Raw genomic sequence first — 55,205 nt, 5'->3', positions numbered from 1 at the left:
GGATAATGTCCTGTCAGTTCGTTCATCCGTAACCACAGACGTGCCCTAACCGGTTATGGGCGGGCGTTCAGATATGCATCGCTCAGGCTGCCATCCGGATTGGTAATCCGCAAGGGTTTGAAACATTTCTCAAACCGGGACGGCAGATTGATTCGCGGGCGATAGGCGTTGCGCAGTGGATCGCTTAGCGCACTGAATGTGCGTGCCGGTTCGCGATAGGTTTCGATCATGCGTTGGGGTGAGCCGATATCAATACGTCCGGCAAACCGGTGTAAGGGTCGAACAAGTGCCAATGCGCTTTGGTCCGGACTGACATGGCGACGCCAATGCCATGCGTGGCGGAACGCATGCCGGGTGAGTGCCATTTTGCGGCCCTTGAATTGAAGAAGGTCCGCAAGGAACGCACGCACGTCCTCAAGCGGTTCTTTTGGCCATTCAACCAGCTTCATACCGTCCATATCGCTTAGCGCAAGGTTGGGCATCAGGCGGCCGTTTTGTGCCGATGCGTCGAAATGCGGGGTGCCCAAAATCGGAATGGGCACAGAAAGCAGGCTGGGCAACGGAATACGATGATCTGCCAGAATGCCATCGACCTGACCGGCGACCTCGGCAATTGTTTGTTCGGTGAAATCCGTAATTATGCCGTAGTCAAAGTTAATGCCATATTCGGCACACAGGGTGGTCAGTGCTAGCGGGTCTGATGTGATGCTTTGTTTTTTGTTGAAGTTCTTTAAGACCGCAGGGTCCAGGGATTCCACGCCGGAAAAGATTGCTTTGCAGCCATTTTGAGACAGCAGCTCCAGATTTTCCCGGCGTTTGAAAAAGTCCCCGGTCACCAACGCACCCCAGCCGCGAAACTGACCACGTCGCCAACGTTCGCCGATCATTTCCACGCGGTAGCGGAAATTATCCCGGTTGTTGCCATAGAAATTGTTGTCCAGAACCATAACGCCAAGCACACGCCCCATTGCGTCAAGCTGACCGGTGATTGAGGCATCGCTATGGGGTTTATAGGCGCGGCCTTCGGCCGTTAGCGAACAGAAAGAACAGGCGAAATTGCAATTCTTTGTCGTTTCGAGATAGCTAAGCCCCATGGTCGGGCGGGCAAGGTCAAACCGTGGTGAGCCATGTGGATTGGCATGATCAGGGTCGAAGATATCGCAAATGATTTCAGTGATGTCTTCGACGTCGCCTTGCGCAACATAGTCAAAGGTTTCAGCGCACAATTTGGGCAAAGCGCGCGCAATCGGCCCCCCGATGACGGAAATGCCGGATGGTTTGGCGAATTTGAAATAGGCTGAAAGTTGATGCGCCCTGTCAAATGACGCGGTTAAGCCGGTGAAGATAATGACATCTGGCCATTCCAGAATGCGGGTATCAAGCAAGGGTCCGTGAAAAACCTCATCCCAGACCCTTACTTCAATCTGCTCTTGGTCGAAATAACCGGCAAGATAATAGGGGGCCATTGCTCTGGGCACGAACCAGCGGGTCGGCGTTGCTGATCGCCAGGGATCAAAATAGGCGTTTATGATCAGGACGGCTTTTTTCCGAGCTTGCATCTTGCTCATCTTCACAATGTGCACTGGGTATCTGATAGCAACGACGATACTGGAGACATTTGGATTGTCGCACAGTATATTGCCGAGCTGTATTGATATCGCAAATCGCTATGATTGTAGAGAGTTATGACCGACGAGATCCAATCAAGTGCGCAAGCATTGCGCACGCATCCTGCCCTCAAAAAGGTGCCAGAAGAGGTCATGGCGTCGATCATCTCGGTCGCACAGCAGGCGGATGTAAGCGCTGGCGACTTTATCATGCGCGAGGGTGAACCCAGCACTGATCTGTATTTTCTGCTGTCTGGTGATGCGGTGGCATTGCGCAAATCACATGATGGCACTGACATCTTGCTGAATGCGATCCCGGAGGGGGATTGCGTCGGGGAGCTTGCATTTCTGGACGGTGGTATGCGGACATCTTCGGTGCGCGCCGAAAGTGCCTGTCGCCTGATTAAGATCCCGACGACGGAACTAGAAGCGCGCGATGACGCTGCATCCGTGATTGGCGCGTTGAAAGCAGCCCTTGCCAGCGTCGTCGTCACCCGTGCGCGCCAAATGAGCGATAACATGCTCGCGTCACTCCGGCGGGAGTTGGAAATCAAAACACTGCAAAATCAGTTTGGCTATTTTCTGGTTTTCACGATTGCGATTTTTTTGATTTCCACGGCTTTGTTCTATCTGGTGGCGGAAGAATACGTGAAGGATGTCTATGATCCGGGCTTTTCCTGGCAAGCGATCCTTTTTCTGGCGGTGCCATGCCTTCTTGTGATCAAGGTGATGAAGATCCCGCTTGCTGATCTTGGCATCCAGCGCGAAGGATTTAAACGTGCCGCCTTACAGTCCGTCGCGGCCTGTGTGGCTATTACAATTCCGGTTGCGATCTATTTGCTCTATTTCAAAGGCCCGTCATCCGGTGCCGCGGCAACGCACGGTGCCACTGTCGATTTGATCTTTTTGCTGCAGTATTTTGCCCACACCCTGTTTCAGGAACTTGGGTCGCGCGGGCTTTTGCAGGGACTGTTCCAGAAGTTTTTGGGTGATACCAATGGGCATCGTGCGATCCTTTTGACCAGCACGGTCTTTGCGTCCCTGCATCTGGCCTTTGGCATTGATGCGGTCATGATCACCTTTGTTGCCAGCATTGTCTTTGGCTATGTCTATCAGGCCCAGAAGAACCTGATTGGCGTGACAATTCTGCATTATTGGCTGGGCGTTCTGGCCGCATTTGTCGTGGCGTTTTAGGGTCCAAACCAGTTTTTCAAACATTGATGCTTGGAAAATAGATTGGCTGCAATCTGTGTTGGTGTTGGTTATTGCTAGACCGAAATGGTTTGTAAGCTGCACCGTAATACGCGGCAATTTGTCGGGACAAGTGCCCTTCTAATCCCCTGACTTTAAACGATGCGTTGCCAATTTCCGCCTAACCCTGCAAAGTAATGCAGCTTTGGGTTCTGAGGGGCGGGCATATGACAGCGCGGGTTATGACAGTTGCCTTTGCCGGGATTGAAACGATTGCCGTTGATGTTCAGGTGCAAATGGCAAGTGGCCTGCCGGCCTTCACGGTTGTCGGCCTGCCCGACAAGGCCGTGTCCGAGGCCCGTGAACGGGTACGTTCAGCCCTTTCCGCTATGGGATTGGCCCTCCCGCCTAAACGCATCACGATTAATCTTGCCCCGGCGGATTTGCTGAAAGAAGGATCGCATTTCGATCTTCCGATTGCGCTGGGCATTCTGGCTGAAATGGATGTGATCGGGCATGAGGATATTACAAGGTTTCTTGCCCTTGGGGAACTTGGCCTTGATGGCAGTATTTCCAGTGTTGGGGGTGTTTTACCCGCCGCGATGGAAGCAGGCATGCAGGAATGCGGCATTATTTGTCCGCAAGCCAATGGGTCAGAGGCCCTTTGGGCCGGTGATCTGGAAATTTTGGCACCGCGCAATCTGATCAGCCTGATCAATCATTTCAAAGGCACGCAAATCCTTGCCCGCCCTGTGCGGCGTGATGATAATGAAATCAATGATTTTCAAGGTGATCTGCGCGATATCAAGGGTCAGGAAAGTGCCAAACGTGCGCTTGAGATCGCAGCGGCTGGCGGCCATAACCTTCTGATGTCGGGGCCGCCCGGATCGGGGAAATCAATGCTGGCCGCACGGTTGCCGGGCATTTTGCCCGACCTTGATGCCAGACAGGCGCTTGAAACCACGGTCATTCATTCGGTATCAGGCCTTCTGCCCGAAGGCGGTCTGATCCGAACCCGTCCGTTTCGCCAACCGCACCATTCCGCATCGATGCCGGCCCTTGTCGGTGGGGGCCATCGGGTTAAACCCGGCGAGATTTCATTGGCCCATAACGGGGTTTTGTTTCTTGATGAATTACCGGAATTTCAGCGCAATGTTTTGGATGCCTTACGCCAACCGCTTGAAACCGGGCAGATTTCCGTCGCACGGGCCAATGCGCATGTGACCTATCCTGCGCGGGTGCAGTTGGTCGCAGCGATGAATCCCTGCCGATGTGGCTATCTGGGCGATAATGAACTTGCCTGCACCCGCGCGCCACGATGCGGCGAGGATTATCAGGCGCGGCTTTCCGGCCCGCTTTTGGACCGGTTTGATATCCAGATTGACGTGCCGGCAGTAAAGCCCGAAGAACTTGATCTGCCAAGCAATGGCGAAACCAGTGCCGTGATACGTGAACGGGTGTTTCTGGCCCGCGAATTACAAATGTTACGATATAAAAACGAAAATATATCGACCAATGCACTGGCCGATGGTGAAGTCCTGCAAGAAGCCGCATCCCTTGATACTGACGGGCGGGAATTGCTTCAGGATGCCGCGCGCCAGATGAAGTTGTCCGCCCGCGGATATCACCGGATTTTACGCGTGGCACGCACGATTGCCGATCTGGCAGGAAGCGGTGGCGTTAAACGTGGCCACATTGCCGAGGCACTGAACTACCGGCAGATGGTGTATCGGCGGTAGGAAAAGGCTTCACATAAAGAACCAAAGACTGTTGTAAGGATTGCATATGGTTGGCGCGTTGCTGGTAGATAGCCCCATAAAATTGTTGGAAAAACTCAAGTATGAAGTGTCTCGAAAGAGCAGTTCCAATTCATTCCCAGAGCTAAATGCGGTGAGAGATGCATATCATTTACGAGAGTGGATTTGGCATCACTATCTTGAGGACGATGCTGTCATGCAGCAGCAGATGATGGGATTTGAGGGCAATCAGCAGGACTGGCAGCACTTTATCAACAACCAGTTTCCAAAGTTCCAAATCCTCAAGGAACTATGCAACGGTTCGAAGCATTTTATCCTGAAGAAGAAAGGTCAGATCGTTAGGGCCATAGAATCAGGGTGGGATAATCAGGAATGGGATACGCTTCCGTGGGATGCTGATGGATTTTATGTTGAGTTGTCCGATTCAAGCGTTCTCTCAATTTCCGAATTACTTGAAGCTATATGCGATTTTTGGGACCAGTTATTTAAGGATCACGCTCTAATTTGAGTAAAGCATGAGTTTACAACTGGTGTTTGAGAGACGGAAAGAAAACGCCACCTACGCCGAACTCTTGCAAGCAGTATGGGTGACGTTTGGTTTTCAGACTTAGGTTGGAACACGGGCGACGACTTTGATTTCAAAGTCAAATCCGGCCAGCCAATTTGCGCCAACGGCGGTCCAGTTCGGATAGGGTGCTTCGCTGAAGATAGCGTTCTTCACATCCATGATGTCGCCGAACTGATTTTCCGGGTCGGTATGGAACGTAGTTACATCGATGATGTCATCAAACGTACAGCCCGCCGCAGCAAGAACAGCTTTCAAGTTTTCAAAGGCCAGCGTGACCTGCTTTTTAAAGTCCGGTTCGGCGGAGCCGTCTTCACGACTGCCAACCTGTCCGGAGACAAAAACCAGATCATTTGACCGGATTGCGGCGGAATAACCGTGTTCTTCGTAAAGCGCATGGCGCTTGGGCGGGAAGATAGCTTCGTTGCGGAGTGTCATTGTAACCTCATATGGATCAGGGATAGCGTGCGAAATCATTTTCATATACGCTTTGTATGTGAATATACTGGCATACGCGACGTATGTCAAGTGATATACGTGCCGTATGTGAAAATGGAGGGCTATCCGTGGCCAAAACGCGCGCCGAGAAAATGGAAGAAACCCGCATCAAACTGATTGCGGCCGGGCGCAAAGCCTTTGCCGAAAAGGGTTTTGCATCCGCATCGATGGATGAGCTGACAGCCGGTGCGGGTCTGACGCGCGGCGCGCTTTATCATAACTTTGGCGATAAGCGTGGCCTGATGGCGGCCGTGGTGGACCAGATTGATACGGAAATGGCAACCGCGGCTCAAAAGGCCGGACAGGCTGCAGGCGGTGGTTGGCAGGGTTTGATGGCTGAGGGGGCTGCTTACATTAAGCTGGCGCTTCAGCCCGAAGTGCAGCGTATTGTGCTTCTGGACGGGCCTGCTGTGCTGGGCGATCCGTCGCAATGGCCAAGTCAGAACAGATGCCTTCAGGCAACCATCGTCACCCTTGGCGAGCTTGCAGCAAAAGATGCCATCAAGCCCGTCGATATTGAAGCAATTGCCAGATTGCTGAACGGTGCAGCGCTGAATTCGGCTTTGTGGGTTGCCGCAAGTGACGACCCGCATACGACTTTTGGCAAGGCAGTCACCGCGTTTGAATGTCTTGCATCCGGCGTTTTGAAAACACCCCAGAAAGACTGATGTCGGTTTGCGGCCTGATGGTTAAAACCTTCAACCGTCTTCACGTGCATCTGCAGTCGAATGACCGCCAGATGGTTACTGGCGATCATAGGGGACTTGGGCGCAGATCAGGCCGCGTCGCTTCGCTGCAGGCCAGTGATCATGCCGATGATTTCGTTCTTATCGGTTTTGGCGGTTTCACGAATGCCGATTTGCTGACCACGGCGCAAAACGCAAATGCGATCCGCCAGACGGAAGACTTGATCAAGACTGTGGCTAATGATCAGGACACCAATATTGCGTTGTTTAAGTGACTCAACGATTTCTTCGACCTTGGCGGTTTCGGCAACGCCAAGGGCGGCGGTCGGTTCATCAAGCAGGATGACTTTCTTGGCCCAGCGCGTGGCGCGGGCAATCGCAACGCCTTGGCGTTGACCGCCCGAAAGATCGCGGATGGTGGCGTGCGGGCTTGGAATGCGAACATCAAGCTCATCGACCAGTTTCTGGGTCTCACCGATCATGGTTTTACGATCCAGCAGGCCAAACCGGTTGGTGATTTCCCGACCCAGAAACATGTTCATATAAACGCTTTGCTGATCGGCAAGGGCAAGGTCCTGATAGACGACTTCGATCCCGTGTGAGCGGGCGATATCGGAACTGGCCATTGAAACCGTTTCATCCTCGATCGTGATCGCACCGGAACTTGGCGCGTAAACACCCGAGATGATCTTGATCAGGGTCGATTTACCTGCCCCGTTATCACCAACAAGGGCAACGATTTCACCGGGATGAATATCAAGCGAGAAATTTTCAATCGCGGTGACAGCACCGAAATGCTTCTGAATGTCTTTTAAGCTTAGAACCGGTTTTTGAGTGGTCATATGAAGTCTCCTATACCGGCCAAGCGGCGGTTTCGCCAAAGCTGTTTTCGATGGTTTCAACAACCGGATCTCCGGTCGAAATACCCGAAACCCCGACCACATAGGCACGGGTGACAAAGGCCTGCCCGCGGAAGCCGAATATGGCGCTATCGCCTGGTTTCGGGGCCTTTGGACCGGTGGCGTCAATCATCGCGTAATAGTCGATCATTGACGGCGGCGGAACTTCAACCGATCGAAGGGCGCTTGCGGCCGTGGTCGGTTCATCACCAACAATCGCCTGCACGTCATAGTCGGGGAAGATCGGATCGATATAGAACCCGCCGCCAAAGCAATAAGCCTTACCACCCGACAGATGGGAAACTTCGGACAGATACAATACAGCAGGCAGTTCCGGCAGGTCTTCAACCACATGAAGCGCAGTGGTGCCATGAAGGCCATTGCCCGGTTCGCACTGGGTGGCACCGGCTTCGGCCAGACCGGCAAGAAGGGCCGATGATGTGGTGCCAGGCGCATTAATTTCGATATCAGAACGACCATGCTTTGCCAAAAGATCGGCCGCCTTGGCAAGAGTGGTCAAATTCTGGGTTGGCAGGACTTTTCGGCTGTCATGATCAAACAGAAGGGCCGGAAAAGTCGTGATGCCGGCAAAACGTCCACCATCCAGACCATCAAGGAAATTAGCGACTTCGGCAATGTCGCTTGCCGCAAAACCACCCTCATGACCGCGATAGAATGTATCGCCCTCGGCATGGATGCGGGCCAGAATATCCTGAATGTAACCGGCTTTCCTGGCGGCTGTTGCGGCCTCACGCGCCTTGGTGTCGTTAAACACGGTCCAGTAATCCGGGCGGAAACGTTTGGCAGCGGCGTCGGCCTCGAACCGGGCGACTTGCTGTAAATGACCCAGATGCCCAACGCGCAGACCGGCATTATGGGTGGCCCGCGCACAGGCCATGTCAACCGCGACCGACCGATCAATCCCGCCGCGCATCACAGCGTGGGAGAACGAGCTTGCCCGTCCGACCTGCTTGGTCATGGCGAAAATCTTAAGCCCGTGTTTGTCGGCTTCGGATTTCAGAACACGCGCATTGGCTTCGACCGCATCAAGATCAAGGATATAGGCATTTGCCGGAACCTTGCCTTGGCGGTGAAGGGCCATGGCGGCTTCGATGAGTTTCGGGTTGCGGCGACGCAAGACATCAAGAAACATGGTTTTGCTCCTGCTTTTTGGGCTTAGCGCGCTTTTTCGCGCAACGAGACAGCAACGGCGGCCAGAATGATCAGACCCCGGACAATCATTTGATCGGACACCGAAAGCCCCATCAGGATCAGGCCGTTATTGAGCATCCCCATCATCAGTGATCCGATCATCGCACCAATGATCGTGCCCTTACCGCCATGCAAAAGCGTTCCGCCGACAATCACGGCGGCAATCACGGTCATCAGATCGGATTCACCAAGGGTGTATTTCGCTGCCTGCAAACGCCCGGCATATAAAAGACCGGCAAGTCCCGCAAGCGCACCTGACAGGGTCAAAACGTAAAGGCGAATACGGGCAACCTTGATCCCGGAAACGCTGGCCGCACGCGGATTATCGCCGGTGGCCAGAACATGTGCGCCAAATTTTGTTTCACGGTAAATGAAATGCCCGACAGCAACGGCCAGAACTGTCCACCAGATCAGCGACGGAATCCCTAAGAAACTGCCCGATCCAAAGAAACCGGCAAAATCCAGATCCAGAACCGGGATCGACCGCAGATTGGTCATGGAGCGCGCGATACCGGCAAATAGTCCCATGGTCGCAAGGGTGACCAGAAATGATGGCAACCGGACAAAGGCAACAACCGCACCATTTAGCGCACCGGCAACAATGCCCGCCCCCATACCGGCAATGATGCCAGCGGTCATGCCATATTCATTCATCACAACCGCCGCCGACAGGGCCGATATGGCAACGATCGAACCAAAAGAAAGATCAATCTCGCCCGCGGAAAGAACAAACACCAAACCGATGGCAAGGATGGTTGCAGGGGCTGTTTGCAACACGATGTTTGAAAGGTTTCTGACCGACAGGAACCCGTTATCACCAAGGGTGATGGCAAAGAACAGGAAGATCGCCAGAAAGCCGAAATAAACGACATATTGCTGCAGATTGATCCTGCTCATGATCTGGCGGAATGAGCTGCCAGACGGTGTTGTAGCGGATGTCTGGCGACCGTTTTTTGATTGGGACATGTCAGTCACTTCCTTCGGCGGAACGGCAAAGTAAAGTGCCGGGCGATAAAGGTATCTATCGCCCGGCAATCTTGTCTTAGTTCAATGTCTTGATAACGGAATCCGGTGCATCGCGGTTCAGCGATTCTTTCCAGCCATCAAGCACATTGGACTTCTGCACCGTCAGAGCCGGGGCAACGATAAAGGCCGGGGTTTCTTGACCGAGAAGGGCCTTAAGACCGGTTGCCGCCATCGCACGGCCAAGTTCATAAGCCTTATCGGCAACAATCGCAGTAACATTGCCATCACGGACCATGTCGAGTGCGACCGGTTCGGACAGATCAAGGGTTACGATCTTGGTGTGTTTGTTGCCACTTGCACGCAGGGCCGCCAAAACGCCATCTGCCGGTTCCGCCCAGGTGACATAAATCCCGTCAAGATCCGGGTTCTGCAGCAGCATGGCCGATGCCAGTTCTTCTGCACGGGCCGGATCGGTGATGCCCTGTTCGGCAACGATTTCAATGCCGGGATAGTCTTTTTCAATCGTGGTTTTAAACGCATTGTCACGCTGATTGGTGACGTAATAGGTCGCGTCATGGAAAATCCAGCCAACTTTGCCTTTACCACCGATATCAGCGGCAAGTGCGTCTGCAGCCTGCTTGCCCATTTCAAACAGATCGTCGGTAACAATCGCGGCATAGTCGGTGCCATGTTTGTAATCCGAAGGAAGGTTCGAAAGGAAAACCAGCTTGGTATCGTTGGCAACCGCCTCGCGGAAGGCCGCAGCCGAGGTCACCGGATCAAGTGGCAGCGCCAGGATAACATCGGGTTCAGCCGTAAGCGCGGTTTCAATGTCGCTGCGCTGACGTGCGGCATCAAAACCGGCATCGGTGGTAACCGCGATTGATACACCCGCCTTGGCAAACTCATCCGTGGCACCGGCAGATACCGCATTGATGAAGTCAGACGAGGTATGCCACAGAAGTGCGGCCTTAAGACCCTTTTCCTTAAGCGAAGCAAATTCTGCGTCCGTCAGGGTGATTTCCGCACTTGGTGTTGCGGTTTCACCGTTTGGGCCGACCGTTTGGCCGTGGGCAAGGCCACTTGCCATAACGATTCCGGCAATCACACTGGTTTTAAGCAATCCCTTGATCAACATGAGCCATTCCTCTGATAGATGATGTGTTTTTTGTTGTGTCGTATGGTCTTGTTTTGGTGGTCTTGAACTGTCGCTATGTGGTTAGTCTGCGATCCCGCAATAGCGGGCCATAAAGCAGGCAAAGGCGACAATGCCTGCAAAATATTCTTCGATATCAACGCGTTCTTCGAATGTGTGGCAGTTACGAATATCGCCCGGCGCGCAATAGACCGCAGGTGTGCCAAGTTCATTGACGAAGAACGGTGTTTCCGACCAGAAAGGCGCGCCTTCGATCAAACCACGTCCGGCCATCGCACCGGCAACCGCATCGGACAGATCGCGCACTTCAGGAAGGTTCGGATCGATTTCAGCCGCCGACCCGCCCAACGCATGATCGCGTCCGGCCGGATAGCTGATCGAAACAGCGATTTCGGGGTCGGTGATTGCGCCCGTGATGACGGCTTCCATTTCGCGGGCTGCATCATCAAGACTTTCGCCCGGCAATAATTTGCGGATCAGCGAAAGTTTGCATTCTTCCGGTACCGCAATGAAGCCGCCGCCGGTCAATCCGGTGATCAGAAGGAACCCCTCGCCAATCAAATCATGATGGCCCCGGGTTTTCAGATCATCGGAATGCGCCCAAAGTGCTGACATGACGGAATGGGCGGCTTTGAGCGCATCTTTGCCAAGTTCAGGAACCCCGAAATAGGCCGATTTTCCGGTGATTTTGATGTCCGCAATATAAAAGCCGATCTGGGCGGGATAGACCGCCAGACGGGTCGGTTCGACATAGACGGTAAAGTCGGGTTTGGCGATATCACCGGTCTTGATCAGATTGGTGTAATGCTTCACCCCGGCTGATATGCCCGATCCGGGCTGACCGCTTTCTTCGTCGCCGACATAGGCAAAGGCAAGGTCACCCTTAAGGCGAATGCCCGCCGCGTCAAGAAGGCTGGCTGCGGCAAGGGATGCACAGATACCGGCCTTAAGATCGCCTGATCCCCGGCCCCAGATTTCTCCGTCAATCAAGGGTGCGCCAAACGGATCTTCGCGTTCGGTACCCTGCCAATGTTCGCGCCAGCCATCGACATGTACTGTGTCGGTGTGGCCGATAAACAAAAGTCGTTTCGAATTGTCATCGTTATCGGATGCCGCACCTTTGCGTTCGCCCCAGATGTTTGGCCGGCCCGGTTCAAATTCGGCGGTATTGATCGCTTCAACACCACGTTTTGCCATCTGTTCGGACAGATAGGTGACGAAATTGGCTTCATTACCGGTGATGCTGTGTGCGCCAATCGCGCCGCGAAACAGCGCAAGGGCATCATCGCGATCCAGAAGTGCGGCAAGTTTGGCGTGCAGATCGTTTGGCTGGGTCATTTTGTCGCTCCCTGAAGGGAGACGCTGCTGGCAGGGGGCAGCGAAATGCGACCATCGGGGGCATCGGCACCAAAGAACGTATTATGCAGATGACCAAGGCCGATGGCAGCTGCCCCGATGATTGCGGCGCGCTGATGCAGGCTGCTTGGCACGATTTCGATCGGCTGCGGGCAGATTTGCGTCATGAAGTTTTGCGTGCGGGCGAGCATTTCCGGTCGATCACCAATGGATCCGCCGATAATGATCTTTTCCGGGTTGGCGATGGCGGCAATTGCCCCGACGCCAAAGGCAAGATAGCGCGCGGTTTCATCAAGAACCTGATTTGCAGCCTCTTCGCCGGCATTGGCGGCATCAAAGATTTCCGGGACAATGACGTCGCGTCCGGTCAGCGCCTTATAACGTTGTGCCATCCCGACCGAGGCAACAACGCGCTCATAAGCCCCGGCGCGAATAGACTCGCTGTCAAACGGATCGGCGCCGAACGGAAGGAAACCAAGTTCGCCAGCGGCATTTCCCGCCCCGCGCACCAGTTCGCCATTGACCATCAGGCCGCTGCCGATCCCGGTGCCAAGGGCGATGAAAGCAAGATTATCGATGCCCTGACCTTCCCCCAGCCAGTTTTCGCCGAGAACCGCCAGATTGACATCGTTTTCAAGCATGACATCAAAGCCAAATGCCTTTTCGAACCCGGCAAAGACATTCATCTTGTCAAACCCGGAAATGTTCGGGGCGAGCAAGACCTTGCCACTTTTCGGGTCGGGCGCGCCAGGCACGCCGATCACGGCAAGACGGATGCGGGTACGATCAATTTTCTGAGAGTCAGCAGCCTGCCAGCAAAGATTGGCGATCTGATCAATCAGATGCTGTCCACCACGCGGATCGGTCGGTGCGACCTGTTCGGCAAACACCTGACAGGCAAGATCGGCAATCGCGACCCGCACCTTGGTGCCGCCAAGATCGACGGCGGCAATAAAGGCGGCATCGGGGATCAGCTCATATGTCACCGCGGTGCGGCCAACATGGCCGGCGGTACGGCCGGTTTCCTGCACCCAGCCTGCTTCTTCAAGCTGGCGGACAATTTCGGAAATCGTTTGTTTGGACAGTCCGGTTTGCTTGGCAATCGATGCACGCGATATCGGGCCATTCTGGACGATGGCCTCCATCACTGCACGTTGGGAAAACTTCCGGGAAATGCGCAAAGTTTCGCTCACCGGCCTCTCCTGATGATCTGATTATTATTCGGTTTATTTAATTCGTTCAGTTACCGAACTATCTATATCAGAAGAAACTCTGTCAAGCGTGATATGCGGGTAATTTGCGTGTTTTGAGCTTTTACCAAGGATAAACATGGGGGGAGGTGGGTATTGAATGCCGGTTAGTGAATTGAAAAAACGCGGTTATGCGGTCTGTCGATCGCAGCCGCGATTTTGTCGTTCAATCTTGTAAACCGAAGATGGCGGCATGTTGCGCACCGTGGTTCCGATGCGGGTTGCACGTAAATCAAGACGGGCCAGAATGGCCGATGGCACCGGGCAACGCGGGCCGTAGGTAAATTGATAAAACGCCCCGTCGTCGCGCAAATAGCCAAATGTGCCACCCAGGATGCCCATGATCTGACGCGGTGACATTGACAGCAATGGCAGGCCGCTGATCGCGCTTGAAAGTTCGCCGCGGCCGAACAGGTTTTTGCCGCCCAACCGTGCGGCATCCATCTGAAGGATGCGGGCCTTTGGATAACGGTCGGCCAGCAAGCTTGAAAAATAGGGGCCGGTTTCGATCAGGGTCAGATCATCCTGACGTAAACCACGATCAAGTAGCGCACGGGTAAACACCCCGGTTCCCGGACCAAGTTCAAGGATTGGGGTGCTGGATTCAGTGACTTCTGATGTGATCAGGCGGGCCAAAGCCGGGCTTGAGGGCGAAATGGCCGAAACCTTTCTCGGATCAGTGACCCAAGCGCGAAAAAACGGCAAAAGATCCGACATATGCGTGTCTGCCCCAATTCAAGATGTATGTGCTTCCAAGCAAGAAGCTATCGATCCTTTATGTCGTGACAGGCGCTTATTTGTGTTCATTTTGCGAAATTGGTTCTGATCACGCACATATCATCGTCAGATGATTGCGCCCAAGCCCCTGCCAATTTCCGGGTTTCGTCAAAGCGCGGTCAGCCGTGCTGGTTCTGGCGCAGGGTATCAATCAGACTTGCTTCTTGCGGATCTGCATGGAAGCTGTTGGGAATGATCATCACACCTTTGGTGCCGTCTTTGGCCTCGATCATATAAAGGGTGGCGTCATCGCCGGGATCGGTGCCGTTATCGGTACTGGTGGAATGGACCAGACGCAATTCATCGGGGGTGTAAAGATGGCCTGTGCCGTTGCTTCGCACGCCATCCTGTTCACACATGAAGTGATGCTCAAATCCGTGTTCTTTGGCGTTTGCCTGAAGATCAGCCAATGTCATTTGGTCCTCCTTAATCGAAATTCCGTCGATACAGGAAAAACGCCGGACCATAGAACTTGTTCCAAAGATCAGGAATGTTTGCGCCGCAAATGATCGACAAGGTCGGCTTTGTTACGGTCGGTATGGAAGCTGTCAGGAACAATCAACATGCCGCGTGTGCCGTCTTTGGCCTCTATCATGTAAAGGGTGGCGTCATCGCCCGGATCCGTGCCGCTATCGACAGAACTGGAATCGATGATGGTCAGATCATCGGCGTGATATTGCGCCTGTTTTCCGTCGCACATCACGTGATTGTCGGATGCGCTGAAAATATGGGAAAAACCCCGGGTTTTGGCCATATCCTGCAAGTCGGATAAATTCATGGTGAACCTCCGTCTGTATGTTTTGCCAAGATCGTCGTGATCAGAGTGCCATATTGGCCCCACAACATGGTTGCATGAAGGCAAAGCGCGCACCGGGGTTTAACGCAAGGGGCTTTATGCCGGATCAAGTGCCAGTTTCATGCCTTCGTGGCTGGCAACAAAGCCAAGCCGTTCATAGAACCGATGGGCATCTTTGCGGGTTTTATCGGTGGTGAATTGCACCAGCACAGCACCAAGTGATTTCGAAATCGAAATGGATTGGGTAATCAGCTGCTCGCCAATCTTCTGTCCGCGTACTGTGCTTGAAACCCGTACCCCTTCGATCTGGGCACGTAATTGCCCGCGGCGCGACACACCGGCAATCAATGTTAACTGCAAACAGCCAACAACATTGTCGTTCTGACAGGCCAGAAGGTATTTGTTGGGAAGGCTTTCAGTGGATTGTGATTCCATCGCATCAAATGCCGCGTAATAGGCATCGGGCAGTGGATCGGTAAATTCTTCGCGGGTTTTGCCTTTTTCGTCGTCGGCCAAAAGGGCAACAATCGCAGGCAAATCATCGCGGGTGGCATAGCGAAAAGTCAGTGGGGCGGATTGGCTCATTTTGATCCCTTTTCAATGCGGTGGCGACACATCCGGCCTATTTTCAGATAGCTGTGACCGGGTGCGGCGCCATAATGATCCAAAGCCGTGCCATTGGGCAAGATTGCCGGGCCGATTAAGGGGTGGCAAATGGCGATGGGGCCATGATCAAAACGGCAATGATGCCGCCCCTTTAAAAAGGACGGCATCATTTGGCGGGTTGCTGTGTGGGTTTTGGTACATCCGGGCGCGGGGTAAGGGGGATGTGCCCGAACATGCCGCTTTCCTTAAAGCTTAGGCAAGGCCGCCATTGGCGCGAAGGGTCTGACCATCGACCCAACCGGAATCAGGTCCCGCCAGGAAGGAAACCACACCGGCAATATCATCAGGCTGACCAAGGCGTTCAAGCGGTGGCATTTTGGCAAACTGGGCAACCTGTTCGTCGGTTTTACCATTTAAGAACAACTCGGTTGCGACCGGGCCCGGTGCGACGGCATTGACCGTGATCTGACGGCCGCGCAGTTCTTTGGCATAGACGCCTGTCATCGCCTCGACCGCGGCCTTGGTTGCGTTATAGACCGCATAGCCCGGCAGTTTCAGATGCAGCGCCGTGGTGGAAAAATTGATCACCCGGCCATGATCGCGCAGATGTTTGGCCCCTTCGCGCAGCATGTTAAATGTGCCGCGCACATTGATATCCATCATCGCGTCAAAGGTGGCGTCATCCATCTCGGCAATCGGCTGGGTGGTCATGACACCGGCATTGTTCACAATGACATCAACACCGCCAAATTCGGTAATCGTCTTGTCAAACAGGGCCGTTACCGCATCGGGGCGCGCAATGTCGGCCTTAATGGCGATTGCCTTATGGCCTTGTGATTTCAGCTCATTGGCAAGTTCTTCGGCCGCATTCGCCGAATTGGCATAGTTGATGACAACCGCAAATCCGTCGGTCGCCAAACGTTTGGCAAGGGCAACACCAATACCGCGCGATGCGCCGGTGATGATGGCGGTTCTGTTTTCATTGGTAGACATGAACAGTCTCCTTGGTCTGGGTGAAAGGCTTTAAAGGCGATGAGCCGACTATGACCCGGATGACTTTTCGGATAATTAGCCTATATTCGAATTAACTGTTCGAATTTGAATAACAATGAAGGCGCTTATGGATCGATTTGAAGAAATGCGCAATTTCGTCCGGGTGGTAGAGCGCAAAAGCTTTACCAAGGCGGCCGGTGATCTTTTGATCCCGCGCGCAACCATGACCAATTCGATCCAGCGGCTTGAAGACCGGTTGGGCACAAGATTGCTTGAGCGCACGACCCGCACGGTCAACCCGACCCGTGATGGCGATGCCTATTACACACGGTGCGTGCGGATTTTGGCCGAACTTGAAGAAGCCGACGGTATTTTTACCAAAACCGATCCCAAGGGGCTTTTGCGGGTAAACCTTCAGGGCACATTGGCCCGGACCTTTGTCGTGCCGGCTTTGCCGGATTTCAAACAGCGCTATCCGGGGATTGATCTTGTGCTGGCCGACGGGGATCGCTTTGTCGATCTGGTGCATGAAGGGTTTGATTGCGTTCTGCGAAGCGGGGAACTGGCCGATTCATCAATGATTCAGCGCCGGTTGGCCCTGTTGCATGAGGCAACCATTGTCAGCCCGGATTATCTGGCCCGGTTTGGCACACCTAAAACCCTGGATGATCTGATAAGCCAAGGCCATCAGATGGTCAGCTTTCTTTCGGGAGCCGATGACAAACCGATCCCGCTTGATTTCACTGTTGACGGCAAAATTCGCGAAATCACCCTGCCGAGTAGCATTTCAGTGACCGGGGCGGATACCTATGCCGCCTGTGCGGCGGCCGGGCTTGGCCTGATTCAAGTGCCGCGTTATCGCGTCACGGATGATTTGAAATCCGGGCGTTTGGTGGAAATATTGGCCGATTTCCCGCCCGATCCGATGCCGGTATCCGTCCTGTATCCGCAAAACCGACAGCTTTCCGTACGTGTGCGGGTGTTTGTCGATTGGGTGGCGGATGTTCTGGCCAAAGCGGATATCTAGCGCAGAAATCAGGTCGGGTTTTCAAGGGTCGAAAGCATTTTGACCCGGTTTCGTAACGACACCAGATGGGCCTGCCAATAATGGGTCATCATTGGTTTGAACCGGTTGTCGTTAAGCCCGTTGCGGCCCGGATGGGCGGCGGAGAGTTTTTCAAGGCCGAGATGTTCAAGCGTGATGCGGGTATAATCGCCCAATCCGCTAAACCGGATATCAACGATTGTAACCGGTTCGTTGGCATCGGCCATTGGCCAGCGCCATTCAAACGACAGTCGGGTGCCCGGTTCCCACTTGGTCACTTTTCCGGCCTCGACCACGAAATCAGGATGGCGTTTATCGACTTCCTGCAGGGTGCGGATGCCATCCTTTTCGCCAAATTGCATGATGCCCGGACGGTTGCCGATCAAACGGTTGCGCGGGCCCGCTTTCCACCAAAGATCAATGTCATTGGTGAAACGATCAAACGCAGTTTGGGCATCGCAATCGACGCGCAGGGCAACAAAGGTTTTGGCCGACATCGGAAATCCTGTCTGAACACGTGCCTATGAGCAAGGCTGTGCTTGTTCTTTTCAGAAACAAGATCACGCGACAAGCAAAACCCGCAGGGGTCATATGATTTAATCCATGGCGGCAATTTGCCAGGGAATGGCGCGGGTCAGACCCTAATAGCCGATTTGGCGATCAACCAGCCCGCGCGGGGCTTCGCCGTTGCCGATGCGCACAATGTTATCTGCGATTTGATCGGCTGATTCTTCAAACCGGGTGGCCGCGGCAATATGCGGGGTGATGCGGATTTTTGGATGATCCCAGAACGGATGGCTTTCGGGCAGCGGTTCGGTCACCGCAACATCCAAAAACGCACCGCGCAAATGCCCGGTATCAAGGGCGCGGAGCAAATCGGCCTCGGTAATCATTGCGCCGCGTGCGGCGTTAATGATCGCAGCCCCCTTGGGTAGGAAAGAAAACGTGGTGCTGTTTAGCACATTTTCCGTTTCCGGGGTGCGCGGCAGCAAGCAAATCAGGATATCGGACTGGCCCAAAAATTCGGCCAGTGTTTCTTGCCCGGCATAGGTTGAAATGCCGTCAATTACCTTCATTGACCGGCTCCAGCCTGAAACCGAAAAGCCAAGGTTTGCCAAGGAAGTCGCAACCGCAGCGCCAAGTGCGCCAAGCCCCATTACCCCGACCCGGCATCTGGCAATGCGTGCAACATCATGCTGCACCCAGGTCGCCTTCGCTTGTTGGGCGCTATAGACGTCAAAATCGCGCATGAAGTGAAGCGCTGCATAAAGATGATATTGCACCATCTGATCGGCCATCCCGGCATCTTCAAGGCGAATAACCGGAAGATGGCTTGGCAGACTGGGCGAAGACACAACATGATCCACCCCGGCCCCCAGCGAGAAAATGGCTTTGAGATTGGTCAGTGTTTTGATCATGCCCTGGGGCTGTTTCCAGAACATGGCATAGTCAATCGTTTCAGGATCGTAATTTTCATCACCCGTGACGATATTTGCCTCAGGCAGCCGTTCAACCAGCGCTTTTTTCCAAATGGCGTCATCGCCTGCTGCGGAAATAAGGATATTGGGCGTGGCATTAACGGTTGGCATGGGGCTTTCTCCTGAGCGCGGGACATATTGGCAAAGTGGCAATGTAGCAAGCTGGTAGATGTCTGTAACCGATTACGTAAGGCATCCATCACGATAAACGCGCCAGATCGCAAAGCGTTCCTTTGCATATGCTGGCGCGTTTATGGATTGCAGGGTTTAGGGCCATGACCTTCGTTGGCTTGGTTCCGCAATTACGATCAATCAAACCAATGTTCAAATCGTTCGATTAATGGGCAAAGATCATTGCCGGATCGCGGAATGTCTTAAACTCCAACCCGTTGCCAGCCGGGTCTTCGACAAAGAAGGTTCCCTGCTCGCCGGGTTCACCTTCAAAGCGGATTTTCGGGTTCAGCAGGAATTTAACCCCGGCCTTTTTCAAACGATCGGCCAGATCATGCCATACATCCCATTCCAGAACCGCGCCGAAATGCGGGATTGGCACCGCATCGCCGTCAACCGTGCCCGAACCGGCATTCTGTCCGGCATCTTTGCGCACATGGGCCGATAACTGATGACCAAAGAAATCAAAATCAATCCATGCCTCGGTGGAGCGACCTTCGTCACAGCCCAGAATATCGATATAAAACGCACGTGTGTCGGCGATCGATTTGATCGGGAAGGCCAGATGGAACGGGGGTAAGGACATGGTGATCTCCAATTAATCTAATGCTTATTGTTGGAAACAGTCTAAACCGGCATAATATGGCGGACAAAATCAGAAGTTCTTAAGTTATTAATAGGAAATCTATTGTAATGGCGCTGCGCCCAACCACTCCGCCGCTTAATGCCCTGCGCGCCTTTGAGGCCGCGGCACGCTTGGGCAGTTTCGCCCGTGCGGCGGATGAACTGTCGGTCACGGCCGGGGCGATCAGCCAACAGGTCGCCAATCTTGAAGCCAGCCTTGGCATGGCACTGTTTGATCGTAATGGGCCAAAGCTTAGTCTGCGCGAAGCAGGTCGGGCCTATTTGCCTAGCTTGCGCCATGCCTTGGACGAGATCGAAGCCGCCACCCTTAATCTCGTCACCCATGGCGCGGGCGAACGTCGATTGGTGATTGGCGCCCTGCATACGCTGGCCAGCTCGTGGCTGATTCCCAGATTAAATCGGTTTCAAAACGAACACCCGGATATCCGTCCGGTGATCGAGACACTGTCACTTAATTTCGCCACCCCGGATCGCAGCCCCGACCTTGGCGCGAAGCAACTTGATGTCGGACTTTATTTTGGCGATGGCAGCTGGACAGGGGTGCGATCTGATAAAATTCTTGATGAAATTCAGGTGGTTGTCGCCAAGCCGGGATATGTTGGCGCGGCTGAGAAAACCGATCTAAACGGGCTTGTCTCCAATCACCCACGGCTTGTCCATACCACCCGGCCCAAAGCATGGCACAGCTGGGCGCAAGCCAACGGGGTTACGGTCGCCGGTAGCCCCGGACCGGGGTTTGAGCATTTCTTTATGTTGATCGAGGCCGCCAAGGCCGGGATGGGCATTGCCCTTTTGCCGCGTGTTTTGATCGAAGGCCAATTGGCCGAGGGCAGCTTGGAAATCATTAGTGATGCGGCGCTTACAAGCCCCGGTGCCTATTACCTGATCACGCCGGAAAACCGGATTAATGTCCCGGAAGTCACCGCTTTTCGCGACTGGATTTTGCGTGAGGCATCTGTAGGCGTTGATATGTAAATGTAACCCAATGCATTGATATAAGACGATATATGGCGGGAATTACGTGCCCTGCTTACGGCGATAAATGCTGTGAAGCATATGGTCTTTCTTCGGGCCTGTGATTTTTATTTTAGTTTCGAAATGACCGTCATTCTGCCAGATCATGCAGTGATGATAAAAATCATCCCCGCACGGATGAATGTCGCGTGCACAAAGCCCCTCATCGGCATCTTCACCAAATTGCAGCATGACATAGCGATTGCCAAACCCTATTGGATCGCGAAACAGAAGCTCAATCGCGCCCGGGTTTTCATGCAAGACAAAGTCATATTCGCGGTAGCCATCAAACCGCGTCCCATCCGGACGGGTCAAAAACCCTTCCTCGCGATAGCGCAGCATATTGAGTTTGTCTGGCTCAGCAGCTTGAAACGTCACATCCCCGACAAACCGGCCAACGTCACCCAAATCACGGCTCAGCGACCAGCCACCAATCAGGGCAGCAAAAATGTCAGAGGCGGTTGGGGTGATCGTGTTCATGACTGGCTTGGCATGTGATGACAGGGATAAAAAAGGCAGGATCGCGATGCGTTATCCTGCCTTTTGCTTGATTTGATGGGTGCTTACGCCTTTGGCAGCATCAACGGAAGTTTTGCCCCGCCAAGGATATGCACATGCAAATGCGGAACGTCTTGGCGACCATTTTCGCGGGTATTGGCGATCAGGCGATAGCCGTCTTCGACCACACCCGCCGCGGCCGAGATTTTGCCAATCGCCCGGGTATAGGCAATGATTTCGGCATCCGACGCATTGGCGGCAAAATCGTCATAGGACGTATAGGCGCCTTTGGGGATCACCAGCACATGGGTCGGGGCCTGCGGTGCGATATCGTTAAAGGCCAGCACATGGTCGTCTTCATAGACCTTGGTGCACGGGATTTCGCCGCGCAGGATTTTGGCAAAGATGTTTTCCGGATCGTAGGGTTGGACGGCCATTGGGGTGCTCCTGATACCTTGATCGGGCTTTGCCCGAAATCGTGTTGGCTTTGTGCCTTAATCTTTACTGCGCGATGCCTTTTCGGCAAGACCCGAAATGCCCTGACGGTCGGCCAAAATGGCCCAGACGTCTTCGGGCTTCACCCCTTGATCGGCCCATAAAACGGTAAGGTGATACAGCAGATCAGCACTTTCGGACGCGACTTTTTCCGGCGTTTCGGCCAGGGCGGCAATCACGGTTTCAACACCTTCTTCGCCGACTTTTTGCGCGATTTTGGCTGTGCCCTTGGCAAAGAGCTTGGCGGTGTAGCTTGATTCCGGGTCGGCACCCTTGCGCGCGGCAACGGTGGCATAAAGCGCATCAAGGACGTGTTTGGATTGATCGGTCATGACGACGGCCCCTTATCCCTCGCGCACGGGAATGCCCGCGGCTTTCATGTGGTCTTTGACTTCACGGATGCGATAGGTGCCAAAATGAAAGATTGATGCGGCCAAAACCGCCGATGCATGTGCATCACGCACGCCTTCGACCATATGGTCAAGCGTGCCTACTCCGCCCGATGCAATGACCGGCACATGGACACTATCGGCAATGGTTTTGGTCAGCGGGATGTTAAAGCCCGACTGCGTCCCGTCACGGTCCATCGAGGTGACAAGAAGTTCGCCCGCACCATATTCGGTCATTTGTTTTGAAAACGAAACGGCGTCAATTCCGGTGGCTTCGCGTCCGCCATGGGTGAAAATTTCGAACTTGTCTGGCCCCACCGATTTGGCATCAATCGAAACCACAATGCATTGCGATCCGAACTTGCGGGCTGCTTCGCGTACGAAATCGGGGTTTTTGACCGCAGCAGTATTGATCGAGACTTTATCAGCCCCCGCCAGAAGCAATTTGCGGATATCATCAAGGCTACGCACCCCGCCGCCGACCGTGACCGGCATAAAGCAGGCTTCTGCGGTGCGTGCGACCACGTCAAAGATGGTGTCGCGGTTATCACTTGATGCGGTGATGTCTAAAAAGCACAGCTCGTCAGCACCCTCGGCATCATAGATGCGGGCTTGTTCGACCGGATCACCGGCATCAATCAGATCAACGAAATTGACCCCTTTGACAACGCGGCCGTCCTTCACATCAAGACAGGGAATGACACGGGTTTTTAACATGGTCGGTTTCCTGTTTGGCTCGGTTACGCGAGGGCTGCAATCGCAGCGGCAAGGTCGATCCGTCCGTCATAAAGCGCACGGCCGGAGATGGCACCATCAATGCCGGCATCGCTATGCTGCTTAACGGCAATCAGATCTTCAAGCGATGATACCCCGCCCGATACGATCACCGGGGTCGAGATTTCAGAGGCCAGTGCAACGGTGGACTCAATATTCGGGCCACCCATCGCGCCATCACGGTCAATGTCGGTAAAAATGATCGCAGCCACACCGCAATCTTCAAATTTCTTGGCAAGCTCAAGGGCAGTGACTTCGGATGTTTCTGCCCATCCTTCAACCGCAACGTAACCATCACGGGCATCAATGCCAACCGCCACACGGCCCGGCCATTTGGCACAGGCTTCCTTAACGAAATCGGGATTACGCAGTGCAACGGTGCCAAGGATGACGCGGGTAATACCCTTGTTCAGCCAGTAATCAACGGTTTCCATGGTGCGGATACCGCCACCCAGCTGGGTTTGGGCCTTGCCATCAACGGCGGCAAGGATTGAATCAACTGCTGCGCCATTGACCGGCTCACCGGCAAAGGCCCCGTTCAGATCAACGATATGAACCCAATGGCACCCGGCAGCAACAAATTCACCGGCCTGTGCACCGGGGTTGTCATTAAACACGGTGGCCTTGTCCATATCGCCGCGCAAAAGGCGAACGCAGGCACCGTCTTTTAGGTCAATTGCGGGATAAAGATTCACTGATCCGTGTCCTGTATTTTCTTGGTGTAGTAATAACCTTCGACCATTTTACCGTCGATCATCGCGTAATAGGGATTGATGCCCCAACGGACATAACCAAGCCCGTTATAAAGTGCTATGGCGGCTGTCTGGGTCTCGCGAAGGTCAAGTTTCAATACGCTATAGCCCGCTTCACGGGCGAAATATTCAATCGAACGCACAATCGCCTTACCGTTGCCGCGCCCACGCGCCCATGGGGCAACGAAATGGCCGGAAATCTGGGCGGAATGACGTTGGGCTTCAAGGTTGGCCGGGGTTTCAATCAACTGGGCCGCACCGGAAATCACCCCGTCAACCCGCGATACGAACAAATGGCGACCGGGCATCAACAAGACACCGCGCCAGTATTTTTCCATATCCGGGCGATCAGGTGGCGTCAGCCAGCCAAAGCCACCCCCTTCGACAATGGCCTGCGTACAGGCATCGACAATATCGGAAAGATCACCTGCCGAAAGCTTGGTCACATGTTCGGAGATAACCCCGTCCTGAATGGTATCACTCGGTGCGATCATGGTTTCCATCCCAGGAAATTACCAATGATGGTAAGCCCTGTTTTTTGACTTTTTTCCGGGTGGAACTGGGTTCCGACCATGTTGTCACGCCCGATCATTGCGGTCAGGTCCCCGCCATAAGAAACCGATGCCAGTCGTTCCGCCGGATTGGTGACATGCATGTGATAGCTGTGCACGAAATAGGCGTGATCGCCATCCGAAACACCGGCCATCACCGGGTGGGTTTTACCAGCAGGATCAAGAACCAGTTCGTTCCATCCCATATGCGGGATTTTAAGGTCGGGATCACTTGGCTTAATCGCGACAACTTCGCCCGCAATCCAGTCCAGACCGTCGGTCACTTCAAATTCACGTCCGACGGATGACATCAACTGCATGCCAACGCAAATGCCAAAGAACGGCTTGCCGCCTTTGATCACTTGTTCGGTCAGGACATCCACCATGCCGCTCACAGCATCCAGACCAGCCCGGCAATCGGCATAGGCGCCAACGCCCGGAAGCACGATATGGCTGGCGTTGCGGACCTTTTCCGGATCATCGGTGACAAGGATCGGATCGGAAAAGCCGGTTTCGCGGGCGGCACGTTCAAACGCCTTGGCAGCAGAACGCAGATTGCCTGAACCGTAATCAATAATCGCAACACTCATGGGTAGGATGGGCTCCCGATTGAGGGGGTGGGGACAACAGCTTTCGCTGATTGTGGGGCACGCAAGCGGTTAAAGCAGCGATGTTCGGCATCACTTTCATTGTGACCGGCAACAATATCGCAAAGCTTCCAGCCCTGAGCGGCCAATTTACGGCGCTTAAGATCATTGGCAATCAGACCAAAGCCGATGCCGGTCACCAGTGCGAGGGCAAAGTCCATTTCCGGACCGCCGTCAAAGGCCATCACGGCAAAGCTGCACAGGAACGACACCGCAACCAGACCAAAGAACCCCAGCCAAAGCCGGTGATACAACGCCCAAAGTCCCGACAGCAAAAAGGCCCAGAAATTGAAGCCTTCGCGGATCAGGATGGCATTTTCCATCGGTTCGGCATCGCCGGGATGGATATGGACTGTGTAAACCTTCATCGAAAACCGATTTTCTGGTCCCGGCAGCGCGCTTGGCACTGCCGGTATATTCCCGATCATGATCAGATCAGATCAAAGCGATCCGCCAAGAACACCCTTGGTCGACGGAATGGCATCGGATTTGCGCGGATCAATTTCCATCGCGACGCGCAGCGACCGTGCCAGCGCCTTAAAGGCGCTTTCAATGATATGGTGATTGTTTTCGCCATACAGGTTCTCGACATGCAGGGTAATGCCTGCTGCCTGGGCAAAGCCCTGGAACCATTCACGGAACAATTCGGTATCCATATCACCCAGCTTGTCGCGGGTAAATTCGACATTCCAGATCAGATAAGGGCGGCTTGAAATATCAAGTGCGACACGGGTCAACGCCTCATCCATCGGAAGCAAGCAACTGCCATAGCGATTGATGCCCTTCTTATCGCCAATGGCTTCTGCAACGGCCTGACCAATTGCGATGCCGGCATCTTCGGTAGTGTGGTGGAAATCAATATGCAGGTCGCCCTTGGCCCGGACTTTAAGGTCCATCAGGCTGTGGCGTGAAAGCTGTTCGAGCATGTGATCAAGGAAGCCAACCCCGGTCTCGACGTCATAAACGCCGGTACCATCAAGGTTCACTTCAACCGTGATCTGAGTTTCGTTTGTATTACGCTCAACGCGGGCCTTGCGCATGCAAAGCTCCTTTCCTGCAGGTATTGATGCATATGATGAGACGTATTTAGCAACAAAGTCGCGCAAATGCCAGTTTAAGGTGGCCAAGGGGTGGCGTTAAATCCGTGTAATCCGGACTTAACGCCAATGAAGCCAGCGTTGCCTTTAGACAAAGTCGAATTTATCGACATCAAACAGGCCACGATCGGTCATTTTAAGGTGCGGGATCACCGGAAGGGCAAGGAAGGCGACCTGAAGGAAGGGTTCGGGCAAGACACAGCCCAGATCCTTGGCGGCGGCACGTAGCGTAATCAGGTCTTTTTCAACCACTTCAAACGGCTCAAGGCTCATCAAACCTGCGACCGGCAAGGCCAGTTCAGCGGTGACTTTTCCGCCATCGGCAACGGCAAAGCCGCCGCCCATTTCAATCAGGCGGTTCACGGCGGCCGCCATATCGGCATCATCGGCCCCAACCACCGTGATATTGTGGCTGTCATGGCCGACGGATGATGCAATTGCCCCGCGTTTCAGACCAAATCCCCGCACAAAGCTGCGTCCGATATTGCCATTAATGCCATGGCGTTCAACGACTGAAACCTTGATCACGTCATTGGCAAGATCGGGTTTCAAGCCGTTATCGCCGATTTCAAGTGTGGCTTCGTCGCGGAAGGTCAGGATAAGACCCGGTTTGACCTTGATCACCGGGGTCTGGTTTTGCCCCGGTTTGGGATCACAGGCAAAGGCAGCGGGATCAACGCGTGTTGCCTTCATCGAGGATAGTCCGACCGGGGCAATGGTTTTGCGCCTGGCAAACAGATCATTGGTGACAAGGCGGCCTGCGGCAATCACATCGACAACATTACAGGTATCAAGATCATCCAGAATCGCGATATCTGCCCGCCAGCCCGGCCCGATCAAGCCACGATCGCGCAGGCCGAAAATGCGCGCAGCCGAATGCGATGCGGCGCGGTACGCATGATGGATCGGGCACTTGCGGGCTTTAAGATGACCGATCAAACGGCGCACCAGACTATCAAGATGGCCTTCTTCGCCGATATCAAGCGGATTGCGGTCATCGGTACAGAGCGCGACGAAACTTGAACTGTTTTCGTCCAGAATTTCAGCCAGTGCTTCAAGATCCTTGGAAACCGATCCTTCACGGATCAGGATCGCCATGCCCTTGGCAAGTTTTTCACGGGCTTCTTCGGCGGATGTGGCTTCGTGGTCGGTGCGAATGCCTGCGGCCATATAGCCATTAAGGTCAAGCCCGCGCACCAGCGGCGCATGGCCGTCAATATGCCCATCCTGAAAGGCTTCAAGCTTGGCCATGATGCCCGGATCAAGGTTAAGCACGCCGGGATAATTCATCAATTCGGCCAGACCGACGACCTTTTCATGGCTGCGGAACGGCAAAAGGTCGTCGATTTCAAGCCGCGCCCCTGCGGTTTCAAAGGCAGTGGCAGGCACACAGGATGACAGGTTAACCCGCACATCCATGATGGTCTGTTCGGCACTATCTAGGAAATATTTGATGCCTTCAGCACCCAGCACATTGGCAATCTCATGCGGGTCACACAAAACGGTGGTTACACCGTGCGGCAACACGCAGCGGTCAAATTCAAGCGGGGTGACGAGCGAACTTTCGATATGCAGATGGGTATCGATAAAGCCCGGAACCGCGAATTTGCCGGTGCACTCGATTTCGGTTTCACCGGCGTAACTGTCATGGGTGCCGACGATCCGATCGCCAACAATTGCGATGTCGGTCACAGTGACCTTGCCGGTGATGACATCGAGCAACCCGATATTGCGAAGGACCAGATCCGCCTTGATTTTGCCCTGTCCGGCAAGAATGCATTTGCCAAGATGGGTTTGGGAAAGATCGTTGCGGCTCATGGCTTTTGGTCCTGTGTTTCTGGAAATTCTTTTGGTGGTTAAGGGTAAAGCATGTTGGGAAACTGTGCTTTGACTTTTTTATGCATCACTGCGTTGAAACACTGTTTGCCACGCAATGAAGGTTTTCCGATCGGGGCCGGGTGGCTTCTGCCCTTGACCGGGACGCCTGCCGTGCTAACTCTTGGTCGAAGCATTGGATGATATTCAAGGATAATTCATGAGCGAACAACAAAGCTGGCACGGCACAACGATCCTGTCTGTGCGCAAGGGCAACGAAGTCGTCGTGGCTGGCGATGGTCAGGTATCGCTTGGCCAAACCGTGATCAAGGGCAATGCCCGCAAGGTACGCCGGATCGGCAACAAGGGCGAAATCATTGTTGGTTTTGCCGGTGCGACCGCCGATGCCTTTACCTTGCTTGAGCGTCTTGAAGCCAAATTGGACCGTCATCCGGGCCAAACCATGCGCGCCTGTGTTGAATTGGCCAAGGATTGGCGCACTGATCGTTACCTGCGCAAGCTTGAAGCCATGATGGCGGTTGCCGACAAGGATGTGTCACTGGTTTTGACCGGTCAGGGTGATGTTTTGGAACCTGAAGACGGCATTATCGCCATCGGATCAGGTGGCAATTATGCCTTGTCTGCTGCCCGTGCCTTGATTGATATGGACATGAGTGCTGAAGAAATTGCCCGCAAGGCAATGAAGATTGCCGGTGAGATTTGTGTCTACACCAATGGCAGTGTCACGCTCGAAAAAATCGAGGATGCGAAATAAACAGGGTGCCGTTTCGGGCCCTGATACCGCATTCGTCGTAATAACAAAACGGAACCCTACAATGACCCAAAATTACAGCCCGCGTGAGACGGTTTCGGAACTTGATCGTCACATTATCGGTCAGAAAGACGCCAAGCGCGCGGTCGCCATTGCGATGCGCAACCGTTGGCGCCGTCAACAGCTTGACGAAAACATGCGCAATGAAGTTCTGCCGAAAAACATCCTGATGATCGGCCCGACCGGGGTCGGTAAAACCGAAATTGCCCGGCGTCTGGCCAAGCTTGCCGACGCACCGTTCATCAAGATCGAAGCGACCAAATTTACCGAAGTCGGTTATGTCGGGCGCGATGTTGAACAGATCGTACGTGATCTGGTCGAAGTTTCCATCGATCTGACCCGCGAAACCATGCGCAAGAAAGTCCGTGCCAAGGCCGAAATGCAGGCTGAAGAACGGATTTTGGATGGGCTTGTCGGTGAAAACGCTTCCCCTGATACCCGCCAGAAATTCCGCAAAATGTTGCGTGAAGGCGAACTTCAGGAAAAAGAGATCGAAATCAACGTTCAGGAAAGCAGCGCGGCCTCCATGCCGACCATGGAAATTCCGGGCATGCCCGGGGCGCAGATGGGCATGCTGAACCTGAACGACATGTTCGGCAAAGCATTTGGCGGCAACACCAAACCCAAACGCATGACCGTCGAAGAAGCCATGGAACGCCTGATCGATGAAGAAGGCGACAAGTTGCTTGATATGGACAAAGTCACCGCCGAGGCGATTGATAATGTCGAACAGAACGGCATCGTGTTCCTGGACGAGATCGACAAAATCACCGCCCGCCAAGAGCGCGGTGGCGATGTATCGCGCGAAGGTGTGCAGCGAGACCTGTTGCCTTTGATCGAAGGAACCAACGTTTCGACCAAACATGGCACGGTCAAAACCGACCATATCCTGTTTATCTGTTCTGGCGCGTTCCATCTGGCTAAGCCATCGGATTTGCTGCCGGAATTGCAGGGTCGCTTGCCGATCCGGGTTGAACTTAAAGCCCTGACCGAAGCCGATTTCCGCCGCATCCTGATGGAACCGGAAGCATCCCTGATCAAGCAATATATTGCCTTGATGGGCACCGAAGAAGTCACACTGGACTTCACCGATGATGCGATTGACGAAATTGCCCGCATTTCGGCCAGCGTGAATGAATCGGTCGAAAATATCGGCGCACGTCGCCTGCATACGGTGCTGGAAAAGCTGCTGGATGATATCAGCTTTACCGCAACCGATCGCGCTGGTGAGACGTTTAAGGTCGATGGCGCCTATGTCCGCGAACAGGTCGAAGAACTGTCCAAGGATACCGATCTTTCAAAGTTTATTCTGTAATCGAAACATTCGATTGCACAGGATTTGCAAAAGGCCAGCATTTCGGTGCTGGCCTTTTCTTTGATAGTCGTCAGAAGATCGATCTATCAATTTTAAGCTGAATGCAGTTTGCGAACATTGCCGCCGGTTTTAGCCGGCAGATAGACGGTAAAGACCGATCCGACACCCTTCTCGCTTTCGATTTGCATCGTGCCGCGGTGGCGTTGCACCAGATGTTTGACGATGGCAAGGCCAAGGCCCGTTCCGCCAACGGCGCGGGATCGCGCAGTATCAACCCGGTAAAACCGTTCGGTCAGGCGCGGCAGATGTTCGCGTGCAATCCCGTCGGAATGATCGCGAATAGCAATGGCCATGATCCGTTCATGACGGAACCGCGCCAAGGCACCCGGCGGGTTTTTGGCAAGACTGATGGTGACTTCGACATCGGTGTTGGGATGACCATATTTCAGGGCGTTCTCCACCAGATTGACAAAGACCTGCGTTAGTTCCTTTTCCTCGCCCACCATTTCAGTGTTTTCAAGTTCGCGGGTGACGCGGATTTTCATGCTTTTGGCATCGGCCTTCATCGCAAGGGTTTCGGCAACCTTGCCAACGATCTTGCCAACGTCGCAATCCTCGGATGGTGGGGTATGTTCATTCAGCTCGATCCGCGCCAAGGACAGCAAATCTTCGATCAGGTGCTGCATGCGCTGGGCCTGATCACGCATGACCGGCAGGAACTGCCCAAGCGCATCCGGGTCATCTTTGGCCGGACCTTCCAGCGTTTCGATAAAGCCCAGAACAACAGATAAAGGGGTGCGCAATTCATGTCCGGCATCGGTGGCGAAATCGGCCCGCATCTGTTCAAGTTTGCGAAGCTCCGTCAGGTCCGAGAAGCTAAGCACAAAGTTCCGGTCTCCGGTCGCAGCAGGCAGGCGCGCCGTTAGCACGTCAAAATGACGGTGCGCGTCACTGGCCAGAACGAACTCGGCATGTTTCATGGTTTCGCGGCTGTTGGCGACATCATCAAACGCATCAAGCAAGATCGGATCACGGATAAACCGTGTCAGGTCACGTCCGGTTTCCAGATTGTGAAACAGTCCCCTGGCCGCTTGGTTAAAGCCGGTCACCACACGGTGGCGATTGACCATCACCACCGGGTTCGGCAAGTGATCCAGAATTTCGGCATCGGTGCTTGTTTGCGCCTCAAGCAGGGCAATACGGTCGCGGAACGCTGCGGCAATCTGGGTATAAAGCGATGAAAGTTCAGAGGCGGCGCTAAACGTGATTGTTTGCGGGGGTGTTCCCCTAAACCGGTCACGCAGGTCCGTGGCATATCGTGCCACCCGGCGTAAATCACCGAAATACACCCGCAGCACGGCAAAGATGCCAATCCAGGAAAGCGTTGCAGACAGCACAGCCATGCCCCAGCCAAGTTGTTCCATCGCCGCCAGGACGATAAAGACAATGCCTGCCGGAAAGCCAACGGCCAAAGCTGTAAGTAGTAATTGGCGGAAACCCAATTAACGCTCCTGTTTCGTAATATTCTGATCTTCTAGTGCACGCGCGACTAAAAGTGGACCTAAAATGGTTATGGGCCGGTAAAGATCAAATAAAAGTTTGATGACAGTTTTCAAGCCGTTCCATCGATTGAAAAAAAACGTCGAGGGTTCATCAGGTACGCAAATGCCATAGATCATCATCTAACCGGAACGCAAAAGGGCCACCGATTGCGGAGGCCCTTTGAAAGAAATCTTAAAAGAGGTTTTAAAAACGCGGGGTTAGAGAATCTCGGCCCCCTGATCAAATGTCAGGCGCGGGGTGCGGCCATGCAGCGATTTTGGATCGCCATAGCCGATATTGATCAGGAAATTGCTTTTGATCGGGGTTCCGTCAAAAAATTCGGCATCGAGTTTTGCATTGTCGAATCCAGACATCGGACCGCAATCAAGCCCAAGACCGCGAAGGGCGAGAATGAAATAGCCTGCCTGAAGCGAACTGTTGCGAAACGCGGTGGCTTTGATTGCGTCTTCTTTGCCCGCAAACCATGACCTTGCATCGGTATGGGGGAACAGATCCGGCAGATTTTCGTAAAATTCCAGATCCTGTGCGACAATTGCGGTCACTGGTGCCGCCATTGTCTTATCAACATTCCCGGCGGCAAGGCAGGGTTTCAGGCGTTCTTTTGCCTCAATGGATTTGATGAATGCGACGCGCATCGGTTCGCAATTGGCACTTGTTGGTGCCAGAACGGTCAAATCCCAGGCCTGTTTAAGCAGATCTGTTTCGACGTCGCGATCCTGCCAGGCGCTATAGGTTCGACCATTGTGGAACAGAAGATCAAGTGCATCAGAATTTAACATGGGGCCTCATTTTTTGACGGGTGTGAACCTGTTTCAAAGGTAGCTTCAACGGACCAATTCGCAAGTATCTATATGAAATATGGAAAAACAATTGGTTCACTGGTATTTTTCATCGCTAAGACGATCCCGGCAAACGGGACGCCGCCCATGGCCAATGACCAAACGGCATGACCATAGGGCACAGGATCAGAACTGTGTTCAGGCCCTGATTGGAGTGGTTGGATGAAGACTGGAAACCAAAATGAAATTTGAGGCCAAAGGGCAAAAATCGTCCTCTGAGTCGATGCTTGTGGATAGTCGGTTCATGCTGCGCAGCATGGTGTTTGGAATGTCATTTGCCATCGGGCTGACATTCGCATCAGGGCAGGGTATTGCACAGACTGATACATCAAACCCCCAGCCGGTCGCAGACGATGCGATGACCGGGGATGGCAGTGCTGAAACCAAGACAGATGAAATGGCACCGGCCGATACACCGACCACGGCGCCATCTGCTGCGCCTGCGGACATGGTTGATGTGCCAACTGGTGATGCCACATCGTCGGTGATTTTCATGTATCACCGCTTTGGCGAAAATGAATATCCGTCAACCAACATCAAGATTGATCAGTTCAAGGCGCATATCAAAGAACTGACCAATGGCAGTTATACGGTGGTGGGCGTTCCGCAAATTGTCGCTGCACTGGAAAAGGGCGACGGTCTGCCGGATCGAACCATCGGCATCACGATTGATGATGCCTATCGATCAGTTTATCAGGACGCTTGGCCGGTTTTCCGCGCCCATAACATGCCGTTCACGGTGTTTGTGTCCAGCCAACAGGTCGATGACGGTTTTTCCAATTACATGACCTGGGACATGCTGCGTGAAATGGCCAAGGCCGGGGTTACGATTGGCGGCCATAGCCAACACCATTCCCATTTGCCTGAACTTGATATCGAAGCAGTCAAAGCCGAACTTGCCCATTCAGCCGAACGGTTTCAGGAAGAATTGGGCTTTGTACCGGACATCTTTGCCTATCCATACGGCGAAGCAAATGCCGATGTGATTGCGGCGGTCAAGGAAGCCGGATACAAAGCGGCCTTTGGCCAGCAAAGCGGTGCGATGAGCAATGAGTCAGATTTCATGTATCTGCCGCGCTTTGCGCTGAACGAGCATTACGGCGCGATGGATCGCTTTACACTGGCGGCAAATTCACTGCCGCTGCGTGTCAGTGACATTACGCCGGGCGATTACACCCTGACGCGCAATCCGCCTGCCTTTGGTTTCACCTTAAAAGAACCGGCACCGAATGTTGCCTGCTATCCGTCTGATGGGGCTGCAACCATGAACCGGCTTGGCGATGAGCGGGTTGAAATCCGTCTTGATGGTCCGGTGGCATCCGGGCGATGGCGGATCAACTGCACGGCAATGGGTGCAGAGCAGCGCTGGCACTGGTTTGGCATGTTGTACACAGTGCCATAAGACCGGGTGAACAAACCCGTCTAACATGCTAATAAACCTAATAAAGAAATGCGCTATGTACCCTTTGGGGGCATAGCGTTTTTCATTTCATCTTTGGGTGCTTGCGCCAGATAATGCGACAATGTAGGTTAACCACACTTCTTAACCGTAATTAATTGGTAATCACAGTGCAGACAGGAAAGAATATCCTTCTGATCATCTCCGGCGGGATTGCTGCCTATAAGGTTCTTGAGGTGATCCGTCGGCTAAGAGACCGCGAAATCAACATTCGCGCCATCCTGACCAAAGGCGGGGCAGAGTTCGTGACCCCGCTTTCTGTGGCGGCCCTGACCGAGAATAAAGTCTATCAGGATTTGTTTTCTCTGACCGATGAAGCCGAAATGGGCCATATCCGCCTGTCGCGTGAGGCTGACCTTGTTCTGGTCGCCCCGGCAAGTGCCGATATTCTGGCAAAAATGGCAACCGGTCAGGCGGGTGATCTGGCAACCACTGCCCTTTTGGCGACCAATAAACCCGTCATGATCGCCCCGGCCATGAATGTCGAGATGTGGAACCATCCGGCAACCCAGGCCAATATCGCAACGCTTGAAAAGCGTGGTGTGATCCGGGTTGGACCGTCTTCTGGCGATCTGGCCTGTGGCGAATTTGGATCTGGTCGTTTGGCCGAACCGGCCGAAATTATTGCACATGTGCTCGATTTCCTTAATGCCCAAGACGCGCCCAAACCGCTTGCAGGCAAAAAGGCTGTGGTTACCAGCGGCCCGACCCATGAGCCGATTGACCCGGTGCGCTATATCGCCAACCGATCATCGGGCAAGCAGGGCCATGCCATTGCCCAAGCCCTTTTCGATGCAGGGGCGGAGGTGACCTTGGTGTCTGGTCCGGTAAGCTTGCCTGATCCGGCGGGAGTAAAGGTTGTGCGGGTTGAAACGGCGCGTCAAATGCTGGCGGCGGTTCAAAACGCCCTTCCGGCTGAAATTGCGATTTGTGCGGCTGCCGTGGCGGATTGGCGCACGGCGGGAGAAGCCGGGCAGAAGCTTAAAAAGGATGGGTCGGGGGGTATTCCCGATCTGAAACTTTCGGAAAATCCCGACATTCTGGCAACCATCAGTGCGGCTGGTGCATCGCGCCCAAGCCTTGTGATCGGATTTGCTGCCGAGACGGAAAATGTCACGGAACATGCGCGCGCCAAACGCACGCGCAAAGGATGTGACTGGATTCTTGCCAATGATGTTGCCCCCGATACCGGCACATTTGGCGGCGATCAAAACGAGATTTGCCTGATTTCAGGCGCAGATGAAAAAACCGATGAGTGCTGGCCACGTCAAAGCAAAACCGGCATTGCCCGGGCTTTGGCCGCGCGCATCATTGACCATTTTTCCTGACGCGGGCTTTACCCGTCGGGATCAGAAATACATACCCGGCATCACGACCGGGCGATCATAAGGATAGAATATGTCGGCTCTTCGCGTTGATCTGAAACAGCTTCCTCATGGGGCGGATTTGCTCCTGCCCGATTATGCCACCGCGCAATCAGCCGCCGTCGATTTGCAGGCCGCCATTGATGGCACGTTGGTTCTGGCACCGGGCAAACGGGCAATGGTTGAAACCGGCATTGCGATTGCGCTGCCAGCCGGGTTTGAAGCACAGGTCCGCCCGCGTTCGGGACTGGCCGCCAAAAACGGTGTCACCGTTTTGAACAGTCCGGGCACGATTGATGCGGATTACCGCGGCGAGATCAAAGTCATTTTGATCAACCACGGCGAAGAGGCGTTTGAAATTGAACGCGGCATGCGCATTGCGCAACTTGTGGTCGCACCGATCACGCAGGTGGCATGGCGTGCTGTTGATCATCTTGATGAAACCGCCCGTGGTGCGGGTGGTTTCGGGTCGACCGGTACGGCAAGCCCGGTCAAATAAATCTGTCGCATAACGGCGTGAAAACTGGCCGTTTGTGTGATGCAAGGATGCTCTGTCGAAATCAGGTTCGCATACCGTCTGGGGGGACGGTCGGGCCGCAAGGGGAGTAAAGTGAGAAGATGCTAAAACTATCAAAAAAGATGTTGTTTGCGATCGAGGCGGTCGTGGACATTGCCTATAACGCTGCGGGGGAACCGGTGCAAAGCCGTGACATTACTGCCCGTCAAGGCATCCCGAAACGTTACCTTGAACAGACCTTGCAGCAGCTTGTGCGCGCTGACATTCTTGTAGGTGTGCGCGGTCCGCGCGGTGGCTATCGTCTGGCGCGCGAACGTCGCCGGATTACCTTGGCCGATATCGTATCCGTGATTCGGTCGATGGAAACATCCGATGATCCGATCGAAGATCCGGCCGGTTCGCCATTGGGCAAGGAAGTCGTCCGCCCGCTTTGGCGTGAATTGCAGGACGAAATGATGAAGCAGCTTGAAAAAATCACGGTCGAAGACCTGTGCAATCGGGCACGTGATGCCGGCTTGCGCAGCGGGATCGAAGAATCACCAGATTTCATCATTTAATCTTCTGGAACCGCGGTGGTTTATTGTATCGTCAATCAACAAGAAACTGCTGCAGTTCACTTAAAACTACAGGCATCAGGAATGCCGTCTGACGTGCTTTGATGTAATAATTCCTGCTATCCCATTTGACTTGGATAGATAGCGAGATAAATACAGTTCAAACATGTGCTTGATGGCATAAATACAAAACGTGCGAGGAAAACATGACTGAGTTTCGCGGCAAGATTTACGACAGCATTATCGACACCATCGGTGCAACCCCACTGGTGCGCCTTTCACGTCTGGCCGAGGCTGAAGGCGTGAAAGCTGATCTGATCGGCAAGCTTGAATTCTTCAACCCGCTGGCCTCGGTCAAGGACCGTATTGGTCTGGCGATGATTGAAAACGCTGAGAAATCAGGCAAACTTGCAGCGGGTGCAACCCTTGTTGAGCCAACCTCGGGCAATACCGGTATTGCGCTGGCATTTGTTGCAGCGGCCAAGGGCTACAAATTGATCCTGACCATGCCTGAAAGCATGTCGCTGGAACGTCGCAAGATGCTGATGCTGCTTGGGGCGCAGATTGATCTGACCCCGGCTGCCAAAGGCATGAAAGGGGCGGTTGCCCGTGCGGAAGAACTGGTTGCCGAAATTGACGGTGCGGTCATGCTCCAGCAGTTTGACAATCCGGCAAACCCGGAAGTTCATCGCAACACGACCGCTCAGGAAATCATCAAGGATACCGCCGGTAACGTTGATATCTTTGTGTCGGGTGTTGGCACGGGTGGCACATTGACCGGTGTTGGTGAAGTGCTGAAAAAGCATAATCCGAACATCCAGATCGTTGCCGTCGAACCCGAAGACAGCCCGGTTATTTCCGGTGGCGCGCCGGGCCCGCATAAAATTCAGGGCATTGGCGCCGGGTTCATTCCGGGCAATCTCAATACCGATGTAATCGATACGGTCATGACCATTGGCAACGAAACCGCCTTTGCCACGGCCCGCAAGCTGGCGGCGATTGAAGGTCTTCCGACCGGTATTTCGTCTGGTGCGGCGGTTGCAGCTGCGATCGAGCTTGGTCAGAAACCGGAAAATGCCGGCAAACGGATTGTCATCATCATTCCAAGCTTTGCCGAACGTTATCTGTCGACCGCTTTGTTTGAAGGTCTGCAATAACAATTTGCCTAAACGGCGCACAGCAACACAATGCAAAAGGTCCGGTGTTACACCGGGCCTTTTTTTATGGCTTAATGATATGGCTACTGGATGTTGGGCGGCCCCACCCCAATTTGAAAGGAACGAAGATTAGAGGTTCCGAATGAAGACAGCCGGCCAAAAGAACACGCAAGATACCCTGTCACGTCTATTGGGGATGGCGATTGTGGTGTCTATGGTGTTTTGTTTCGAAATCAAAACAGTACTGGCTGAGGGAGATGAAGATGCCTTGCGCATTGTTGTCGCAGACGATGTGCTGGAAGATTACGAACGTTTTCTCAATGGTCGAACCTTCTCTAAAATTACCGACTTTGGCGGTCCGTATAGTCGCCGTGATGTGGTCGAAATCGTCCTTGTGCAGCAGGCATTGTCCAGAGGTGGTTGGACAGGTGCGATGACATTGATTGGCGGGGGGAATTACGCCCGGATGCGGCAAATGATCTCTGTCGGTGAGGCGGACATTTCCGGATCATCTGTCTGGCGACGTGACATCGAAGAAGACGGGGCAACCATGATCGCATCGCACCCGGTTATTCCGGTTGGTCGGTTTGAGGCCGGGTTTTACATGTTGGCGGACAATCCAAACCGGCTTCGTGTGCATAGCCTTCTTGATATTCGGCGTATGCGGGCCGTTTCAAACCGAACATGGAAACCGGATTGGCATGCATTGGAAAAGCTTGATTTTTCAGATTTGGTGCATGTGCCAACCTGGCAATTGATGGTTCAATTTATTGCCGATGACCGCGCTGATTTTCTTCTCGCACCATTTCAACCCGGATCTGAGATGGAACTTGTCGTCGACGGGGTTCGGATGCTGCCAATTCCCGGTTTTAAAATCGCATTGGCGGGAAGCCGCCATTTTGCGGTCAACAAGACCGTCAGCGACAACACTGATCTGCTTGCTGTCCTTAACCGTGGCCTAAAGGCGCTGGAAGATGACGGCATTGTTGATCAGGCCTATCGGCAATCGGGTTTCTTCCATCCGGTCGTGCGCGACTGGACATTGATCGGGGCAGAAGAATTTGGCCAGTCAGACACGGACATTGCGCCAAATCCGGACAATTCGATGAAAAATCAAATCTTTTCCTTGAGAGATATAAACGGCAGGCTATATCCAAACCCTCGTCTTTTTTAATTCGTCCTGACAGGAAACCTGCCCGCGTGACCGATTTCGATTTCAGCGAAAATGAAGTGCAACGCTATGCCCGCCACATCGTCCTTAAAGAGGTCGGTGGCACAGGACAGATGAAGCTTAAGCGCGGTCGGGTCCTGATTGTTGGCGCGGGGGGGCTCGGATCGCCGTTGGCGATGTATCTGGCCGCTGCCGGTGTCGGGACGATTGGCATTGTTGATGCTGATACGGTTGAACTATCGAACCTGCAACGCCAGATCGCCCATGGCATGAGCGATATTGGCGCACCCAAGGTCGACAGTGCCAGGGCGACCATGAATGATATGAACCCCGAAATTACGGTTCATGCCCATAACACCCGCCTTGATGCGTCCAATGTTATGGGTTTGATCGGTGATTATGATGTGATTGCCGATGGATCGGATAATTTCGAGACGCGGTTTTTGCTCAATGATGCCTGCTACATGGCGGGGAAAACCTTGGTATCGGGTGCCGCCCTTCGCTTTGACGGGCAGGTCTCAACCTTTAAGGCACATCAAGGTGCGCCGAACCCGTGTTATCGCTGCATTTATCATGCTCCGCCGCCCGCGGATGCCATTCCATCCTGTGCCCAGGGCGGGGTTTTGGGATCGGTTGTCGGAATGATCGGCGGCATGCAGGCAACAGAAGTGCTAAAAGAACTGATGGGCATTGGCGATGGCCTGTCCGGGCAGCTTTTGATCATAGATGCGCTGTCGGCATCTTTCCGCAAGATCAAAGTGCCCCGCGATCCCGGCTGCCCGCTTTGTTCAGAAAACGCCACAATCAAGGATCTTTCAATCCATGACCACTGAGACGGACACCGTTAAGAAACTTTCGCTTGTTGTGTTTTCCGGAAGCTTTGAAAAAGTTCATTACGCACTCGTAATGGCATCGGCTGCGCTGGCATCCGGGCGTGACGTCACCCTGTTTTTCACAATGGAAGCCAGTCGCGCACTTTTGGCCCCATCGGGTTGGCGCCATTTGCGCACCGATGCGCAAGGTGCGACCGCGACCTCGATCGATCTGACCTATTCCACCCGTGGCATTGGCAGTTTTGAAGAACTTCTATCGGCTTGTGTCAGTCTGAATGGAAAATTCATGGTCTGCGAGATGGGCTTGCGCGCCCTTGGTCTGGAAGACGCTGCCACCCGCGATGAAATCGCGATTGAAACCGGTGGCGTTGTGACGTTCCTAAACGATGCCAAACAAAACGGCGAAATGCTGTTTATCTGATCTCAGCTTGCCAAAAGCTTGATGCCAAGCCCGGCAAGGCAAAGGCCAACAGCGCGTTCAATCCATATTTTGACCGATGCAATGCGGCTCTGCACGGCGGGTAAGGTCAAGGCAACCGCAACCAGCCCGAACCAGACCATGTGGCAGGCCGCAATATAAATGCCATAGCCGATTTCCTGAATGACCAGTGTGGTGGGCGAAATCACCTGACTGAACAGAGAAGCGATGAACAGCATCGTTTTGGGGTTCAGCGCATTGCATGCAAATCCGGTCCAGAACGCCGATCCGTTGCGATAATGATTCGGGCTTGCTGGTGCTGATGATGTTGTGGCGATGTTAGCGCTAACATCTGCGGTATTTTCCCGTTTCTTCCCCTCCAATAGATGCCGGATATCAGGCCAAAGTGCCGATAGCCCCAGCCAGATCAGATAGGCCGCGCCAAGATAGCGCAGGCTGGTCAGAATCCAGACATTGCTGGCAAACAGAACCCCCAAACCAATTACGGTATAGGCAAGATGGACGGAAACCCCACTTCCGATCCCGATTGCGCACATGACTCCCGCACGGCGTCCACGTGAAATCGCAAGGCGGGTGACCATGGCAAAATCTGGTCCCGGGCTGATCACGGCAAGGATGGTGATGATGCCAACGGCGATGATTTCCATCGACAGGATATCGGTTGATAAAGCGGGCATGATCCCGGTCCTTCATATGTGATGAATTTGATTGATCTGTGATCTGATTGAGTATCAAACTCTATGCATCGCCTGAAAATCGAAAAAATCCGGGATATATTGTGAGTAACATTCACAGAAAACGCAGCCTGCCTCCTCTTTCCGCCTTGCCAGCGTTTGAAGCAGCAGCCCGTCATCAAAGCTTTTCGCGCGCCGCCGAAGAACTGCATTTAACCCATGGGGCGATCAGTCGGGCGGTGGCCCAGATCGAAGAACGTTTGGGCGTTGATCTTTTTGTTCGGCGCAATCGGCGGGTTTGGCTGACGGCTGCGGGTGAACATCTTTTGAAGGCGACCGGCACGGCACTTGATGGTCTTGATCATGCGGTTGAGGATATCCACCGCCATGACGGTGCATCACCGATACTAACCGTGTCATGCGAACCCAGCCTTGCCATGCGATGGTTGATGCCGCGTCTGGGGGCGTTCCGCCAAGCCAATCCGGATCTGAACATTGATCTGCGGCTGGCAGGTGGTCCGGTTGATTTGCTCTCAGATGGCTGTGATGTCGCCATTCGTCGGGCCGATTACGGCATTTCAGAACAGTACATAACCACCCATTTATGGGGCGAATATGCCGGGCCGGTCTGTGACCCGGAATGTTGGCAAGATATTCTTGGTTCTGATCTGTCCAACGCACGGTGGCTCCACACCCGCACCCGCCCGGATGCGTGGGACAATTGGAAACGTGCCAGTGCGATAGAGGTTACCCCGGCAAGCGAGCAATATTTCGACCATTTCTTTTTCGCCCTGCAAGCAGCAGTGAACCGGCTTGGTACGGCAATTGGTCCCTTGCCACTGGTCTATGACGACCTTGCCGCTGGACGGTTGATTGCTCCGCACGGGATGGTGCAAACCGGCTTTGATTACGTTTTGATCACGCTTGATCCGCCGGGCCGTGACCCGCGCATTGCGCTTTTCTTTGACTGGTTGATGGCCGAGGCCGGGGATATGGATAAGGGCGTATTGCCCGGAACCGGTCCGGGGAAGGCCGATATTTAAGCCAATCGGAATAGGTCAGAAAAACACGGAGTCGGAACATTCATCGAACGCCTGACGTTTGAGGAGTCCCCGAAACTTTTCAGGCCCGATCTATGTTGACTGATCTTCCCTATTTCGCGACAGCCGATAAGTATTTTGACATTGGCATCATCGATATGGTGATGCGCTTATGCGCGGCAACCGTGATTGGCATGGTGATCGGGCTTAACCGCGATGTGAACGGCAAACCAACCGGCATGCGGACCTTGGCCCTTGTCGCGCTTGGTGCTGCGGTGGTGTCCGTGGTTGCGGTGCATTTTCAGGATTTGATCGACCATCCTGATGCCCTGTCCCGCGTGGTGCAGGGTCTGTTGCAAGGTGTTTTGACCGGGATTGGTTTTATCGGGGCCGGCGTTATTTTACGCCAACCCAAAAGCATGTCGGTTTCCGGGCTGACAACCGCGGCAACGGTGTGGATCACAGCGGCCCTTGGCATTGCCTGCGCGCTTGCTGCTTGGCACATTGTGGTGATTGCCACCGTGCTGACCCTTGTCGTTTTGATTGTGCTGAAACCCATAGAGATGATGCTGGTGCACTGGATCGGGACGGGTGATGCGGAAAATGCAGATAATCCGGAGCATCAAAAAACAAACACTTAAACCGGGTTTCGGGTTTAAGTCTGTGCTTAGAAATCTTCGCCTTCGCGGAATGCTGCCAGATCGTCAATTCGGCGATAGGGGAGTAATGTCTGTAGCTGTTCGGGTGCCGTGCCGTTCATCAGATCATGTAGATGACGTGCAAGGACCTCCCCGACATGGCGTTGTGGCTGATAATAATAGGTGAGTTTCTGTTTTGACAGCATGCGGAACGGCATGCCGCCAAACCCGACAACACCAATCCCGTCGCGGATGGTGTCCATGCCCAGTTCAAGCAAGGCTTCCAGTGCGCCAATCATGGTCATCTGACTGGCGCAGACAATGGCCGTGACATCAGACTGATCGGTGAAAAGTTTGGTGGTTGCTTCGCGGGCTGCGCGCACGGACACATCCGAGGACATCCAGATCAGACTATCTGGATCAAGTCCGGCATCCATCATCGCGCGCCGTGCCCCATGTTTGCGATAGCCAAAAAAGGTCAAAGCTTCATGCGGATCGATCATGCCGATTTTGCGGTGACCATCCTCGATCAGGCGTTTGATCGCATCATAGGCGGCTTGTTCGTCATCGTGGTCGACAAAGGCATGCGGGGTGAGAAGTTCGGTTCGGCCAAAGCTGACAAACGGAAAGTCATGTTGCAGGCAATATTTAGCGCGCTTGTCCTGCAGGGTGGTGCGCGAAAACACAACCGCATCGGCCATGCGCTGTGTATGGATTTTTTGCACCGGTACCAGCGGGTCTTCGCCGCTAGTTTGGGCCAGAACCACCAGTGTATAGTGATCTGCCTCAAGTCCTTGGGCAAGGCTTTCGACTTGGGCGAGAAAGCCCGGATCGCCATAGTCGCCGACTTCCGGAGAATAAAGAATAGAACAGACCTGCATGGTTTTACCCGTGTGCAACATCACGCCGCGGGCATCGGGCTGATAGCCGATTTCTGCCGCCGCCGCCTTTACCTTGGCAACTGTGCCGGGCTTGACTTCCGGGCCGTCTTTCAGGGCACGCGACACTGTCGTAACCGACAGGCCAAGCTGATCGGCAATGGTGCGAAGGTTGGGGCGTGCTGCAGGCATATACAGGTCCGTTCTTTGAATATGTCGGACAATCTAATCGCCCGGCAGGTTCTATGGCAACGAGTTCCGTGAAATCACGTCGCGCATAAAGTAATAGGACGCTTTTGGGGTGCGTTTCTGGGTGTCATAATCGACATGCACCAGCCCGAACCGTTTGTCATAACCATATGCCCATTCGAAATTGTCGAGAAGCGACCATGGCATATAGCCCAAAACATTAGCACCTTCGGAAATCGCACGAAGGAGTGCACCAAGATATTCGGTGTAATACGCAATGCGATCCTGATCATCAACGCGGCCGTCACTCCCCGGAATATCGACAAAGGCGCCGCCATTTTCGGTGACAAAGACCGGAGGATTGCCGTACTTCTCCTGAAGAATTTTCATTGTTTTATAGAAACAATCCCCATCAACCGCCCATCCCATCTCGGTTCGGCGGAAATATTTCGGTGGTTCAGCATGCTTGAATGGCCATGCTTGGCCTTCGGCGGCTTGAATGTAGCTTGGGAAATACTGGTTTAACCCTTGGAAATCGACCGGGGTTTTAATCGCTTCCAGATCGTCTTGGCGAATGTGGGGTTCCATACGATCCATGATCAGTTCGGGATAGCGGCCATAATAAACCGGATCAAGGAACACACCGTTCCATTTCGCTTCGAACAGTTCGATCAGATGCGCGTCCTGTTCTTGGCGATGCGGCAATGTATAGCCTTTGTGCATCGGCAAAACGAAACCAACCGGTGCATCGGCATTGTGGCTTTTGATGATCCGAGTTGCACGTGCATGGCACAGGTTCAGATGATGTGCGGCGCGCATTGCTGCACGTGGATCGGTGATGCCCGGTGCATGGCGGCCTTCTTCATGTCCGATCCAGGCCACGACATTGGGTTCGTTAAAGGTCACCCAGGACTTTACCCGGTCGCCCAAGCGCGTGACGAGAAGTTCGGTATAATCCCCAAACCAGTCAACAATGTCCCGGTTGGTCCAACCACCACGATCCTGAAGGGCTTGTGGCAAGTCCCAATGATACAGACACAGCCAAGGATCAAGCCCGCGCTCAAGCATGCCGTCAATCAGGCGGCTGTAAAAATCGATGCCGGTTTCATTAACTTTGCCCGTACCTTCTGGCATGACGCGTGGCCACATGACTGAAAAACGGTAATGTTTGGCACCTAGCCCCTTGATCAAATCCAGATCTTCGGCCCAGCGGTGATAATGATCGCAAGCAACAAGACCATTGTCACCATTGGCGACGCGGCCCGGAGTTGCGCAATATGTATCCCAGATGCTGTCACCGCGCCCGTCATCTGCGGCACCGCCTTCGATCTGATAGCTTGAGGTCGAAACACCCCATCGGAAACCGTCGGGGAATGAATTGGTCATGTTTGCTTCCTTGCCCTGTTTTGGGTGTCATCAATTGAATGCATCCAAAATCGTAACGTTTCGAAAAATGAGGCAAAAAAAATATAGCCACATCAATTTTGACTTATTATGCGGGAGATTTGTGGATTGACAAGGGCGAATAAAGCGCTTATCAAAAAAAATCGTAACGTTACAAATTTTCGACCATTAAGAAGTCGGACGTGAACGTATCCATTAGGGAGGATCATCGTTATGAAGAAATTCTCAAAGGTCGCGGTGCTCGCGGCATTTCTGAGCACAGGTGTCTCTGCAGGTGCGCTTCACGCCCAGACCGCAGAAGTTTTGCATTGGTGGACATCGGGTAGTGAACAAGCAGCCTTGGCAGAAGTCCGTAAGGCGTTTGAAGCAAAAGGTGGCGCTTGGGTTGATACCCCGATCGCAGGTGGGGGCAATGCCCGTGCCGCAGCCGTCAACCGTATGCTGGGTGGTGACCCGGCATCGGTGTTTCAGTTTTCGATTGGTCAGCAGCTTCGTGAACTTGCCGATCAAGGCTTGCTTGCCAATGTCGATAAAATTGCCAGTGAAGAACATTGGGATGAAAAGCTGCCGCCGCTGATTGTCAAAGCAGCGAAATATGATGGTGATTACATCGCAGCCCCGATTAACATCCACGGTGAAAACTGGATGTTCTTTAACAAGGCAGCCCTTGAAAAGGCTGGCGTTGATGTTCCAAAAAGCTGGTCTGAATTCATGACTGCGGCCAAAAAGCTTGAGGATGCCGGGATCATTCCAATTGGTCTTGGTGGTCAGCCTTGGCAGGAACGTATCATGTTTAACAGCGTCCTTTTGGGCGTTGGCGGACGTGATTTTTATGCCAAGCTTTACAGCACCCTTGATGACGATCTTTTGGCGTCTGATACCATGGGCAAAGTGTTTGAAACCTTTGCCGCGTTGAAACCGTTTGTCGATGAATCAAGCCCCGGCCGGAATTGGAACGAGGCAACCAATATGGTGATTAAAGGCGATGCAGCGTTTCAGTTCATGGGCGATTGGGCCAAGGGCGAAATCATTGCAGCAGGGGTTGAACCGGGCAGCACGGTTGGCTGTGCATTTGCCCCGGCAATCGATACCGCTTACATCATGACCGTTGATGCGTTTGCCTTTTCGGCGATGGACGGCGAAGAAGAAGCCACCCCGGCACAGGCCAAGATGGCGCAAGTGATGCTTGAGCCAGATGTGCAGATTGCCTTTAACAAGAAAAAAGGCTCGATCCCGGCCCGTCTCGATGTTCCGGCCGACAGTTTTGATTCCTGTGCGCAAATGGCGATCAAAACCCTTCAGGATCCAAAAACCCATCTTGTCAGCACCGGATTGTTTGGGGTGCCAAGTTCCGTTTCGGGCGCAATTGATGACAGCATCTCCAATTTCTGGAACAGTGCTGACATGAGCCCGCAAGAGGGCCAGGAACAATTCCGTCAGGCTATTGCCAACGCCAAATAGGGCTTGGGAAACGAGACTTTGCAAGGCATGCGCCGCTGCGATTTCCATTTGCAGCGGCGTCTTTACAAAGAAGCGAGATTATTCATGGCCGAACCGGCACAAGGTGGGTTGAAACCTTCGCAGGGCGGCAGGCGACGTTGGCGGCCGCAATGGACGGCCCGAATGGCGTTGATCCCTGCTATGACGATTACGATCGTTTGCTTTTACGGGTTCATCATCTGGACTTTTGTGATTTCGCTGACCCGGTCGCGTTTGCTGCCGGTTTATAAATTCACCGGATTTGATCAATATTTCCGTCTGTTTGCCAATGAACGTTGGTGGACGGCGATGCAGAACTTAGCCATTCATGGTGTGTTGTTCATTGGTGGATGCATGCTGTTTGGCTATTTGCTTGCGATCCTGATTGATCGTGGGATTAAGGCCGAAGGCCTGTTTCGCACGGTTTTCATGTTGCCTTTGTCGATGTCGTTCATCGTTACCGGGGTGATTTGGCAATGGGTGATGAATCCGGGTCTTGGACTACAAGAAGCCGTGCGGGCATTGGGTTGGGCCAGTTTCGAATTTAACTGGATCGTCCGCCCGGACCGGTCGATTTATACCCTTGCAATTGCCGGTATCTGGCAACAGGTCGGGCTTTGCATGGCGCTGTTTTTGGCCGGGCTTCGCAATATTGATCCCAATATCTGGAAGGCAACCCGTGTGGATGGCATCCCCGTATGGCGGGTGTATCTGCACGTCATTACCCCAATGCTGCGCACGGTATTCTTCACGGTTTTCATTCTGATGAGCGCGATTGTCATGAAGGCTTTTGACCTTGTGGTCGCATTGACTGGTGGTGGACCCGGCTTTTCATCGGACTTGCCGGCACGGTTCGTAGTTGATCATATCCTGAACCGACAGGAACTGGGTCTTGGTGCGGCGGGGGCGTTTGTCCTGCTTTGTACCGTGATCGCGGTGATTTCGCCCTATATCCATTTTGAACTGCGCAAAGAGCGCGGTGGGCGGGGGCATTGATCATGCAATATAACCGTCTGGCTCTTTATGGGTTGCTGGGTATTGCCGCACTGATGGTGCTTTCGCCGGTTTTCATCATGGTTTCGACATCGCTTAAATCCATGGATGAAATCCGCAATGGCAGTATTTTCACCCTGCCCGCAGATCCGGGGTTTGCCGCCTGGGGCAAGGCATGGTTTGGCGATTGCGCGAAAACACTTGGCGATAAATGCGGTGGACTTTCATCATCCTTTTTGACGTCGGTTAAAATCGTTATCCCGGCATTGGCTTTGTCGGTTGGGCTTGGGGCTGTTACCGGATACGCATTGGCGGTCTGGAAGATGAAAGGGGCGAACCTTATGTTTGCCGCCCTTTTGGTCGGCATGTTCATCCCACCACAGGTGACGCTTTATCCTTTGATCATCATGATCCGCGAGCTTGGCATTTTCGGCTCGATCGGGGGATTGATCCTTGTGCATGTCATTTGGGGAATTGCCTTTACCACCATGATGTTCCGCAATTTTTTCAAAACCGTGCCACAGGATTTACTTAAGGCAGCCCGCATCGACGGGGCCGGATTCTGGCGGTTGTTCTGGCATGTGATGTTGCCTTTATCCCTGCCGATCCTGGGCGTCGCGATGATTTTGCAATTTACCTATATCTGGAATGATTTCCTGCTTGGCCTGACCTTTGGCGGGCGATCAGGGCAGCCCATGACGGTGGCCTTGAATAACCTTGTCGGATCGCAATTCGGCGAGAAGGAATACAATGTCGATATGGCTGCAACCATGCTGACGGCGTTGCCGACATTGGCGGTTTATCTGCTGTCGGGACGGTTGTTTGTACGCGGTATTGCCGCGGGGGCCGTGAAAGGGTGATGGCTATGAATGGTGTTGAACTTTGCAATGTAACAAAGGCCTATGCCGGCCTTACCGTGATGGAAAACATCAATCTTGAAATTGCCGATGGTGATTTTCTGGTTTTGTTGGGGCCATCGGGCTGCGGAAAATCCACGCTGTTGAATATGATTGCCGGGCTTGAACCGGCAACAGGTGGGGCCATTCACATTAATGGGCGCGATGTGACCGACCTTGAACCCGACGAGCGTGATATTGCGATGGTGTTTCAGTCCTATGCACTTTATCCAACCATGTCGGTGCGCAAGAATATCGGCTTTGGCCTTAAGATGCGGGGCATGCCAAAAGACCAGATTGAACAAAAGGTTGCCGAGGTCGGTGATCTTTTGCAGATCGGGCCGCTTTTGGATCGCAAGCCATCGCAGCTTTCAGGCGGGCAGCAGCAGCGCGTTGCGATTGGCCGGGCGTTGGTGCGCGAACCATCGGTCTTTTTGTTTGATGAACCGTTATCAAACCTTGATGCCAAGCTGCGTGCGGATATGCGGATTGAACTTAAACGCCTCCATGAACGGCTTGGCCGAACAATTGTCTATGTCACCCATGATCAGATCGAAGCCATGACGCTGGCAACCCGCGTGGTTGTTCTGGATCGTGGGGCTGTGCAGCAGGCAGATACACCCGAAAATGTCTATCGCCGCCCGGCCAACCGATTTGTCGCCAGTTTTGTTGGCGCACCGACGATGAATTTCATCGATGGCAAGCTGATGCAAAGTGGGGATGACATCGTTTTTGACAGTGGGGCGGGTGCCTTGCCATTGGTAGATGTGCCGGTTGGTGCGCGCGATTTGATCGGGCGGTCGTTAACCCTTGGGGCGCGGCCCGAACATCTTTTGTTTGATCCGGCAGGCATCGCATCAAGGGTTCTGCTGGCTGAGCCAACCGGCCCGGACCAGTATATTCGTCTGGCCGTTGCCGGATCGGAACTGACCGCACGCAGTGGCCCGGAACAGCCTTTTAAATCCGGGGCCGATGCGCGGATTCTCATTGATGGGGCAAGGATGTCATTGTTTGAACCACAAAATGGTCAAGCCATCACGTTAGGCTGATCAAGCAAGTGGCCGACTATTCCCCGCGATCATACCGATCATACCGATCATCTGGGCATGTGGCGCTGTTCCTTATGGGAGCAGCGCCACCGTCTTTTGGCGGTGTTTGATTATGCCATCATCGGTTGGGCAAGGGCGCTATCGGAAAATGTCGGGTATTTCGATGCGGCATTGGGCAACTGATAATGCCACCATTCATGCGTATAAAATTCAAATCCGGCGCTGACCATAATGCCAAGCAGGATGAAACGGTTGGCTTCGGCCTGTTTTGAGATCAAATCAGAGCCGTGATAGGACCGGCTATGCATTTCATCAAACCCTGCCCCCATATCCAGTTCCTTGCCGTTTTGATCAATCAGCGTTAGATCAATGGCCACACCACGACCATGTGGCGATCCGAAATCCGGATTGGCGACGAAATCGGGGTTGGGCGAATGGTTCCAAAGCGCACGTTGTGCTTCCTGGGGCCGAAACGCATCAAGAATGCGCAATTTGACCCCCTGACGACGCGCCATGGCAGCAGCCTTTTTCAGGCATTTGGCTGCATCCGCGTGAAGATAGCAGGCAGGTCGTGTATAAATCGGTGCCCCGGTGAAATTGCGATCCGTGGCATAGACGATATCAATTTCGACATCATATTCGTAAGGCGTAATTTCGACCAGCGCCATCGCCGGAGGCTCCCTGTTCTTGTCGTTCACCGATTACATAAAGAAGATGCTGACTGGACAGTCGCACTCATCAGATAGCGCAGAACATGTCGCATCGCAAACGGCTTTGCCAAGGGCAGAAAGGGTCGGACCAACAATTCTGGCCATCGATACGGCATCAACCTCCATGTCGACCGCCGTTTTGATCAATGGCGAGGTCAAAGGCGAATTGTATGAGGATATGGATCGCGGTCAGGCCGAACATTTGATGAGCTTCATTGCCCAAAGTCTTGAAGCCGCCGGGATCGGGATTGACGAGGTTGACGGGATCGCGGTTACGGTTGGACCGGGCGCGTTTACCGGCATGCGCATTGGTCTTTCGACGGCACGTGCACTTGGTCTGGCGCGGAAAATTCCGGTGGCCGGGGTCAGCTCGCTTGAAGCGGTGGCCTATGGCGTATCCGAACGGGATCAGCAAGGGCGCAATATTCTGGTAGCCCTTGATAGCAAGCGATCCGAGGTTTTTGCCCAGGCGTTTGATGCCCGTAAAAAGCCATTAAGCACTGCAGAATGTGTTCCCCCGCGTCAGGCGCTTATGATGGCGCCCCCGGGCGATACATTGCTGGCCGGGGATGCAAAGCCACGCCTTTTAACCGCAGCGGCCCATGCGCCGGATGCGTTTTATGATTGCAGTGCGCCCGGTTTGCCGCGCGCGGGCAATGTTGCACGTATTGCAGCAGAACGTTGGGAGAGTGGTGAAAACCTTCCGCCTGTTCCAATGTATTTACGCGCACCTGATGCAAGACGCATTGAAGATCAGGGACCCCAGAAAAAGAAATGAGCCCGTCAGCACAACGAGATTACGCCACCACACAGCGCCCGCAGATTGCGGTGGTGCCGCTGACGGCGGCCTTTGCCGAAGTCGCCAGTGCGCTGCATAAGGAAGGGTTTGAAGATTGCTGGGATGCGGATGCCATCATTCGATTGCTTGATGTGCCCGGTGCCTTTGGCTTCTTGGCGTTTCGTCCCGGGAATGAGGCAAATCATGACAAAGACGAGCCGTTGGGATTTGTGCTGATCCAGTCGGTTCTGGATGAAGCCGAAATTGTAACCATCGTGGTTGGCAGACAAGCGCGGCAATCAGGTGTGGCGCGAAAATTACTTTCAGCGGTGTTTGACCGGCTCCGCGACAAGTGCATTGGACGGTTGCTTTTGGAAGTGGCCGAAGACAATGCACCGGCCATCGCACTGTATCTTCAATACGGATTTGAAGAGGTCGGACGGCGTAAGAATTACTATCGCAGAAAGTCCGGTCGTGAAGTTGATGCGCTGGTTATGGAACACACCCATGGCCATTGTGTATTGGGTTGGGGCGATTGACCTTGAGCGCCGACCTTAAATTTCCTATATCCACATTAATGGTGTGGTTTTGCAGATCAACCTGTTGTACTGTAAGCCCGCATTGGAGCTGAGAGGTTGACTATCCCTTGCGGATTGTTAATCGAAAGGTTCCCGGTGTTTCGGCAATTTCGACCAGTTCGATGACGTCGTCGCCCATCTCGGTAACCGAGCGCGGAACGTTTTTTAGCGGTTCACCAGCGCCCAGCGTTACCTCAAGAACCTGACCTTGTGTCATGGTTTCAAGTTTGAGGCGGGTACGAACAAATGTCATCGGGCAGACATCCTTGGTGATGTCGATTTTCTGGTCGGGGTTTTTGATGTCCATGCGGGTCTCCTGCCTTGGTGCGCAAATGTGAAGTAGCGCCCTTATTGACGGGTGGCAAGTGGGACACAGGAAGATGCCGTTATTATGCGATTATGCCGGTTTTGGCACAAATGGTCGCGGGAATACGAATTTATCGTGAATTGAACCTTGCGATATGTGGCGGATTTTTCAATATTCAGCCACAAGAGAGCGAAGCCTAGGGGTGAAGTCCTGGCTGGGGACAGGCGGAAACGGAAACGAGATTAGAACAATGCTTGCAGAATCAACCATCGAGCAAAAATGCATCGACGCGGGCCTTAAAATGACGGGTCAACGCCGGGTTATTGCCCGTGTGCTATCAGAGTCCGAAGATCACCCGGACGTAGAGCTGGTATATCGCCGGGCGACTGACATCGATCCGAAGATTTCGATTGCGACTGTTTATCGTACCGTTCGCCTTTTCGAAGAGGCGGATATTCTTGAGAAACATGATTTCGGTGACGGACGTGCGCGTTACGAAGAGCTGACCGAAGAGCACCATGACCACCTGATTGATATGAAATCGGGTGAGGTGATCGAGTTTTCAAACGACAAAATCGAAAAGCTTCAGGAAGAGATCGCCAACGAGCTCGGCTATCGTTTGGTCGGGCATCGTCTTGAGCTTTATGGTGTTCCTTTGAAGACTGACAAGTAATCGTCTCTTTCAACTGCACCTAAGACTGACTAAATTCAAGGCCACTTGCGCATTCGGGCAAGTGGCCTTCATAATTTTGTTACGCGTTATTCACAAACCCTTCACTCGCCCTTCACGCAAATCTTGCGCAAAATCTGGGCAGATGAACAAAAGGGTGTTGTCATGCGCGACGAAAGACCGCTTCAACGACTTGAAGTCCGCCTTGCGGAAAATCAAGACGAAATTCTCGCCAGCCAGAAACTCCGCTACAAAGTATTTTACGAAGAACGTGGTGCAAAACCGACCGCAGAAATGGCGGCCGAGGAACGCGATTTTGATCACTATGATCCGCTTTGCGACCACCTTCTGGTTCTTGACCATAGTCGCGGCATTGGCCCGGACGCGGTGGTTGGGACCTATCGCCTTTTGCGCCAGTCGGTTGCCAATGAACATGGCGGCTTTTACAGCGCGGATGAATACCACATCGAAAGCATGCTGAACGCGGTAAAGGAAACCGGCGAGATCATGGAACTTGGTCGTTCATGTGTTGAGGCCGATTACCGCACCATGCCGACCTTACAGCTTTTGTGGCAGGGCATCGCGGCCTATGTTTTCAAATACGACATCAAACTGATGTTTGGTTGTGCGTCCTTCCACGGGACAGACCCGGATGCGTTCAAGGATGTGCTGACCTATTTGCATCACAACCATCTTGCACCCGAAGACATGCGCCCACGGGCCATCGAAGAACGGTATGAGCCGATGCTGCGGGCTGAGATTGGCGGCATTGATCAACGTCAGGCCCTGCGTGACCTGCCGCCGTTGATCAAAGGGTATCTTCGTCTCGGTGGTTTTGTTGGTGATGGCGCGGTGATTGATCATCAGTTCAATACCACGGACATTTGCATCGTGTTACCGACTGAAAAAGTAACGGATCGTTACTACAAGCATTACGAACGGACCGCGAGGGTATCGTGAACTGCTATGTGTGTGCCGCTCTGCGGCTGACAGCCTATGCACTTTTGACGTTGGTCTTGCTGCCGGTTCAGATGGTGGCGATTGCGTTTAACCTGCGTCTGGCGGATGAATTGCCGCGTTTTTATCACGCATTGTGCCTGCGCATCCTTCATATCGAAGTCCGTGTATCGGGCGGGGATTTGATGGATGGTCCGGGTGTGATTGTTGCCAATCACGCGTCTTATCTTGATATTCCGGTGTTAGGCGCGCTTACCCGCGGCAGTTTCATTGCCAAAACCGAAGTCGCCAGCTGGCCGGTATTTGGTGTTTTGGCAAAACTGTCGCGCACAACCTTTGTTGAACGCCGTGCGGTGCGGTCCCGCGAACAGAACGATCAGTTATGCCAGCGCTTGCAGGGTGGAGATAAACTGATCCTGTTCCCGGAAGGGACCAGCAATGATGGCAACCGGGTTCTGCCGTTCAAATCGACTTTGTTTGCATCGGCCGAACGGGCCATGCCCGATGGCTCACCGGTAAAGTTCCAACCGGTTTCAATTGCGGCCACCCGTCTGGACGGTGCGCCAATCGGGCGCGATTTGCGGGCGTTCTATTCTTGGTACGGGGATATGGACTTGGCCCCGCATTTGTGGCAGTTTCTCGCGCTCGGCAAGGTGACGGTTGAAATTGTGGTTCATCCGCCCGTGACTCTGGCAGATGCGGCCGGGTCCCGTAAGGAACTTGCCCGGATGTGTGAAGCCAGCGTTGCCCGTGGACATCAGGCAGCATTGAGTGGTCTGCATCAAGGGGTTCCGGTTCAACTGATTGACAGTGATTTGTCTGGTGAGTTGATCGGGTGTTCACCGCTGGCGATTATTTCAGAAGATTTTCGCCTGTTTGGTCCGGATCGACGTTCGGCTCCTGACCGTTTTGCCGTATAATAAACCGGTTGGCGTGAAATTGGGTTTCACCTGACCGGGAATTCAGATATCGAGATGTCCAGAAAGTTCCGGTCATATGAATATGCGGAACTCAAGCGCGGTGTGAGAGATCACACCGCTTTTCGGCGTTTTGAGAGAGCGAAACGGATCTGGTGTGACTGAACCGAAGAAACTTTTTGTAAAAACCTATGGCTGTCAGATGAATGTCTATGACAGTCAGCGCATGCAGGATGTCTTGGCGCCACTGGGATACCAGTCGGTCGACAGTGCAAAAGATGCGGATATGGTGATCCTCAATACCTGTCATATCCGTGAGAAAGCAGCAGATAAGGTGTTTTCCGATCTTGGGCGTGTGCGCAAACACAAAGAAGCCAAAGAGGCCAATGGCGGCGATAAAATGATTGTCGCGGTGGCGGGTTGTGTTGCGCAGGCCGAAGGTGCGGAATTAATGCGGCGCGAACCCATCGTCGATATGGTGTTTGGCCCGCAGACCTATCACCGTCTGCCAGAAATGGTGGCGCGCGCAAACCGCGCGATTGGCCGTGACCGGATCATTGATACCGAATTCCCGGCTGAGGAAAAGTTTGATCACCTGCCCGCCCAGATATCGAAAAAAGGCTATTCGGCGTTTCTGGCCATTCAGGAAGGCTGCGACAAGTTCTGCACATTCTGTGTCGTGCCCTATACCCGTGGTGCGGAATATTCCCGCCCCGGTGCGGATGTGATCAAGGAAGCCCGCCAGATTGTTGCCCAAGGGACCCGTGAGCTGACCCTTTTGGGGCAGAATGTAAATGCCTATCACGGCGAGGCGCCGAACGGTGGGGAATGGTCACTTGGCCGTTTGCTGCGCGAATTGGCCGAGATTGAAGGATTGGAGCGTATTCGTTACACGACGTCCCATCCACGCGATGTTGATGATGATCTGATTTCCGCCCACCGTGATCTTGATAAACTGATGCCGTTTTTGCATCTGCCGGTACAGGCCGGATCGGACCGCGTGTTACAGGCAATGAACCGCAAACATGATGGCGCGGATTACCGCGAGGTTGTGGCAAGGTTGAAAGATGCCTGCCCGGATTTGGCGTTATCATCGGACTTTATCGTCGGGTTCCCCGGGGAATCGGATAAGGATTTCGAAGACACGATGGATATCGTGCGCGATATTACCTTTATTCAGGCGTTCAGCTTTAAATACAGCCCGCGTCCGGGAACCCCAGCATCGGCAATGGAATTGCAGGTACCTGAAAAGGTCAAAACTGAACGGATTATGCGCCTTCAGGCCCTTCTGGCCGAGCAGCAGCTTGAATTCAACCGCA

62 protein-coding genes (2 of these 62 cut by a window edge) are annotated in these 55,205 nt (G+C 53.6%); 29 read left to right on the top strand and 33 right to left on the bottom strand.

The window, feature by feature from the left end; translation table 11 throughout:
• Window positions 1-49, top strand: partial view of a glycosyltransferase family 4 protein gene (locus ACQ0MK_RS17565; RefSeq protein ID WP_430473701.1) — the 3' portion only. It extends 1,046 nt beyond the left edge of the window; only the last 49 of its 1,095 coding nucleotides appear in the window; the start codon falls outside the window, past its left edge; the stop codon is at window positions 47-49.
• A 4-nt stretch (window positions 50-53) separates the two neighbouring features.
• Here the strand turns inward: ACQ0MK_RS17565 and ACQ0MK_RS17560 are convergent, their stop codons facing one another.
• Window positions 54-1,559 (bottom strand): B12-binding domain-containing radical SAM protein, encoded by a 1,506-nt coding sequence (locus ACQ0MK_RS17560; protein ID WP_430473700.1) that lies wholly within the window; start codon window positions 1,557-1,559, stop codon window positions 54-56.
• 126 nt (window positions 1,560-1,685) lie between these two features.
• On the opposite strand from ACQ0MK_RS17560, the gene ACQ0MK_RS17555 reads away from it, so the two are divergent.
• The 3 genes from ACQ0MK_RS17555 to ACQ0MK_RS17545 all read left to right on the top strand — a co-directional run bounded on the left by ACQ0MK_RS17555 (window position 1,686) and on the right by ACQ0MK_RS17545 (window position 5,063).
• Window positions 1,686-2,801, top strand: coding sequence for a cyclic nucleotide-binding domain-containing protein (locus ACQ0MK_RS17555; RefSeq protein WP_430473699.1), 1,116 nt, complete (start codon window positions 1,686-1,688; stop codon window positions 2,799-2,801).
• A 224-nt stretch (window positions 2,802-3,025) separates the two neighbouring features.
• A complete protein-coding gene (locus ACQ0MK_RS17550) occupies window positions 3,026-4,537 on the top strand; it encodes a YifB family Mg chelatase-like AAA ATPase (RefSeq protein ID WP_430473698.1) in 1,512 nt (503 codons plus the stop codon).
• Window positions 4,538-4,583: 46 nt separating this feature from the next.
• On the top strand, window positions 4,584-5,063 hold the full coding sequence (locus tag ACQ0MK_RS17545) for a hypothetical protein (RefSeq protein WP_430473697.1): 480 nt from the start codon (window positions 4,584-4,586) through the stop codon (window positions 5,061-5,063).
• 99 nt (window positions 5,064-5,162) lie between these two features.
• Here the strand turns inward: ACQ0MK_RS17545 and ACQ0MK_RS17540 are convergent, their stop codons facing one another.
• Window positions 5,163-5,558, bottom strand: coding sequence for a RidA family protein (locus ACQ0MK_RS17540; protein WP_430473696.1), 396 nt, complete (start codon window positions 5,556-5,558; stop codon window positions 5,163-5,165).
• Window positions 5,559-5,686: 128 nt separating this feature from the next.
• On the opposite strand from ACQ0MK_RS17540, the gene ACQ0MK_RS17535 reads away from it, so the two are divergent.
• Window positions 5,687-6,286, top strand: a complete 600-nt coding sequence (locus ACQ0MK_RS17535) for a TetR/AcrR family transcriptional regulator (protein WP_430473695.1) — start codon at window positions 5,687-5,689, stop codon at window positions 6,284-6,286.
• A gap of 107 nt (window positions 6,287-6,393) precedes the next feature.
• Here the strand turns inward: ACQ0MK_RS17535 and ACQ0MK_RS17530 are convergent, their stop codons facing one another.
• The 11 genes from ACQ0MK_RS17530 to ACQ0MK_RS17480 all read right to left on the bottom strand — a co-directional run bounded on the left by ACQ0MK_RS17530 (window position 6,394) and on the right by ACQ0MK_RS17480 (window position 16,315).
• The gene (locus tag ACQ0MK_RS17530; RefSeq protein ID WP_430473694.1) at window positions 6,394-7,146 is read right to left on the bottom strand and encodes an ATP-binding cassette domain-containing protein; all 753 of its coding nucleotides are present in this window, start codon (window positions 7,144-7,146) and stop codon (window positions 6,394-6,396) included.
• Between the two features lie 10 nt (window positions 7,147-7,156).
• Window positions 7,157-8,356, bottom strand: coding sequence for an alanine racemase (locus ACQ0MK_RS17525; RefSeq protein ID WP_430473693.1), 1,200 nt, complete (start codon window positions 8,354-8,356; stop codon window positions 7,157-7,159).
• A gap of 23 nt (window positions 8,357-8,379) precedes the next feature.
• Entirely contained in the window at window positions 8,380-9,381 is a 1,002-nt protein-coding gene (locus tag ACQ0MK_RS17520; RefSeq protein WP_430473692.1) for an ABC transporter permease, read from the bottom strand.
• A 76-nt stretch (window positions 9,382-9,457) separates the two neighbouring features.
• Window positions 9,458-10,519: a substrate-binding domain-containing protein gene (locus tag ACQ0MK_RS17515; protein ID WP_430473691.1), complete on the bottom strand. Its 1,062-nt coding sequence runs from the start codon at window positions 10,517-10,519 to the stop codon at window positions 9,458-9,460.
• An 81-nt stretch (window positions 10,520-10,600) separates the two neighbouring features.
• Window positions 10,601-11,875 carry a M20 family metallopeptidase gene (locus ACQ0MK_RS17510; RefSeq protein ID WP_430473690.1) on the bottom strand — a complete coding sequence of 425 codons (1,275 nt, stop codon included), beginning with the start codon at window positions 11,873-11,875 and terminating at the stop codon, window positions 10,601-10,603.
• Window positions 11,872-13,086: an ROK family transcriptional regulator gene (locus ACQ0MK_RS17505; RefSeq protein ID WP_430473689.1), complete on the bottom strand. Its 1,215-nt coding sequence runs from the start codon at window positions 13,084-13,086 to the stop codon at window positions 11,872-11,874. The genes ACQ0MK_RS17510 and ACQ0MK_RS17505 overlap by 4 nt, the downstream gene beginning before the upstream one ends.
• A 186-nt stretch (window positions 13,087-13,272) precedes the next feature.
• Window positions 13,273-13,860, bottom strand: coding sequence for a class I SAM-dependent methyltransferase (locus ACQ0MK_RS17500; protein WP_430473688.1), 588 nt, complete (start codon window positions 13,858-13,860; stop codon window positions 13,273-13,275).
• A 179-nt stretch (window positions 13,861-14,039) separates the two neighbouring features.
• Window positions 14,040-14,336, bottom strand: a complete 297-nt coding sequence (locus ACQ0MK_RS17495; RefSeq protein WP_430473687.1) for a phosphoribosylpyrophosphate synthetase — start codon at window positions 14,334-14,336, stop codon at window positions 14,040-14,042.
• Between the two features lie 68 nt (window positions 14,337-14,404).
• Complete coding sequence (locus ACQ0MK_RS17490) at window positions 14,405-14,698, bottom strand: phosphoribosylpyrophosphate synthetase (RefSeq protein ID WP_430473686.1); 294 nt, start codon at window positions 14,696-14,698, stop codon at window positions 14,405-14,407.
• 114 nt (window positions 14,699-14,812) lie between these two features.
• The gene (locus tag ACQ0MK_RS17485; protein ID WP_430473685.1) at window positions 14,813-15,301 is read right to left on the bottom strand and encodes a GNAT family N-acetyltransferase; all 489 of its coding nucleotides are present in this window, start codon (window positions 15,299-15,301) and stop codon (window positions 14,813-14,815) included.
• 273 nt (window positions 15,302-15,574) lie between these two features.
• Window positions 15,575-16,315 (bottom strand): SDR family oxidoreductase, encoded by a 741-nt coding sequence (locus ACQ0MK_RS17480; RefSeq protein ID WP_430473684.1) that lies wholly within the window; start codon window positions 16,313-16,315, stop codon window positions 15,575-15,577.
• Between the two features lie 127 nt (window positions 16,316-16,442).
• On the opposite strand from ACQ0MK_RS17480, the gene ACQ0MK_RS17475 reads away from it, so the two are divergent.
• Entirely contained in the window at window positions 16,443-17,342 is a 900-nt protein-coding gene (locus ACQ0MK_RS17475) for a LysR substrate-binding domain-containing protein (RefSeq protein ID WP_430473683.1), read from the top strand.
• Between the two features lie 8 nt (window positions 17,343-17,350).
• Here ACQ0MK_RS17475 and ACQ0MK_RS17470 read toward each other — a convergent pair whose 3' ends face one another.
• The 3 genes from ACQ0MK_RS17470 to ACQ0MK_RS17460 form a co-directional block, all read right to left on the bottom strand.
• Window positions 17,351-17,857, bottom strand: a complete 507-nt coding sequence (locus tag ACQ0MK_RS17470) for an SRPBCC domain-containing protein (RefSeq protein ID WP_430473682.1) — start codon at window positions 17,855-17,857, stop codon at window positions 17,351-17,353.
• 144 nt (window positions 17,858-18,001) lie between these two features.
• Window positions 18,002-18,949: a 2-hydroxyacid dehydrogenase gene (locus ACQ0MK_RS17465; protein WP_430473681.1), complete on the bottom strand. Its 948-nt coding sequence runs from the start codon at window positions 18,947-18,949 to the stop codon at window positions 18,002-18,004.
• Between the two features lie 226 nt (window positions 18,950-19,175).
• Window positions 19,176-19,595, bottom strand: a complete 420-nt coding sequence (locus ACQ0MK_RS17460; protein WP_430473680.1) for a VOC family protein — start codon at window positions 19,593-19,595, stop codon at window positions 19,176-19,178.
• Between the two features lie 107 nt (window positions 19,596-19,702).
• Here ACQ0MK_RS17460 and ACQ0MK_RS17455 point away from each other — a divergent pair, with 107 nt between their 5' ends.
• On the top strand, window positions 19,703-20,629 hold the full coding sequence (locus tag ACQ0MK_RS17455) for a LysR substrate-binding domain-containing protein (protein ID WP_430473679.1): 927 nt from the start codon (window positions 19,703-19,705) through the stop codon (window positions 20,627-20,629).
• A 42-nt stretch (window positions 20,630-20,671) separates the two neighbouring features.
• Here ACQ0MK_RS17455 and ACQ0MK_RS17450 read toward each other — a convergent pair whose 3' ends face one another.
• From ACQ0MK_RS17450 to ade, 10 genes are all read right to left on the bottom strand, one after another.
• Window positions 20,672-21,148: a DUF6314 family protein gene (locus tag ACQ0MK_RS17450; protein WP_430473678.1), complete on the bottom strand. Its 477-nt coding sequence runs from the start codon at window positions 21,146-21,148 to the stop codon at window positions 20,672-20,674.
• An 83-nt stretch (window positions 21,149-21,231) separates the two neighbouring features.
• Window positions 21,232-21,603, bottom strand: coding sequence for a histidine triad nucleotide-binding protein (locus ACQ0MK_RS17445; RefSeq protein ID WP_350045105.1), 372 nt, complete (start codon window positions 21,601-21,603; stop codon window positions 21,232-21,234).
• 57 nt (window positions 21,604-21,660) lie between these two features.
• On the bottom strand, window positions 21,661-21,993 hold the full coding sequence (locus ACQ0MK_RS17440) for a phosphoribosyl-ATP diphosphatase (RefSeq protein ID WP_350041018.1): 333 nt from the start codon (window positions 21,991-21,993) through the stop codon (window positions 21,661-21,663).
• Between the two features lie 12 nt (window positions 21,994-22,005).
• On the bottom strand, window positions 22,006-22,767 hold the full coding sequence (gene hisF / locus ACQ0MK_RS17435) for an imidazole glycerol phosphate synthase subunit HisF (RefSeq protein WP_430473677.1): 762 nt from the start codon (window positions 22,765-22,767) through the stop codon (window positions 22,006-22,008).
• Window positions 22,768-22,790: 23 nt separating this feature from the next.
• Complete coding sequence (hisA, locus tag ACQ0MK_RS17430) at window positions 22,791-23,519, bottom strand: 1-(5-phosphoribosyl)-5-[(5-phosphoribosylamino)methylideneamino]imidazole-4-carboxamide isomerase (protein WP_350045107.1); 729 nt, start codon at window positions 23,517-23,519, stop codon at window positions 22,791-22,793.
• Window positions 23,516-24,070: a GNAT family N-acetyltransferase gene (locus tag ACQ0MK_RS17425; protein ID WP_350041015.1), complete on the bottom strand. Its 555-nt coding sequence runs from the start codon at window positions 24,068-24,070 to the stop codon at window positions 23,516-23,518. The genes hisA and ACQ0MK_RS17425 overlap by 4 nt, the downstream gene beginning before the upstream one ends.
• Complete coding sequence (gene hisH / locus ACQ0MK_RS17420) at window positions 24,067-24,717, bottom strand: imidazole glycerol phosphate synthase subunit HisH (protein ID WP_350041014.1); 651 nt, start codon at window positions 24,715-24,717, stop codon at window positions 24,067-24,069. Before hisH ends, ACQ0MK_RS17425 begins: the two co-directional genes overlap by 4 nt.
• A complete protein-coding gene (locus ACQ0MK_RS17415) occupies window positions 24,714-25,202 on the bottom strand; it encodes a DUF2628 domain-containing protein (RefSeq protein ID WP_430473676.1) in 489 nt (162 codons plus the stop codon). Before ACQ0MK_RS17415 ends, hisH begins: the two co-directional genes overlap by 4 nt.
• A gap of 12 nt (window positions 25,203-25,214) precedes the next feature.
• Complete coding sequence (hisB, locus tag ACQ0MK_RS17410) at window positions 25,215-25,814, bottom strand: imidazoleglycerol-phosphate dehydratase HisB (RefSeq protein WP_350045111.1); 600 nt, start codon at window positions 25,812-25,814, stop codon at window positions 25,215-25,217.
• A gap of 144 nt (window positions 25,815-25,958) precedes the next feature.
• Window positions 25,959-27,689, bottom strand: a complete 1,731-nt coding sequence (ade, locus tag ACQ0MK_RS17405; RefSeq protein WP_430473675.1) for an adenine deaminase — start codon at window positions 27,687-27,689, stop codon at window positions 25,959-25,961.
• A 217-nt stretch (window positions 27,690-27,906) separates the two neighbouring features.
• On the opposite strand from ade, the gene hslV reads away from it, so the two are divergent.
• Entirely contained in the window at window positions 27,907-28,461 is a 555-nt protein-coding gene (gene hslV / locus ACQ0MK_RS17400) for an ATP-dependent protease subunit HslV (protein ID WP_350041009.1), read from the top strand.
• Window positions 28,462-28,522: 61 nt separating this feature from the next.
• The gene (gene hslU / locus ACQ0MK_RS17395; protein WP_430473674.1) at window positions 28,523-29,833 is read left to right on the top strand and encodes an ATP-dependent protease ATPase subunit HslU; all 1,311 of its coding nucleotides are present in this window, start codon (window positions 28,523-28,525) and stop codon (window positions 29,831-29,833) included.
• A 92-nt stretch (window positions 29,834-29,925) separates the two neighbouring features.
• Here hslU and ACQ0MK_RS17390 read toward each other — a convergent pair whose 3' ends face one another.
• Window positions 29,926-31,335: an ATP-binding protein gene (locus ACQ0MK_RS17390; RefSeq protein WP_350041007.1), complete on the bottom strand. Its 1,410-nt coding sequence runs from the start codon at window positions 31,333-31,335 to the stop codon at window positions 29,926-29,928.
• Window positions 31,336-31,593: 258 nt separating this feature from the next.
• Complete coding sequence (locus tag ACQ0MK_RS17385) at window positions 31,594-32,175, bottom strand: malonic semialdehyde reductase (RefSeq protein WP_430473673.1); 582 nt, start codon at window positions 32,173-32,175, stop codon at window positions 31,594-31,596.
• 241 nt (window positions 32,176-32,416) lie between these two features.
• On the opposite strand from ACQ0MK_RS17385, the gene ACQ0MK_RS17380 reads away from it, so the two are divergent.
• The 8 genes from ACQ0MK_RS17380 (at window position 32,417) to ACQ0MK_RS17345 (ending at window position 39,711) form a co-directional block, all read left to right on the top strand.
• A complete protein-coding gene (locus ACQ0MK_RS17380) occupies window positions 32,417-33,637 on the top strand; it encodes a polysaccharide deacetylase family protein (RefSeq protein ID WP_430473672.1) in 1,221 nt (406 codons plus the stop codon).
• 167 nt (window positions 33,638-33,804) lie between these two features.
• Entirely contained in the window at window positions 33,805-35,022 is a 1,218-nt protein-coding gene (gene coaBC / locus ACQ0MK_RS17375) for a bifunctional phosphopantothenoylcysteine decarboxylase/phosphopantothenate--cysteine ligase CoaBC (RefSeq protein WP_430473671.1), read from the top strand.
• Between the two features lie 70 nt (window positions 35,023-35,092).
• Window positions 35,093-35,557 carry a dUTP diphosphatase gene (gene dut / locus ACQ0MK_RS17370; protein ID WP_430473670.1) on the top strand — a complete coding sequence of 155 codons (465 nt, stop codon included), beginning with the start codon at window positions 35,093-35,095 and terminating at the stop codon, window positions 35,555-35,557.
• A gap of 119 nt (window positions 35,558-35,676) precedes the next feature.
• On the top strand, window positions 35,677-36,132 hold the full coding sequence (locus ACQ0MK_RS17365) for an RrF2 family transcriptional regulator (protein ID WP_008888834.1): 456 nt from the start codon (window positions 35,677-35,679) through the stop codon (window positions 36,130-36,132).
• 203 nt (window positions 36,133-36,335) lie between these two features.
• Window positions 36,336-37,286: a cysteine synthase A gene (cysK, locus tag ACQ0MK_RS17360; RefSeq protein WP_350041002.1), complete on the top strand. Its 951-nt coding sequence runs from the start codon at window positions 36,336-36,338 to the stop codon at window positions 37,284-37,286.
• Window positions 37,287-37,428: 142 nt separating this feature from the next.
• Window positions 37,429-38,460, top strand: a complete 1,032-nt coding sequence (locus ACQ0MK_RS17355; RefSeq protein ID WP_430473669.1) for a hypothetical protein — start codon at window positions 37,429-37,431, stop codon at window positions 38,458-38,460.
• Between the two features lie 26 nt (window positions 38,461-38,486).
• Window positions 38,487-39,290, top strand: a complete 804-nt coding sequence (locus ACQ0MK_RS17350) for a HesA/MoeB/ThiF family protein (RefSeq protein ID WP_430473668.1) — start codon at window positions 38,487-38,489, stop codon at window positions 39,288-39,290.
• On the top strand, window positions 39,280-39,711 hold the full coding sequence (locus ACQ0MK_RS17345; protein ID WP_350040999.1) for a DsrE family protein: 432 nt from the start codon (window positions 39,280-39,282) through the stop codon (window positions 39,709-39,711). The genes ACQ0MK_RS17350 and ACQ0MK_RS17345 overlap by 11 nt, the downstream gene beginning before the upstream one ends.
• 2 nt (window positions 39,712-39,713) lie before the next feature.
• Here the strand turns inward: ACQ0MK_RS17345 and ACQ0MK_RS17340 are convergent, their stop codons facing one another.
• Window positions 39,714-40,406, bottom strand: coding sequence for a LysE family translocator (locus ACQ0MK_RS17340; protein ID WP_430473667.1), 693 nt, complete (start codon window positions 40,404-40,406; stop codon window positions 39,714-39,716).
• A 101-nt stretch (window positions 40,407-40,507) separates the two neighbouring features.
• Between ACQ0MK_RS17340 and ACQ0MK_RS17335 the strand changes: the two genes are divergently transcribed.
• Window positions 40,508-41,446 carry a LysR substrate-binding domain-containing protein gene (locus ACQ0MK_RS17335; protein ID WP_430473666.1) on the top strand — a complete coding sequence of 313 codons (939 nt, stop codon included), beginning with the start codon at window positions 40,508-40,510 and terminating at the stop codon, window positions 41,444-41,446.
• A 92-nt stretch (window positions 41,447-41,538) separates the two neighbouring features.
• A complete protein-coding gene (locus ACQ0MK_RS17330) occupies window positions 41,539-42,084 on the top strand; it encodes an MgtC/SapB family protein (RefSeq protein WP_430473665.1) in 546 nt (181 codons plus the stop codon).
• A 26-nt stretch (window positions 42,085-42,110) separates the two neighbouring features.
• On the opposite strand, the gene ACQ0MK_RS17325 is transcribed toward ACQ0MK_RS17330, so the two are convergent.
• Together ACQ0MK_RS17325 and ACQ0MK_RS17320 are read right to left on the bottom strand one after the other, a co-directional pair.
• Complete coding sequence (locus tag ACQ0MK_RS17325) at window positions 42,111-43,151, bottom strand: LacI family DNA-binding transcriptional regulator (RefSeq protein ID WP_430473664.1); 1,041 nt, start codon at window positions 43,149-43,151, stop codon at window positions 42,111-42,113.
• A gap of 51 nt (window positions 43,152-43,202) precedes the next feature.
• Window positions 43,203-44,534 (bottom strand): GH1 family beta-glucosidase, encoded by a 1,332-nt coding sequence (locus ACQ0MK_RS17320; protein ID WP_430473663.1) that lies wholly within the window; start codon window positions 44,532-44,534, stop codon window positions 43,203-43,205.
• A 231-nt stretch (window positions 44,535-44,765) separates the two neighbouring features.
• Here ACQ0MK_RS17320 and ACQ0MK_RS17315 point away from each other — a divergent pair, with 231 nt between their 5' ends.
• From ACQ0MK_RS17315 to ACQ0MK_RS17300, 4 genes are all read left to right on the top strand, one after another.
• Window positions 44,766-46,013 carry an ABC transporter substrate-binding protein gene (locus ACQ0MK_RS17315; protein WP_430473662.1) on the top strand — a complete coding sequence of 416 codons (1,248 nt, stop codon included), beginning with the start codon at window positions 44,766-44,768 and terminating at the stop codon, window positions 46,011-46,013.
• A gap of 162 nt (window positions 46,014-46,175) precedes the next feature.
• The gene (locus ACQ0MK_RS17310) at window positions 46,176-47,027 is read left to right on the top strand and encodes a carbohydrate ABC transporter permease (RefSeq protein WP_430473661.1); all 852 of its coding nucleotides are present in this window, start codon (window positions 46,176-46,178) and stop codon (window positions 47,025-47,027) included.
• Between the two features lie 2 nt (window positions 47,028-47,029).
• Window positions 47,030-47,884, top strand: a complete 855-nt coding sequence (locus ACQ0MK_RS17305) for a carbohydrate ABC transporter permease (RefSeq protein WP_430473660.1) — start codon at window positions 47,030-47,032, stop codon at window positions 47,882-47,884.
• 5 nt (window positions 47,885-47,889) lie between these two features.
• On the top strand, window positions 47,890-48,969 hold the full coding sequence (locus tag ACQ0MK_RS17300; protein ID WP_430476043.1) for an ABC transporter ATP-binding protein: 1,080 nt from the start codon (window positions 47,890-47,892) through the stop codon (window positions 48,967-48,969).
• A 110-nt stretch (window positions 48,970-49,079) separates the two neighbouring features.
• Here the strand turns inward: ACQ0MK_RS17300 and ddpX are convergent, their stop codons facing one another.
• Entirely contained in the window at window positions 49,080-49,637 is a 558-nt protein-coding gene (gene ddpX / locus ACQ0MK_RS17295) for a D-alanyl-D-alanine dipeptidase (RefSeq protein ID WP_430473659.1), read from the bottom strand.
• Between the two features lie 46 nt (window positions 49,638-49,683).
• Between ddpX and tsaB the strand changes: the two genes are divergently transcribed.
• Window positions 49,684-50,457 (top strand): tRNA (adenosine(37)-N6)-threonylcarbamoyltransferase complex dimerization subunit type 1 TsaB, encoded by a 774-nt coding sequence (tsaB, locus tag ACQ0MK_RS17290; RefSeq protein WP_430476042.1) that lies wholly within the window; start codon window positions 49,684-49,686, stop codon window positions 50,455-50,457.
• Window positions 50,454-50,996, top strand: coding sequence for a GNAT family N-acetyltransferase (locus ACQ0MK_RS17285; protein WP_430473658.1), 543 nt, complete (start codon window positions 50,454-50,456; stop codon window positions 50,994-50,996). The genes tsaB and ACQ0MK_RS17285 overlap by 4 nt, the downstream gene beginning before the upstream one ends.
• Window positions 50,997-51,096: 100 nt before the next feature.
• Here ACQ0MK_RS17285 and ACQ0MK_RS17280 read toward each other — a convergent pair whose 3' ends face one another.
• Window positions 51,097-51,342, bottom strand: a complete 246-nt coding sequence (locus ACQ0MK_RS17280; RefSeq protein ID WP_430473657.1) for a sulfurtransferase TusA family protein — start codon at window positions 51,340-51,342, stop codon at window positions 51,097-51,099.
• 250 nt (window positions 51,343-51,592) lie between these two features.
• On the opposite strand from ACQ0MK_RS17280, the gene ACQ0MK_RS17275 reads away from it, so the two are divergent.
• The 4 genes from ACQ0MK_RS17275 to miaB all read left to right on the top strand — a co-directional run.
• A complete protein-coding gene (locus tag ACQ0MK_RS17275; RefSeq protein WP_350040986.1) occupies window positions 51,593-52,015 on the top strand; it encodes a Fur family transcriptional regulator in 423 nt (140 codons plus the stop codon).
• A gap of 162 nt (window positions 52,016-52,177) precedes the next feature.
• Entirely contained in the window at window positions 52,178-52,972 is a 795-nt protein-coding gene (locus ACQ0MK_RS17270; protein ID WP_350040985.1) for a GNAT family N-acetyltransferase, read from the top strand.
• A complete protein-coding gene (locus tag ACQ0MK_RS17265; protein ID WP_430473656.1) occupies window positions 52,969-53,889 on the top strand; it encodes a lysophospholipid acyltransferase family protein in 921 nt (306 codons plus the stop codon). Before ACQ0MK_RS17270 ends, ACQ0MK_RS17265 begins: the two co-directional genes overlap by 4 nt.
• A gap of 154 nt (window positions 53,890-54,043) precedes the next feature.
• On the top strand, window positions 54,044-55,205 hold the 5' portion of the coding sequence (miaB, locus tag ACQ0MK_RS17260; protein WP_430473655.1) for a tRNA (N6-isopentenyl adenosine(37)-C2)-methylthiotransferase MiaB. 230 nt of this gene lie beyond the right edge of the window; the window shows 1,162 of its 1,392 coding nt (coding positions 1-1,162); the start codon lies at window positions 54,044-54,046; the stop codon falls past the right edge of the window.

Source organism: Thalassospira lucentensis (assembly GCF_050516545.1).
Classification (GTDB): Bacteria; Pseudomonadota; Alphaproteobacteria; order Rhodospirillales; family Thalassospiraceae; genus Thalassospira; species Thalassospira lucentensis_C.
This window is presented reverse-complemented; position numbering and strand designations above follow the sequence as displayed.

Coding starts and splice junctions, on each gene's coding strand:
- ACQ0MK_RS17560 (WP_430473700.1), bottom strand. CDS start 1,559: ATGCAAGCTCGGAAAAAAGCCGTCCTGATCATAAACGCCTATTTTGAT.
- ACQ0MK_RS17555 (WP_430473699.1), top strand. CDS start 1,686: ATGACCGACGAGATCCAATCAAGTGCGCAAGCATTGCGCACGCATCCT.
- ACQ0MK_RS17550 (WP_430473698.1), top strand. CDS start 3,026: ATGACAGCGCGGGTTATGACAGTTGCCTTTGCCGGGATTGAAACGATT.
- ACQ0MK_RS17545 (WP_430473697.1), top strand. CDS start 4,584: ATGGTTGGCGCGTTGCTGGTAGATAGCCCCATAAAATTGTTGGAAAAA.
- ACQ0MK_RS17540 (WP_430473696.1), bottom strand. CDS start 5,558: ATGACACTCCGCAACGAAGCTATCTTCCCGCCCAAGCGCCATGCGCTT.
- ACQ0MK_RS17530 (WP_430473694.1), bottom strand. CDS start 7,146: ATGACCACTCAAAAACCGGTTCTAAGCTTAAAAGACATTCAGAAGCAT.
- ACQ0MK_RS17525 (WP_430473693.1), bottom strand. CDS start 8,356: ATGTTTCTTGATGTCTTGCGTCGCCGCAACCCGAAACTCATCGAAGCC.
- ACQ0MK_RS17520 (WP_430473692.1), bottom strand. CDS start 9,381: ATGTCCCAATCAAAAAACGGTCGCCAGACATCCGCTACAACACCGTCT.
- ACQ0MK_RS17515 (WP_430473691.1), bottom strand. CDS start 10,519: ATGTTGATCAAGGGATTGCTTAAAACCAGTGTGATTGCCGGAATCGTT.
- ACQ0MK_RS17510 (WP_430473690.1), bottom strand. CDS start 11,875: ATGACCCAGCCAAACGATCTGCACGCCAAACTTGCCGCACTTCTGGAT.
- ACQ0MK_RS17500 (WP_430473688.1), bottom strand. CDS start 13,860: ATGTCGGATCTTTTGCCGTTTTTTCGCGCTTGGGTCACTGATCCGAGA.
- ACQ0MK_RS17495 (WP_430473687.1), bottom strand. CDS start 14,336: ATGACATTGGCTGATCTTCAGGCAAACGCCAAAGAACACGGATTTGAG.
- ACQ0MK_RS17490 (WP_430473686.1), bottom strand. CDS start 14,698: ATGAATTTATCCGACTTGCAGGATATGGCCAAAACCCGGGGTTTTTCC.
- ACQ0MK_RS17485 (WP_430473685.1), bottom strand. CDS start 15,301: ATGAGCCAATCCGCCCCACTGACTTTTCGCTATGCCACCCGCGATGAT.
- ACQ0MK_RS17480 (WP_430473684.1), bottom strand. CDS start 16,315: ATGTCTACCAATGAAAACAGAACCGCCATCATCACCGGCGCATCGCGC.
- ACQ0MK_RS17475 (WP_430473683.1), top strand. CDS start 16,443: ATGGATCGATTTGAAGAAATGCGCAATTTCGTCCGGGTGGTAGAGCGC.
- ACQ0MK_RS17470 (WP_430473682.1), bottom strand. CDS start 17,857: ATGTCGGCCAAAACCTTTGTTGCCCTGCGCGTCGATTGCGATGCCCAA.
- ACQ0MK_RS17465 (WP_430473681.1), bottom strand. CDS start 18,949: ATGCCAACCGTTAATGCCACGCCCAATATCCTTATTTCCGCAGCAGGC.
- ACQ0MK_RS17460 (WP_430473680.1), bottom strand. CDS start 19,595: ATGTCCTTACCCCCGTTCCATCTGGCCTTCCCGATCAAATCGATCGCC.
- ACQ0MK_RS17455 (WP_430473679.1), top strand. CDS start 19,703: ATGGCGCTGCGCCCAACCACTCCGCCGCTTAATGCCCTGCGCGCCTTT.
- ACQ0MK_RS17450 (WP_430473678.1), bottom strand. CDS start 21,148: ATGAACACGATCACCCCAACCGCCTCTGACATTTTTGCTGCCCTGATT.
- ACQ0MK_RS17445 (WP_350045105.1), bottom strand. CDS start 21,603: ATGGCCGTCCAACCCTACGATCCGGAAAACATCTTTGCCAAAATCCTG.
- ACQ0MK_RS17440 (WP_350041018.1), bottom strand. CDS start 21,993: ATGACCGATCAATCCAAACACGTCCTTGATGCGCTTTATGCCACCGTT.
- hisF (WP_430473677.1), bottom strand. CDS start 22,767: ATGTTAAAAACCCGTGTCATTCCCTGTCTTGATGTGAAGGACGGCCGC.
- ACQ0MK_RS17425 (WP_350041015.1), bottom strand. CDS start 24,070: ATGATCGCACCGAGTGATACCATTCAGGACGGGGTTATCTCCGAACAT.
- hisH (WP_350041014.1), bottom strand. CDS start 24,717: ATGAGTGTTGCGATTATTGATTACGGTTCAGGCAATCTGCGTTCTGCT.
- ACQ0MK_RS17415 (WP_430473676.1), bottom strand. CDS start 25,202: ATGATCGGGAATATACCGGCAGTGCCAAGCGCGCTGCCGGGACCAGAA.
- hisB (WP_350045111.1), bottom strand. CDS start 25,814: ATGCGCAAGGCCCGCGTTGAGCGTAATACAAACGAAACTCAGATCACG.
- ade (WP_430473675.1), bottom strand. CDS start 27,689: ATGAGCCGCAACGATCTTTCCCAAACCCATCTTGGCAAATGCATTCTT.
- hslV (WP_350041009.1), top strand. CDS start 27,907: ATGAGCGAACAACAAAGCTGGCACGGCACAACGATCCTGTCTGTGCGC.
- hslU (WP_430473674.1), top strand. CDS start 28,523: ATGACCCAAAATTACAGCCCGCGTGAGACGGTTTCGGAACTTGATCGT.
- ACQ0MK_RS17385 (WP_430473673.1), bottom strand. CDS start 32,175: ATGTTAAATTCTGATGCACTTGATCTTCTGTTCCACAATGGTCGAACC.
- ACQ0MK_RS17380 (WP_430473672.1), top strand. CDS start 32,417: ATGAAATTTGAGGCCAAAGGGCAAAAATCGTCCTCTGAGTCGATGCTT.
- dut (WP_430473670.1), top strand. CDS start 35,093: ATGTCGGCTCTTCGCGTTGATCTGAAACAGCTTCCTCATGGGGCGGAT.
- ACQ0MK_RS17365 (WP_008888834.1), top strand. CDS start 35,677: ATGCTAAAACTATCAAAAAAGATGTTGTTTGCGATCGAGGCGGTCGTG.
- cysK (WP_350041002.1), top strand. CDS start 36,336: ATGACTGAGTTTCGCGGCAAGATTTACGACAGCATTATCGACACCATC.
- ACQ0MK_RS17355 (WP_430473669.1), top strand. CDS start 37,429: ATGAAGACAGCCGGCCAAAAGAACACGCAAGATACCCTGTCACGTCTA.
- ACQ0MK_RS17345 (WP_350040999.1), top strand. CDS start 39,280: ATGACCACTGAGACGGACACCGTTAAGAAACTTTCGCTTGTTGTGTTT.
- ACQ0MK_RS17340 (WP_430473667.1), bottom strand. CDS start 40,406: ATGCCCGCTTTATCAACCGATATCCTGTCGATGGAAATCATCGCCGTT.
- ACQ0MK_RS17330 (WP_430473665.1), top strand. CDS start 41,539: ATGTTGACTGATCTTCCCTATTTCGCGACAGCCGATAAGTATTTTGAC.
- ACQ0MK_RS17325 (WP_430473664.1), bottom strand. CDS start 43,151: ATGCCTGCAGCACGCCCCAACCTTCGCACCATTGCCGATCAGCTTGGC.
- ACQ0MK_RS17320 (WP_430473663.1), bottom strand. CDS start 44,534: ATGACCAATTCATTCCCCGACGGTTTCCGATGGGGTGTTTCGACCTCA.
- ACQ0MK_RS17315 (WP_430473662.1), top strand. CDS start 44,766: ATGAAGAAATTCTCAAAGGTCGCGGTGCTCGCGGCATTTCTGAGCACA.
- ACQ0MK_RS17310 (WP_430473661.1), top strand. CDS start 46,176: ATGGCGTTGATCCCTGCTATGACGATTACGATCGTTTGCTTTTACGGG.
- ACQ0MK_RS17305 (WP_430473660.1), top strand. CDS start 47,030: ATGCAATATAACCGTCTGGCTCTTTATGGGTTGCTGGGTATTGCCGCA.
- ACQ0MK_RS17300 (WP_430476043.1), top strand. CDS start 47,890: ATGAATGGTGTTGAACTTTGCAATGTAACAAAGGCCTATGCCGGCCTT.
- ddpX (WP_430473659.1), bottom strand. CDS start 49,637: ATGGCGCTGGTCGAAATTACGCCTTACGAATATGATGTCGAAATTGAT.
- tsaB (WP_430476042.1), top strand. CDS start 49,684: ATGCTGACTGGACAGTCGCACTCATCAGATAGCGCAGAACATGTCGCA.
- ACQ0MK_RS17285 (WP_430473658.1), top strand. CDS start 50,454: ATGAGCCCGTCAGCACAACGAGATTACGCCACCACACAGCGCCCGCAG.
- ACQ0MK_RS17280 (WP_430473657.1), bottom strand. CDS start 51,342: ATGGACATCAAAAACCCCGACCAGAAAATCGACATCACCAAGGATGTC.
- ACQ0MK_RS17275 (WP_350040986.1), top strand. CDS start 51,593: ATGCTTGCAGAATCAACCATCGAGCAAAAATGCATCGACGCGGGCCTT.
- ACQ0MK_RS17270 (WP_350040985.1), top strand. CDS start 52,178: ATGCGCGACGAAAGACCGCTTCAACGACTTGAAGTCCGCCTTGCGGAA.